This window comes from Nonomuraea indica (assembly GCF_002850745.1).
Lineage (GTDB): Bacteria > Actinomycetota > Actinomycetes > Streptosporangiales > Streptosporangiaceae > Nonomuraea > Nonomuraea indica.
Genome location: NZ_KZ559467.1, coordinates 743,962 through 801,212 on the forward strand (window position 1 = coordinate 743,962; position 57,251 = coordinate 801,212).

Annotated in this window: 52 protein-coding genes (1 of these 52 running past the window's edge); 37 read left to right on the forward strand and 15 right to left on the reverse strand. The window is 72.1% G+C overall.

Annotation, left to right across the window (positions count from 1 at the left end; genetic code table 11):
* Positions 1–14 precede the first annotated feature (14 nt).
* Positions 15–605, reverse strand: coding sequence for a cob(I)yrinic acid a,c-diamide adenosyltransferase (locus tag CXR44_RS07440; protein WP_101784112.1), 591 nt, complete (start codon positions 603–605; stop codon positions 15–17).
* A 126-nt stretch (positions 606–731) separates the two neighbouring features.
* Between CXR44_RS07440 and CXR44_RS07445 the strand changes: the two genes are divergently transcribed.
* From CXR44_RS07445 to CXR44_RS07460, 4 genes are all read left to right on the forward strand, one after another.
* Entirely contained in the window at positions 732–1,628 is an 897-nt protein-coding gene (locus CXR44_RS07445) for an ABC transporter ATP-binding protein (protein WP_101784113.1), read from the forward strand.
* Positions 1,625–2,734 (forward strand): ABC transporter permease, encoded by a 1,110-nt coding sequence (locus CXR44_RS07450; RefSeq protein ID WP_101784114.1) that lies wholly within the window; start codon positions 1,625–1,627, stop codon positions 2,732–2,734. Before CXR44_RS07445 ends, CXR44_RS07450 begins: the two co-directional genes overlap by 4 nt.
* Positions 2,735–2,744: 10 nt before the next feature.
* Complete coding sequence (locus tag CXR44_RS07455) at positions 2,745–3,914, forward strand: sensor histidine kinase (protein ID WP_101784115.1); 1,170 nt, start codon at positions 2,745–2,747, stop codon at positions 3,912–3,914.
* Positions 3,915–4,008: 94 nt separating this feature from the next.
* A complete protein-coding gene (locus tag CXR44_RS07460) occupies positions 4,009–4,326 on the forward strand; it encodes an STAS domain-containing protein (protein WP_101784116.1) in 318 nt (105 codons plus the stop codon).
* 141 nt (positions 4,327–4,467) lie between these two features.
* On the opposite strand, the gene CXR44_RS07465 is transcribed toward CXR44_RS07460, so the two are convergent.
* Positions 4,468–5,010, reverse strand: a complete 543-nt coding sequence (locus CXR44_RS07465) for a TetR/AcrR family transcriptional regulator (RefSeq protein ID WP_245898920.1) — start codon at positions 5,008–5,010, stop codon at positions 4,468–4,470.
* Between the two features lie 326 nt (positions 5,011–5,336).
* Complete coding sequence (nucS, locus tag CXR44_RS07470) at positions 5,337–5,999, reverse strand: endonuclease NucS (protein ID WP_101784118.1); 663 nt, start codon at positions 5,997–5,999, stop codon at positions 5,337–5,339.
* A gap of 36 nt (positions 6,000–6,035) precedes the next feature.
* Here nucS and CXR44_RS07475 point away from each other — a divergent pair, with 36 nt between their 5' ends.
* From CXR44_RS07475 to CXR44_RS07505, 7 genes are all read left to right on the forward strand, one after another.
* Entirely contained in the window at positions 6,036–7,484 is a 1,449-nt protein-coding gene (locus CXR44_RS07475) for a 3-hydroxyacyl-CoA dehydrogenase family protein (protein ID WP_101784119.1), read from the forward strand.
* Complete coding sequence (locus tag CXR44_RS07480) at positions 7,481–7,771, forward strand: ATP/GTP-binding protein (RefSeq protein WP_101784120.1); 291 nt, start codon at positions 7,481–7,483, stop codon at positions 7,769–7,771. The genes CXR44_RS07475 and CXR44_RS07480 overlap by 4 nt, the downstream gene beginning before the upstream one ends.
* A gap of 45 nt (positions 7,772–7,816) precedes the next feature.
* The gene (locus tag CXR44_RS07485) at positions 7,817–8,521 is read left to right on the forward strand and encodes an alpha/beta hydrolase (protein ID WP_101784121.1); all 705 of its coding nucleotides are present in this window, start codon (positions 7,817–7,819) and stop codon (positions 8,519–8,521) included.
* Between the two features lie 162 nt (positions 8,522–8,683).
* Positions 8,684–12,052 (forward strand): LamG-like jellyroll fold domain-containing protein, encoded by a 3,369-nt coding sequence (locus CXR44_RS07490; protein WP_101784122.1) that lies wholly within the window; start codon positions 8,684–8,686, stop codon positions 12,050–12,052.
* 95 nt (positions 12,053–12,147) lie between these two features.
* Complete coding sequence (locus tag CXR44_RS07495) at positions 12,148–18,315, forward strand: RHS repeat-associated core domain-containing protein (protein WP_101784123.1); 6,168 nt, start codon at positions 12,148–12,150, stop codon at positions 18,313–18,315.
* Positions 18,316–18,524: 209 nt separating this feature from the next.
* Positions 18,525–19,292 carry an SDR family NAD(P)-dependent oxidoreductase gene (locus tag CXR44_RS07500; protein WP_101784124.1) on the forward strand — a complete coding sequence of 256 codons (768 nt, stop codon included), beginning with the start codon at positions 18,525–18,527 and terminating at the stop codon, positions 19,290–19,292.
* A 144-nt stretch (positions 19,293–19,436) separates the two neighbouring features.
* Positions 19,437–20,189, forward strand: a complete 753-nt coding sequence (locus CXR44_RS07505) for an alpha/beta fold hydrolase (protein ID WP_281260251.1) — start codon at positions 19,437–19,439, stop codon at positions 20,187–20,189.
* Here CXR44_RS07505 and CXR44_RS07510 read toward each other — a convergent pair.
* The 3 genes from CXR44_RS07510 to mce all read right to left on the reverse strand — a co-directional run bounded on the left by CXR44_RS07510 (position 20,149) and on the right by mce (position 23,371).
* Entirely contained in the window at positions 20,149–21,342 is a 1,194-nt protein-coding gene (locus CXR44_RS07510) for an AI-2E family transporter (protein WP_101784125.1), read from the reverse strand. The two genes, CXR44_RS07505 and CXR44_RS07510, sit on opposite strands and share 41 nt — an antisense overlap.
* Before the next feature lie 128 nt (positions 21,343–21,470).
* Entirely contained in the window at positions 21,471–22,754 is a 1,284-nt protein-coding gene (locus CXR44_RS07515; protein ID WP_101784126.1) for a DivIVA domain-containing protein, read from the reverse strand.
* A gap of 194 nt (positions 22,755–22,948) precedes the next feature.
* Positions 22,949–23,371, reverse strand: coding sequence for a methylmalonyl-CoA epimerase (gene mce / locus CXR44_RS07520; RefSeq protein ID WP_101784127.1), 423 nt, complete (start codon positions 23,369–23,371; stop codon positions 22,949–22,951).
* Between the two features lie 81 nt (positions 23,372–23,452).
* Here mce and CXR44_RS07525 point away from each other — a divergent pair, with 81 nt between their 5' ends.
* The gene (locus tag CXR44_RS07525; RefSeq protein ID WP_101784128.1) at positions 23,453–24,649 is read left to right on the forward strand and encodes an acetyl-CoA C-acetyltransferase; all 1,197 of its coding nucleotides are present in this window, start codon (positions 23,453–23,455) and stop codon (positions 24,647–24,649) included.
* A gap of 70 nt (positions 24,650–24,719) precedes the next feature.
* Here CXR44_RS07525 and CXR44_RS07530 read toward each other — a convergent pair whose 3' ends face one another.
* The gene (locus tag CXR44_RS07530; protein ID WP_101784129.1) at positions 24,720–25,391 is read right to left on the reverse strand and encodes a DUF4230 domain-containing protein; all 672 of its coding nucleotides are present in this window, start codon (positions 25,389–25,391) and stop codon (positions 24,720–24,722) included.
* Between the two features lie 28 nt (positions 25,392–25,419).
* Positions 25,420–26,844, reverse strand: coding sequence for a hypothetical protein (locus CXR44_RS07535; protein ID WP_101784130.1), 1,425 nt, complete (start codon positions 26,842–26,844; stop codon positions 25,420–25,422).
* 232 nt (positions 26,845–27,076) lie between these two features.
* Between CXR44_RS07535 and CXR44_RS07540 the strand changes: the two genes are divergently transcribed.
* A complete protein-coding gene (locus tag CXR44_RS07540; protein ID WP_101784131.1) occupies positions 27,077–27,592 on the forward strand; it encodes a MarR family winged helix-turn-helix transcriptional regulator in 516 nt (171 codons plus the stop codon).
* 26 nt (positions 27,593–27,618) lie between these two features.
* On the opposite strand, the gene CXR44_RS07545 is transcribed toward CXR44_RS07540, so the two are convergent.
* Entirely contained in the window at positions 27,619–29,463 is a 1,845-nt protein-coding gene (locus CXR44_RS07545) for a serine hydrolase domain-containing protein (RefSeq protein WP_144069886.1), read from the reverse strand.
* A gap of 230 nt (positions 29,464–29,693) precedes the next feature.
* On the opposite strand from CXR44_RS07545, the gene CXR44_RS07550 reads away from it, so the two are divergent.
* From CXR44_RS07550 to CXR44_RS07565, 4 genes are all read left to right on the forward strand, one after another.
* A complete protein-coding gene (locus CXR44_RS07550; protein WP_101784133.1) occupies positions 29,694–30,623 on the forward strand; it encodes a tetratricopeptide repeat protein in 930 nt (309 codons plus the stop codon).
* 9 nt (positions 30,624–30,632) lie between these two features.
* The gene (locus CXR44_RS07555) at positions 30,633–31,262 is read left to right on the forward strand and encodes a cytidylate kinase-like family protein (RefSeq protein WP_101784134.1); all 630 of its coding nucleotides are present in this window, start codon (positions 30,633–30,635) and stop codon (positions 31,260–31,262) included.
* 57 nt (positions 31,263–31,319) lie between these two features.
* A complete protein-coding gene (locus CXR44_RS07560) occupies positions 31,320–32,729 on the forward strand; it encodes an NAD-dependent malic enzyme (protein ID WP_101784135.1) in 1,410 nt (469 codons plus the stop codon).
* A gap of 616 nt (positions 32,730–33,345) precedes the next feature.
* Positions 33,346–33,924, forward strand: a complete 579-nt coding sequence (locus CXR44_RS07565) for a YqgE/AlgH family protein (protein ID WP_101784136.1) — start codon at positions 33,346–33,348, stop codon at positions 33,922–33,924.
* Positions 33,925–34,135: 211 nt separating this feature from the next.
* Here the strand turns inward: CXR44_RS07565 and CXR44_RS07570 are convergent, their stop codons facing one another.
* Positions 34,136–34,747, reverse strand: a complete 612-nt coding sequence (locus CXR44_RS07570; protein WP_180903215.1) for a TetR family transcriptional regulator — start codon at positions 34,745–34,747, stop codon at positions 34,136–34,138.
* A 157-nt stretch (positions 34,748–34,904) separates the two neighbouring features.
* On the opposite strand from CXR44_RS07570, the gene CXR44_RS07575 reads away from it, so the two are divergent.
* From CXR44_RS07575 to CXR44_RS07605, 7 genes are all read left to right on the forward strand, one after another.
* Entirely contained in the window at positions 34,905–36,512 is a 1,608-nt protein-coding gene (locus tag CXR44_RS07575) for an MFS transporter (RefSeq protein WP_101784138.1), read from the forward strand.
* Between the two features lie 102 nt (positions 36,513–36,614).
* A complete protein-coding gene (locus CXR44_RS07580) occupies positions 36,615–36,875 on the forward strand; it encodes a DUF3039 domain-containing protein (RefSeq protein ID WP_101784139.1) in 261 nt (86 codons plus the stop codon).
* Positions 36,876–36,953: 78 nt separating this feature from the next.
* A complete protein-coding gene (locus CXR44_RS07585) occupies positions 36,954–37,946 on the forward strand; it encodes a zinc metalloprotease (RefSeq protein WP_101784140.1) in 993 nt (330 codons plus the stop codon).
* Positions 37,947–37,973: 27 nt separating this feature from the next.
* Positions 37,974–39,362 (forward strand): MFS transporter, encoded by a 1,389-nt coding sequence (locus CXR44_RS07590; RefSeq protein ID WP_101784141.1) that lies wholly within the window; start codon positions 37,974–37,976, stop codon positions 39,360–39,362.
* Between the two features lie 116 nt (positions 39,363–39,478).
* Positions 39,479–40,939, forward strand: a complete 1,461-nt coding sequence (locus tag CXR44_RS38815) for a hypothetical protein (protein WP_144069887.1) — start codon at positions 39,479–39,481, stop codon at positions 40,937–40,939.
* Positions 40,940–41,072: 133 nt separating this feature from the next.
* Entirely contained in the window at positions 41,073–42,824 is a 1,752-nt protein-coding gene (locus tag CXR44_RS07600) for a DEAD/DEAH box helicase (RefSeq protein WP_180903216.1), read from the forward strand.
* 112 nt (positions 42,825–42,936) lie between these two features.
* Positions 42,937–43,311, forward strand: a complete 375-nt coding sequence (locus CXR44_RS07605) for an STAS domain-containing protein (protein ID WP_101784143.1) — start codon at positions 42,937–42,939, stop codon at positions 43,309–43,311.
* A gap of 38 nt (positions 43,312–43,349) precedes the next feature.
* Here CXR44_RS07605 and CXR44_RS07610 read toward each other — a convergent pair whose 3' ends face one another.
* The gene (locus tag CXR44_RS07610) at positions 43,350–43,922 is read right to left on the reverse strand and encodes a hypothetical protein (protein ID WP_180903217.1); all 573 of its coding nucleotides are present in this window, start codon (positions 43,920–43,922) and stop codon (positions 43,350–43,352) included.
* 152 nt (positions 43,923–44,074) lie between these two features.
* Here CXR44_RS07610 and CXR44_RS07615 point away from each other — a divergent pair, with 152 nt between their 5' ends.
* Positions 44,075–44,311: a ribbon-helix-helix domain-containing protein gene (locus CXR44_RS07615; protein ID WP_101784145.1), complete on the forward strand. Its 237-nt coding sequence runs from the start codon at positions 44,075–44,077 to the stop codon at positions 44,309–44,311.
* Positions 44,311–44,733, forward strand: coding sequence for a PIN domain-containing protein (locus CXR44_RS07620; protein ID WP_101784146.1), 423 nt, complete (start codon positions 44,311–44,313; stop codon positions 44,731–44,733). The genes CXR44_RS07615 and CXR44_RS07620 overlap by 1 nt, the downstream gene beginning before the upstream one ends.
* 14 nt (positions 44,734–44,747) lie before the next feature.
* Here the strand turns inward: CXR44_RS07620 and CXR44_RS07625 are convergent, their stop codons facing one another.
* Positions 44,748–45,317 (reverse strand): isochorismatase family protein, encoded by a 570-nt coding sequence (locus CXR44_RS07625; protein WP_101784240.1) that lies wholly within the window; start codon positions 45,315–45,317, stop codon positions 44,748–44,750.
* A gap of 15 nt (positions 45,318–45,332) precedes the next feature.
* Positions 45,333–46,571: a nicotinate phosphoribosyltransferase gene (locus CXR44_RS07630; RefSeq protein ID WP_245898922.1), complete on the reverse strand. Its 1,239-nt coding sequence runs from the start codon at positions 46,569–46,571 to the stop codon at positions 45,333–45,335.
* 82 nt (positions 46,572–46,653) lie between these two features.
* Between CXR44_RS07630 and clpS the strand changes: the two genes are divergently transcribed.
* The 5 genes from clpS to CXR44_RS07655 all read left to right on the forward strand — a co-directional run bounded on the left by clpS (position 46,654) and on the right by CXR44_RS07655 (position 49,266).
* On the forward strand, positions 46,654–46,956 hold the full coding sequence (clpS, locus tag CXR44_RS07635) for an ATP-dependent Clp protease adapter ClpS (RefSeq protein WP_101784148.1): 303 nt from the start codon (positions 46,654–46,656) through the stop codon (positions 46,954–46,956).
* 10 nt (positions 46,957–46,966) lie between these two features.
* Positions 46,967–47,491 (forward strand): DUF2017 domain-containing protein, encoded by a 525-nt coding sequence (locus CXR44_RS07640; protein WP_101784149.1) that lies wholly within the window; start codon positions 46,967–46,969, stop codon positions 47,489–47,491.
* A gap of 10 nt (positions 47,492–47,501) precedes the next feature.
* On the forward strand, positions 47,502–47,903 hold the full coding sequence (locus tag CXR44_RS07645; RefSeq protein WP_101784150.1) for a M67 family metallopeptidase: 402 nt from the start codon (positions 47,502–47,504) through the stop codon (positions 47,901–47,903).
* Between the two features lie 141 nt (positions 47,904–48,044).
* Positions 48,045–48,317 carry a MoaD/ThiS family protein gene (locus tag CXR44_RS07650; protein WP_101784151.1) on the forward strand — a complete coding sequence of 91 codons (273 nt, stop codon included), beginning with the start codon at positions 48,045–48,047 and terminating at the stop codon, positions 48,315–48,317.
* Position 48,318: 1 nt separating this feature from the next.
* Complete coding sequence (locus tag CXR44_RS07655) at positions 48,319–49,266, forward strand: PLP-dependent cysteine synthase family protein (RefSeq protein ID WP_101784152.1); 948 nt, start codon at positions 48,319–48,321, stop codon at positions 49,264–49,266.
* 83 nt (positions 49,267–49,349) lie between these two features.
* On the opposite strand, the gene CXR44_RS07660 is transcribed toward CXR44_RS07655, so the two are convergent.
* A complete protein-coding gene (locus CXR44_RS07660; protein WP_101784153.1) occupies positions 49,350–51,260 on the reverse strand; it encodes a DUF3352 domain-containing protein in 1,911 nt (636 codons plus the stop codon).
* A gap of 159 nt (positions 51,261–51,419) precedes the next feature.
* Between CXR44_RS07660 and CXR44_RS07665 the strand changes: the two genes are divergently transcribed.
* The 3 genes from CXR44_RS07665 to CXR44_RS07675 all read left to right on the forward strand — a co-directional run bounded on the left by CXR44_RS07665 (position 51,420) and on the right by CXR44_RS07675 (position 53,868).
* The gene (locus tag CXR44_RS07665; RefSeq protein ID WP_101784154.1) at positions 51,420–52,214 is read left to right on the forward strand and encodes a thioesterase family protein; all 795 of its coding nucleotides are present in this window, start codon (positions 51,420–51,422) and stop codon (positions 52,212–52,214) included.
* Positions 52,215–52,295: 81 nt separating this feature from the next.
* Positions 52,296–53,147, forward strand: coding sequence for a glutamate racemase (gene murI / locus CXR44_RS07670; RefSeq protein ID WP_101784241.1), 852 nt, complete (start codon positions 52,296–52,298; stop codon positions 53,145–53,147).
* Positions 53,116–53,868, forward strand: a complete 753-nt coding sequence (locus tag CXR44_RS07675; RefSeq protein WP_101784155.1) for an MBL fold metallo-hydrolase — start codon at positions 53,116–53,118, stop codon at positions 53,866–53,868. The genes murI and CXR44_RS07675 overlap by 32 nt, the downstream gene beginning before the upstream one ends.
* A 122-nt stretch (positions 53,869–53,990) precedes the next feature.
* Here the strand turns inward: CXR44_RS07675 and CXR44_RS07680 are convergent, their stop codons facing one another.
* Positions 53,991–55,247 carry an MFS transporter gene (locus CXR44_RS07680; RefSeq protein WP_101784156.1) on the reverse strand — a complete coding sequence of 419 codons (1,257 nt, stop codon included), beginning with the start codon at positions 55,245–55,247 and terminating at the stop codon, positions 53,991–53,993.
* Positions 55,248–55,300: 53 nt separating this feature from the next.
* Between CXR44_RS07680 and rph the strand changes: the two genes are divergently transcribed.
* The 3 genes from rph to CXR44_RS07695 form a co-directional block, all read left to right on the forward strand.
* The gene (gene rph, locus CXR44_RS07685) at positions 55,301–56,020 is read left to right on the forward strand and encodes a ribonuclease PH (protein WP_101784242.1); all 720 of its coding nucleotides are present in this window, start codon (positions 55,301–55,303) and stop codon (positions 56,018–56,020) included.
* Positions 56,017–56,610 carry an RdgB/HAM1 family non-canonical purine NTP pyrophosphatase gene (gene rdgB, locus CXR44_RS07690; RefSeq protein ID WP_101784157.1) on the forward strand — a complete coding sequence of 198 codons (594 nt, stop codon included), beginning with the start codon at positions 56,017–56,019 and terminating at the stop codon, positions 56,608–56,610. The genes rph and rdgB overlap by 4 nt, the downstream gene beginning before the upstream one ends.
* 204 nt (positions 56,611–56,814) lie before the next feature.
* Positions 56,815–57,251, forward strand: the 5' portion of a protein-coding gene (locus CXR44_RS07695; protein ID WP_245898925.1) for a molybdopterin-dependent oxidoreductase. It continues 1,354 nt past the right edge of the window; 437 of the gene's 1,791 nt are visible here — the first part of the coding sequence; its start codon is at positions 56,815–56,817; the stop codon falls past the right edge of the window.

Consider the following 57,251-nt stretch of genomic DNA (forward strand, 5'->3'; position numbering starts at 1 on the left):
CGGGTGCGGCATGGTCAGCGGGTGCCGCCGGGGCGCCACAGGATCTCCTGGCCCGCGTGAGCCGCCCGGCAGGCGATGAACAGCAGGTCCGACAGCCGGTTGAGATAGGTGGCCGTCAGCGGGTTCATGTCGTCGTGGTCGCGCAGGGCCGCCCAGGTCGAGCGTTCGGCGCGGCGGACCGTCACGCGGGCCACGTGCAGCGCGGCCGTCGCCGGGTCTCCGCCCGGCAGGATGAAGCTGCGCAGCGGCTTCAGCTCGGCGTTGAACCGGTCGCACTGCTGCTCCAGCCAGTCGACGTACGGCTGCTCCACCCGCAGCGGCGGGAACTCCGGATCGGCCACCACCGGCGTGCACAGGTCCGCGCCGACGTCGAACAGCTCGTTCTGCACCCGCGTCAGCACCTCGGCCAGCTCGGCGGGCAGCGTGCCGTGCGACAGGGCGGCCCCGAGATGGGCGTTGGCCTCCTCGACGTCGGCGTACGCGGCCAGGCGGGTGTCGGTCTTGTGGGTGCGGCTCATGTCGCCGAGCGCCGTCGTGCCGTCGTCGCCGGCGCGGGTGTAGATGCGGGAGAGTACGACCGGCTTGTCCTTGTCCTGGCGCGTCATGCGTTCAGCGTAATGACAAAAGTCATCCGAAAGGGACTCAGGGCGCACGCCGGGGTGGTGATTCCGGCGACTACCGGGCGGATCAGGGCCGCGCGAGGATGAGCCCATGATGAAGGAGAGGATCTGATGCTCGAGATCAGCGAGCTGCGCAAGCGTTTCGCGGGCGGCCCGGAGTCGCCGGAGGGCAAGCTCGCTCTGGACGGGATCGGCTTCACCGTCCGGCAGGGGGAGATGTACGGGTTCGTCGGCGCGAACGGCGCGGGCAAGACGACGACCATGCGGATCGTGATGGGCGTGCTGCAGGCCGACGCCGGTGCGGTCACCTGGCAGGGCAGGCCGCTGACGTACGCGGACCGGCGCCGGTTCGGTTACATGCCGGAGGAGCGCGGGCTCTACCAGAAGATGCGCGTGGCCGAGCAGATCGCCTACTTCGGCCGCCTGCACGGGCTGGACCAGGCGGCGGCGCAGAAGGCCACGGACGACCTGATCGAGCGGCTCGGCCTCGGCGAACGCAGGGGCGACGCCGTCGAGTCGCTGTCGCTGGGCAACCAGCAGCGGGTGCAGCTCGCGGTCGCGCTGGTGCACGACCCCGAGGTGCTGATCCTCGACGAGCCGTTCTCGGGCCTCGACCCGCTCGCGGTCGAAACGCTGGCCACGGCGCTGCAGGAGCGCTGCCGCGGCGGGGTTCCGGTGATCTTCTCCAGCCATCAGCTCGACCTGGTGGAGCGGCTGTGCGACTCGGTCGGCATCGTCGCCTCCGGCCGGATGGTCGCCACCGGCACCGTCGGCGACCTGCGGGCCGCCGTGGGCCGCACGCTGCGGGTGGTGGTGCGCGACCCGGCGCCCGGCTGGGCCGACGGCCTGCCCGGCGAGATCGCCGTCCGCGGAGACCGGCACGAGCTGGTGGTCACCGGCGGGGACGACCAGGACATCCTGCGCCGTGCCATGAAGGCCGGCCAGGTCGAGCACTTCGGCTACGAGCAGCCGACCCTCACCGAGATCTTCAAGGAGGCCGTGGCGTGAACGCGCTGATCCTGGTGGCACGCCGGGAGATCACCACCCAGATCCGGACGAAGGCGTTCGTCATCGGTCTCATCATCACGGCCGTGCTGGTGGGGGCCGTGGCGTTCGCGCCCAAGCTCATGGGTGGCCCGGACGAGTACACCCTCGGCACGGTCCACTCGCAGCAGCTCCCCGTGCAGGCCGCGGCGCCCGACGCGAAGATCGAGTGGCGGGCGTTCCCGGACGAGGCGGCGGCCAGGCGGGCGCTGCTCGACGGCGACGTGGACGCGGTCCTCGTCGACGGCACCAAGGTGCTCACCGACGGCAAGATCGAATCGGAGCTGGGCGTGCTGCTGCAGAGCACGCACCGGGAGGCCAAGCTGGGCGCGTCCGGCGTGCGGATCGAGCCGCTGCAGATGCAGTCGGTCGGCGCCGACACCCGCTACCAGGAGGCGCGCACCGGGATCGCCGTGGTGCTGACGCTCGTCCTGTTCATGCTGATCATCGGCCAGGCGATGATGGTCGCCATGGGCGTGGTGGAGGAGAAGGGCAGCCGGATCGTGGAGATCCTGCTGACCTCGATCCGCCCGTGGCAACTGCTCGGCGGCAAGATCATCGGGTTGGGCGTGCTCGGCCTGATCAACCTCGGCACGATCCTCGTGGTCGGCCTCGGCGCGTCGTTCGTCTCGGGCGTGGCGGTGGACTTCCCGCCCGGCACGCCGGGCATCGTGGCCGGGGTGCTGGTCTGGTTCGTGCTGGGCTACGCCTTCTTCGCCACCCTGGCCGCGGCACTCGCCTCGCTGGTGTCGCGTCAGGAGGAGGTCGGCAACGTGATGACGCCGCTGACCATGCTCATCATGGTGTCGTACTTCATCGCCTTCTACGCGACCGCCGAGCCGACCGGCACCCTGGCCACGATCATGTCGTTGATCCCGCCGTTCTCGTCGATGGTCATGCCGGTGCGGATGGCCGCCGCCGAGGTGCCGCTGTGGGAGATCGGGCTGTCGATGGCGCTCATGGCCGGGGCGGTGGTGGCGGTGCTGGCGTTCGGGGCCAAGATCTACGAGCGGGCCGTGCTGCGCACCGGCGCCCGGGTCAGGCTGGCCGAAGTCCTGCGGGCGAGGTAACCGGACCCCGATGGACTCGATCACGCGGGCTCGGCGGCTGTGCCGGTGGGTGCTGATCTCCCTCCTGGGGCTGGTGTGGTTCACGCTCTCCCTGCAGATCGTCACCGAGATCGGCCTCGGCCGGGCGCAGTGGTGGCGCCTCGGCCCGGCGCTGGCCGCCGTGATCGTCTTCAGCCGCTCCTACCTGCGGGTGCTCGACGCGGCACTGGAGTCCCGGTACGCCACCAAGGACGTGGTGGTGGCCGGGGCTCTGGCCGTGTTCGCCGCGTCCATCGGCGGGGGCGACCCGGTCGGCTGGGGGCTCGTGCTCATGGCGTGGCTGTCGGTCGCGACGGTGGGCATCCCGCTCTGGCGGGCCGTGCTGATCTCGGTGGGCACGTACGTGGTGGCCGTCGGCATCGGCGCGGCCAACGTCCTGGGCGGTTACCGCCTGCTGTTCGACGGTCAGGCCGACCCCGTGGTCTCCATCCCGTTCATGGTGGTGATCTACGGGATCATGTGCGCGAGCTTCCCGCCGTCCAACCGGATCTGGGTGTGGATCTACCGGCTCGCCGTGCAGGCCCACGAGGGGCGGGAGGCGCACGCCAGGCTGGCGGTCGCCGAGGAGCGGCTGCGCTTCGCCCGGGATCTGCACGACCTCGTCGGCCACCAGCTCTCCGCCATCGCCGTCAAGACGGAACTGGCCGTACGGCTGTCGGATGCGGACACCTCGGCGGCCAGGGCGGAGATGACGGAGGTCAACGCGCTGACCCGCAAGGCGCTGCGCGAGCTGCGGCAGGCCGTGCGCGGCTACCGCGAGCTGGACCTGCCGGCGGAGCTGGAGAGCGTGCGCGGCGTGCTGGAGGCGGCCGGGGTGCGGTGCGAGCTGCGCCTGCCCCACCGCGACCTGCCCGCCGGGGTGGGGCCGGTGTTCGCCTACGCCGTGCGGGAGGCGGTGACGAACGTGCTCAAGCACAGCAGCGCCACGTTCTGCGACATCACGCTCCGGTTCACCACCGAGGAGGCCGCGCTGCTGGTGCGCAACGACGGCGTGGTGCGCCGTCAGGCGGCCGATCTGGGCAGCGGCCTGTCGGGGTTGGGGGAGCGGCTGGCGGCAGTCGGTGGCGAGCTGAGGGCGCATCCGACGGCGGACGGGCACTTCGTTCTCGACGCTGTCGTGTCACTGCCGATTCGTGGGTAGTGGGGGAGTATCGGGGGGCTACCCCATGCCCACCGCCGTGGGCAGGCATGACGACACCGCGCGGATGCGCGCCGGTGCGAGGTGAGGAGGTGACATGCGCGTCCGGGGCAATCCGAAAGCCCAGGTGGTGAAGATCGGCGCCCGGCTGGATGCCGGCACGTCGGCCGGGGCGCGGTCACAGCTGCACGACGCCGTCGACTCGGGCGAGGGCGACCTGATCCTGGATGTCTCCCGGCTGGAGGTCATCGACGCCACCGGCCTGGGCGTGCTCGTGGGCACGCATCGGCGGGCGATCGCCGCGCAGCGCCGCCTCGTGCTGCGCGGAGTGCCTCCGCGGGTCATGCGGATCCTGGCGGTGACGCGGCTCAACCGGGTGCTGCACGTCGAGGCGGAGGAAGCGGCCGTGGCGTGACGCCACGGCCGATTTCCGCCGTCGCTCGTCGTTGATGTTTCAATCACATTGCCGCATGGGGGGCTTCCGCGGCGAAGGCCGATTTCAAATCCATCCGAAAATACCGATTTATGCGGTTCTTAATCCGGAAGGTGTATGTGCTCAGGTGCCGCCGAGCGACCGTCTGAAGATGTGCGTCGCCACATCGACGAGTTCGTCCAACTCCGGCGGCTCCTCCGACAGCAGCCATTCGATGAGCAACTCTTGTAGCGCTCCAATGGCTCCGAGGGCGACCAGCCGCCGCGAGGGCGCGGTGCCCACCGGGAAATCGGCGGACGCCTCCTCGACGAGCCGGGCGAAGGACTCCACGGCGCGCTGGCGCGAGGCCGTGAGGACGTCTCCCGACCTGCGCACCTCCAGATGCATGATGCGGGCCCGCCGCCAGTCGGCCGTGGCGAATTCGACGTACGCGCGAATGCCGGCCTGGACGCGCCCGTCCAGCGTGTCCGGCGCCTCCTGCAGGGCCTTGGTCACGTGGGCCAAGCTCTCCTCCACGCACCGGTCGTGCAGCGCCTGGAGGAGTTCCTCGCGTCCGCCGAAACACTCGTAGAAGGCCCGGTTGGAGATCCGCGCCTCCGAGCACAGCCTTTCGATCGTCGTCGCCGCGAAACCTGGCTTCGCGTATAGCGTGTAGGCGGCCGTCATCAGCCGCTCGCGTCTGTCCGCCAGCCTTTGCTCAGCCGACATTCCCCGGTAAGACCGGTTCACAATCCACCCGTCCAACATGATCGTGGCCCCCAGAGCACACAATTATGGACGGATGATCGGCTTCTGGGAAAGGGCGAAAAGATTGCCTCTTACATCGGCCATGCAAGAACGTGACAATCCTGACCGGCGGCTCAATCCTCGCGACGGCTGAGACGGGGCCACACCCCGATATCCGGGCAGGACACGGCGCGGTGGAACGGGCCAGCGAGGCCGCTTCCGCCCCTCGGGACAGCGCCCTCGGCACGGCGCTCCCCGGCGGCGCCTCAGAACAGCGTCGGGTTCTCCGGCTCGATGCCGCGCAGCGCGTCGTAGTCGAGGGTGACGCAGTCGATGCCGCGGTCGGCCGCGAGCACGCGGGCCTGCGGTTTGATCTCCTGGGCGGCGAAGACCCCGCGGACCGGCGTGAGCAGCGGGTCGCGGTTGAGCAGCTCCAGGTAGCGGGTGAGCTGCTCGACCCCGTCGATCTCGCCGCGCCGCTTGATCTCCACGGCGACGGTCGCGCCGCTCGCGTCGCGGCAGAGGATGTCGACCGGGCCGATCGCCGTCATGTACTCGCGCCGGATGAGGGTGTAGCCGTCGCCCAGCGTGGTGATGTGCTCGGCGAGCAGCTCCTGAAGGTGCGCCTCGACGCCGTCCTTGATCAGGCCCGGGTCGACGCCCAGCTCGTGACTGGAGTCGTGGAGGATCTCCGCCATGGTCAGCACGAGCTTCTCGCCCGTCTTGCCGTGGGTGACCGTCCAGGTCTCGCCGTCCTCCTTGAGCTTGCACGGCGGGTTCATCCAGTTGAGCGGCTTGAAGGCACGGTCGTCGGCGTGGATCGACACGCTGCCGTCGGCCTTGATGAGCACCAGCCTCGGCGCCATCGGCAGGTGTGCCGTGAGCCGACCGACGTAATCCACGCTGCAGCGCGCGATGACCAACCGCATGACGGTCCACCTTAGCGGCTCTGGAAAACTGGACGCATGGCGTTCGAGAGGGTGGGAGTCGTCGGCCTCGGCACGATGGGGGCCGGCATCGCGGAGGTCTTCGCGCGGGCCGGGCTGCGGGTGATCGGCGTCGAGGCGGACGCCGAGGCGCTCGCCCGCGGACGCGGGCACCTGGAGAGGTCCACCGGCCGGGCGGTCGACCGGGGGCGGCTGGGCGAGGCCGAGCGCGAGGAGATCCTCCGCCGCGTGACGCTGACCACCTCGCGTGACGACCTGAGCGAGGCCGACCTGGTGGTGGAGGCGATCCCCGAGATCCTCGACGCCAAGGTGTCGCTGTTCGAGGATCTCGACCGCATCTGCAAGCCGCAGGCCGTGCTGGCCACCAACACCTCCTCGCTGTCCGTCACCGCCGTCGCCGCCGCGACGGGCCGCCCCGGCAGGGTCGTCGGCATGCACTTCTTCAACCCGGCGCCCGTGATGCGGCTCGTCGAGGTCGTGGGCACGGTGGTGACCGAGCCCGGGGTCCTCGACGAGATCGCCGGGCTGGCGCGGCGGCTGGGCAAGACGCCCGTGGCCGTGGGGGACCGGGCCGGGTTCGTGGTCAACCGGCTGCTCCTGCCGTACCTCAACCACGCCGCCGTGCTGCTGGAGAACGGCGTGGCCGCGCGTGACGACATCGAGGCGGCGATGACGCTCGGGGCGGGGCTGCCCATGGGGCCGTTCGCGCTGCTCGACCTCATCGGGCTCGACACCGCCTACGAGGTGATGTGCGTGCTGTTCGACGAGACCCGCGACCGCCGGCACACACCCGCGCCGCTGCTGCGTGAGCTCGTCACCGCCGGGCTGCTCGGCCGCAAGAGCGGCCGCGGCTTCCACGGCGAGCCGCCGGTGCGCCGGGAGTCCGAGCGGGCCGCGGTCATCACCTACCGGGTCGAGGGGGAGGGGGCCGGCGCGGTGGCCGAGCGGCTGGCGCAGGCCGGGTTCAAGACGTCCGACGACCCGGACGTGGTGCTGCGGCTCGCCGACCGGCCCGTGGTGGAGCACGCCGTACGGCTGCCGCGTCCCGACGTCATGGTGGGCGTCCACCTCGTGGGCGAGCGGGTGGCCGAGGTGGCCGCCACGGCCCTCACCTCACCCGGAGCCGTCGCGGCGGCTCGCGACCTGATGAAGGTCATCGGCCGCACCCCGGTGCCGTGCCGCGACCGGGCCGGCTTCGTCGTGGACGCGCTGCTCTACCCCTACCTCAACGACGCCGTCAGGATGGTCGAGGCGGGCTACGCCTCGATCGGCGACGTCGACGCGGCCATGCGGCTGGGCTGCGGCTACCCCGCCGGGCCGATCGAGACCCTGGAGATCATCGGCCTCGACCGCGTGCGCGACGGCCTGAGAGCCCTCTACACCGAATACCGCGAGCCCTCCTACGCGCCCGCGCCGCTGCTCGACCACCTGGTCACGGCCGGCCTGACCAGTTTCCCCCGGCCATGAGCCCGCGCCGTGCCCGCCGCCGGGACGACTCGCGTCCTGTCGGCTTCCCCCGGGGCATGGACCGGGTCGAGGAGTGGCCCGACGGGGAGTGGAAGGTGCGCATGCTGGCCGGCGGCTCCTCGGCCAAGAACTACCGCTGTCCCGGCTGCGACCAGGAGATCCCCGGCGGTCAGCCGCACCTGGTGAGCTGGCCCAACTGGACGGGCGGCGACGACGAGCGCCGTCACTGGCACACGGCGTGCTGGCGCAAGAGACTGGACCGCGGGCCCGGCCGAAGCCGCTACTGACGCTGCCGGAGAGCCCGGCAACCCCCATCACGAAAGAGGACCAAGGTGGAGATCCGTGCGGCGACCGTGCTGCCGGCCAGACGTGAGCCGATCGAGTTGCACACCGGTGACGGACTGACCCTGGTGGGCGAGCTGGCCCTGCCGGCCGACCGGCCGCCGGTGGCCACGCTGGTCACCCTGCATCCGCTGCCGACCCACGGCGGTTTCATGGACAGCCACGTCTACAAGAAGGCCGCCAACCGGTTGCCCGCCCTCGCCGACCTGGCCGTGCTGCGCTTCAACACGCGCGGCACGTCCTCCGAGCGGGGCACCTCGCAGGGCGCGTTCGACGGCGGGCAGGGCGAGCGGTTCGACGTGGCGGCGGCTCTGGAGTACGCCGAGTTCCACGATCTGCCGCGCGTGTGGGTGGTCGGGTGGTCGTTCGGCACCGAGCTGGCGCTGAAGTGGGCGCACGACCCGCTGGTGGAGGGCGCGGTCCTGCTCTCGCCGCCGCTGCACCGGGCCACCGACGACGACCTCGACGCCTGGGCCCGGTTCGGCCGGCCGCTGGTCGTGCTCGTGCCGGAGTTCGACGACTACCTCAAGCCCGACGACGCCCGGGCCCGCTTCGCGCGGGTGCCGCAGGCGGAGGTCATCGGGGTCGAGGGCGCCAAGCACCTGTGGGTGGGCGAGCCCTACGTGCGCATCGTGCTCGACGAGATCGTCAAGCGGGTCAACCCGGCCGCGTACCCGCTCCCCACCCATGTCTGACGGTTTCCTCCACATCCGAACGTAATTCTGATGAAATATGCCACCAAGATCTGGACGGCCGCCTGTTGCTGAATGACAATCCGATCGTCAACTGAAGATCGTGGCGATGCCGGGCGGGCGTGACCTCGCACGGCATCCCCGCCTCGGCAAGGGCGTGGGCGGATGCGCGTAGGTCGTGGGCTCGTCGTGGTGATGCTGGCAAGCGTGGTCGTGGTGGCGCCCTCCGGCGACCCCACCGCCGCGGCGGAAGATCGACAAAAGTCCGGCGCGCGACAGCGGGCGACGGCGGCCCAGGACTCCACCGGCGTCCGGCTGAGCGACGACCCCGAGGAGGCGGCCGCGCTCACGGCCGCCCGGCGCGGCGGCAAGCCGGTCGAGGTGGCGGCGCTGCGCTCGGAGACACGCCAGGTCACCGCCCGTCCCGACGGCACCCTCGTCCTGGAGCAGCACGCCCGGCCGGTACGGGTACGCAAGGACGGCCGGTGGGTCGCCGTGGACGCGACGCTCGAACAGCTGCCCGACGGGTCGATCGCCCCCGTCGCGACGGCCGTCGGCCTCAGCTTCTCGGGCGGCGGCACCGGGCCGCTGGCGCGCATGACCCGCGGCGGCAAGAAGCTGGAGCTCGGCTGGCGCGGCCCGCTGCCGAAGCCGGTGCTGGAGGGCGACACCGCCCTCTACCCCGAGGTGCTGCCCGGCGTGGACCTCCGGGTCCGCGCCGACGTGGACGGCTTCTCCCACGTCCTGGTGGTCAAGACCCGCGAGGCCGCCGCCAACCGGGCCCTGACGGAACTGGCCTACCCGATCTCGACCACGGCCCTGACCATGAGGTCCGACAGGGCGGGCAACCTGGAGGCGGTCGACCGTGACGGCGGCACCGTCTTCACCGCGTCCACACCGCTCATGTGGGACTCCTCGGGCGGCGCGGCCGCCCGTACGCCCAGGACGGGGCAGGCAGCGCCCCCCGCGGACGGCTCGCCCCCTGTGGACGGCTCGTCGCCCGCCGACGGCCGCAACACGGCGATGGGCGTGCGGCTCGACGGGCGGACCATGGTGCTCAGGCCCGACCGGCGCATGATGGAGGACCCGGACACCACGTTCCCCGTCTACCTCGACCCATTCTTCTCGGCGGCCCGCGGCGCCTGGACGTCCGTCTGGAGCAACAACCCCAACTCCAACTTCCTCAACGCCAGCGACGTCGCCAGGTCGGGCCACGTCTCCGGGCAGACCAACCGGTCGTTCTTCCAGATGAACACCGGCTCCACCATCCACGGCAAGCAGATCATCAAGGCCACGCTGCGCACCTACGAGACGTGGTCCTACTCCTGCACCAAGCGGCCTGTCGAGGCCTGGTCGACGAACACGATCAGCAAGTCCACCACCTGGAACAACCAGCCCACCTGGGTCAGGCGCCTGTCCACCGTCACCGTCGCCAAGGGCTGGGGCTCCGCCTGCCTGCCCGGCGGGGTGGAGTTCGACGTCACGAGCCAGGCCGTCGAGGCCGCCGCCAAGAAATGGCCCACGATGACGATCGGGCTGCGGGCCTCGGACGAGACGGACAACTACGGCTGGAAGAAGTTCAAGAACAATCCCAGCCTGGTCATCGAGTACAACTCGCTGCCCGCCGCCCCCGTGGCCGCCGACGTCTGGTCCGACCCGGGCGGCTCGTGCCTGGCGGGCGACCAGCGCCCGGTCATCGCCACGCCGCGGCCGACCCTCGGCGCGCGGCTGCGTGACGCCGACAACGCCGTACGCGGCCGGTTCGAGTGGTGGAACAGCGCCGGCGTCAAGGTCGGCGAGTGGCTCACCCCCTCGCAGAGCAGCGGCAGCGCCTTCTCCGCGATCATCCCGGCGGGCGCCTTCGCCGACGGCGCGCTGATCAGGTGGCGGGTACGCGGCGAGGACGGCAAGGCCACCAGCGCCTGGAGCCCCTGGTGCGAGGCGACCGTGGACGCCTCCGCCCCCGGCAAGGAGCCGCTGGTGACCTCCGCCGAGTACGGCGAGGGCGGCTGGTACGACGGCGTCGGCCGGGCCGGCTCGTTCACCTTCGCCCCCAACGGCGTCACCGACGTCACCGGATACCTCTACGGGCTCGACACCACCCCGAAGACCGAGGTCGGCGTCCAGGCGGACGGCACCGCCACGATCAGGCTCACCCCGCGCCACGACGGCCCGAACGTCCTGTCGGTGCGCAGCAGGGACCGGGCCGGGCACCAGGGCCCGATCCGCAGCTACGTCTTCAACGTCAACTCCGGCACGCCCCCCGACGGCCACTGGACCCTCGACGACGGCCAGGGCGGCGTGGGCACCGACCACGGCGGCGACCAGCAGGTCACCCTGTACGGCAACGCCGCCTGGACCGCCGGCCGCACCGGCCAGGCCCTGCGGCTGGACGGCGTCGGGGCGCACGCCGCCACCACGGGACCCGTGCTGAGCACCGACCGCAACTTCACCGTCTCGGCCTGGGTGCGGCTGGGCGTCGCGACCGCCGACGCCACCGCGGTCGGCCAGGACGGAGCCCGCGCCGCCGGGTTCGCCCTGCAGTACGCCAAGGCCGACAACCGCTGGGTGCTGTCGCGGCCGACTGCCGACGCCGACGGCGCCACGGCCGTGCGCGCCGTGTCCACCAGCGCGCCGAGGCCCGGTGAGTGGACCCACCTGACCGGCGTGTACGACGCGGCGGCGGGGGAGCTGACTCTCTACGTCAACGGCCGGCCGGAGGCCACGGTCCCGTACATCCAGCCGTGGGCCGCGACCGGCCCCTTCACGATCGGCCGGTCGAAGTCCGGCGGGGCCCCGACGGCGTTCTGGCCGGGCGACGTGGACGACGTGCGCGTCTACGGCCGCGCCATGTTCGGCGACGAGGTGGCCGACCTGGTCAACAGCGCCGCCACCCTGGTCGGCCACTGGAAGCTGGACGAGGAGACGGGCACGACCGCGGCCGACTCCTCCGGCAAGGGCACGGCGGCGACCGTGGCGGGCGGCGCCGCGTGGACCGAGGGCTGGCTCGCCGGCGCCCTCGCCCTCGACGGCGCCGGCGGGCACGCGCAGACCGCCTCGCCGGCGGTGAACACCCGGTCCGGGTTCACCGTGGCCCTGTGGACGCAGCTCGACTACCTGCCGGACCGCGACGCCAGCGCGGTCTCCCAGGTGGGCAGCCGGGCTCCCGGGTTCCAGCTCGGCTACGACCGGGCGCAGACCAGGTGGACGCTCGGCATGGCCGCGGCCGACACCGACACCGCGACGGTGGTCCGCACCCGGTCCGACGCGGTTCCCGCGCCGCTGGAGTGGACGCACCTGGCCGGGGTCTACGACCCGCTGAGCGGCGAGCTGCGCGTGTACGTCAACGGCAGGCTCTCGGAGACCACCATCACCCCCCACGCCAGCGCGTGGAACGCCACCGGCCCGATGCACCTGGGCCGCACCATGAACGCCGGTGTCCTCACCGGTCACTGGCCGGGCACCGTCGACGACGTCCGCATCTACGACGGTGTCCTCAGCGCCGAGCAGATCTCCCAGCTCGCCGCCCAGTAAGGAATCACCCCACCCCCCAGAGATTGGGTCGATCGATGGAGCAGCCCAGCGAGTTAGATCTCCCGGACAGTTACTGGAATCGTTTACAGGGAGCCGTGCGCGAGTCGCCGTGGCCCCGCCGGCTGGCCGTCGCGCTGGCCGTCGTGGTGGTGGCGCCGCTCGCCCCCGTCCCACCGGCCGCCGCCGCGCCGCGCCCGGCACCGGCCGTGCAGAAGGAAGCCCCGGTACGCGGCAAGAAGGTCCCCGTCCTGGCCCGCCAGGACGACCCGGCGCGCAAGAAGGCCTGGCAGGCGCCACCGGCGGTCACCTGGCCGAAGGCCCGGACGGCCGAACTCGGCGGCGACGCCGCGCAGGCCCGCACACTCGACGCCGCCTTCCCCGTCCGGCTGGCCAAGCCCCAGAGCACGGCCAAGGCGGCGGACGGGGCGGCCGCCGACCCCGCTCCCGTCCGCGTCGAACTGCTCGACCCCGCCCAGGTGCAGCAGGCCGGCGTGTTCGGCATCGCGATGCGGGTGTCCCCCGGCCAGGGCCTCGCGGCGAAGAGCGGCGGCAGGACGAGCCTGGAGGTCGACTACTCAGGGTTCCGGTACGCCTCCGGCGGTGACTACGGCGCCCGGCTGCGCATGGTGAAGCTGCCCGACTGCGCCCTGACCGGCGCGGCGGACTGCCCGCAGCCCGAGCCCGTCCGCTCGCGCAACGACACCACGGCCAGCACGGTGACCGCCGAGGTCGAGACGTCCGGCCTATACGCGTTGCAGGCCGCCGCCTCCGGGCCGTCGGGCGACCACGCCGCCACCTCACTCGCCCCCTCGGCGAGCTGGAGCGTCGGCACCCAGTCGGGTGACTTCACCTGGAGCCAGGAGTTGCGCACCCCGCCGGCGCTGGGCGGCGACGAGCCGGAGCTCACGCTCGGCTACTCCTCGCAGAGCGTGGACGGCCGGACCGCCTCCACCAACAACCAGCCGTCCTGGGCCGGTGAGGGCTTCGAGCTGAGCCCCGGCGGCTACATCGAGCGCCGGTACAAGTCGTGCATGCTGGACGGTAAGAAGACCGGCGACCTGTGCTGGGACCAGGAGAACGCCACGCTCTCCCTGGGCGGCTCCGCCGTCGAGCTGATCAAGGACGCCACGACGAACCAGTGGCGGCCCAAGCGCGACGACGGCACCCGCATCGAGTACCTCAAGGGAGCCGTCAACGGCGACAACGACGGCGAGTACTGGCGCGTCACCACCGACGACGGCACGCAGCACACCTTCGGGCTGAACCGCCTGCCCGGGTGGGTCACCGGCAAGGCCGAGACCCGGTCCACCTGGACGGTGCCGGTGTTCGGCAACAACGCCGGCGAGCCCTGCCACAACAGCGACGCCACCAAGGCGTGGTGCCAGCAGGCCTACCGCTGGAACCTCGACCTGGTGGTGGACCCGCACGGCAACGCCACCACCTTCTGGTACGGCGTCGAGAAGAACTTCTACGGCCGCAACTCCAAGCCCGAGCTGGGCACCGAGTACGTGCGCGGCGGTTACCCGGCCCGCATCGACTACGGCTACCTGCAGGGCGAGCTGTTCACCCGGACGCCCGCGGCGCGGGTGGTCTTCGACGTGGCCGAGCGGTGCGTGCCCGGCGGCACCGTCACCTGCGCGGCCGACCAGCTCAAGAAGGAGACGGCCGGCCACTGGCCCGACGTGCCGTTCGACCAGATCTGCGCCTCCGGGCAGAGCTGCACCAACCGCCTGACGCCGACGTTCTTCACGCGCAAGCGGCTGGCCAAGGTCACCACGCAGATCGTCAACACCGACCCGGCGAAGTGCTCCGGCCAGCCGTACTGCGCGGTCGACTCCTGGACGCTGTCGCACTCCTTCCCGGCCACGGGCGACGGGCTCAGCCCCTCGCTCTGGCTCCAGTCCATCCAGCAGACCGGCCACGTCGGCGGCACGCTGACGCTGCCCAAGGTCGTCTTCACCGGCGTCCAACTGCCCAACCGGGTGGACGCCAACGAGGGCCGCGCGCCGCTGGTGAAGTGGCGGGTGCAGACCGTGGGCAACGGCTCCGGCGGTGAGATCCGCGTCAACTACGCCCCGGCCGACTGCAAGCCGGGCGACGTGCCGGCCGCCGACCGCAACCAGCGGCTGTGCTTCCCGCAGCGGTGGGCGCCGGAGAACGAGGCCGAGGTCACCGACTGGTTCCACAAGTACGTGGTCAAGCAGACCGTGGAGGTGGACCGGGTCGCCGGCTCGCCGCCCGTGGTGACCGACTACGAGTACCTGGACGGCGCCGCCTGGCGCTACGCCGACAACATCCTCGTCAAGCCCGCGCACCGCACCTGGTCCGACTGGCGCGGCTTCGGCCGGGTCCGTGTCCGCGAGGGTGACGGGCAGGACGGCAAGCGGGAGCTGACGGAGTTCAGGTTCTTCCGCGGCATGGACGGCGACCGCCTGGCCGACGGGACCAGGCGCAGCGCGCAGGTCGTGGACAGCGAGGGCGGCAAGCTCGACGACCACGACCACCTGGCCGGCTTCGAGCGGGAGGAGATCCTCTACAACGGCGACGGCGGCGCGGTCGTCACGGCGACGCTGGAGGAGCCGTGGTCACGCAAGACGGCCGAGTCCACGCAGGGCGGCGTCACCAAGGCGGCGCACATCGTGGAGGCCAAGTCCATGGTCACCCGCACCGCGCTGGAGGGCGGCACCTGGCAGCGCACCGGCGAGGAGCGCGCCTACGACGAGTACGGGGCGCTCACCCAGGTCGAGGAGAAGGGCGACCTGTCCACCGCCGAGGACGACCAGTGCACCCGCTACACCTACGTGCGCAACGGCGCCGCCTGGATGCTGGACTTCACCAGCCGGGTCCAGAAGGTCGCCACCGGCTGCGGCACCGGCCTGGCCAGGCTCGCCGCCGAGGACGTGATCATCGACGAGCGCACGCAGTACGACGGCAGGCCGTACGGGCAGGCGCCGGTCAGGGGAGACATCACCACGGTGCAGGAGGCGACCGGCGACGGGACCACGCTCACCGACTCGGTCCGCACCTACGACGCCTACGGGCGCATGACGAGCGAGACAGACGCGGCCGGCACCAAGGTCACCACGACCTACAGCCCGGCCGCCGGCGCCCCGGCGGCGGAGGTCAAGGAGGTCAACCCGCTCGGCCACGAGGAGCGCACGTTCCTCGAACCGGCCTGGGGGGAGCCGATCGCCGAGATCGACGCCAACGGCAAGCGCACCGACATGGAGTACGACCCGCTGGGCCGGCTGACCAAGGTGTGGCAGAGCGACCGGAGCAAGGCGGCCGGCCAGTCGCCCAGCACCGAGTACTCCTACCTCACCCGTGACGACGGCCCCAGCGTCGTCACCAGCAAGACGCTGCGGGCCGACGGCGGCTACGTCGTCAGCCACGACCTGTTCGACGGCCTGATGCGGCCCCGCCAGACGCAGGAACCGGCGCCGCTCGACGACCAGGCGCAGGACCCCGCGCTGCGCGAGGGGCGCACCATCACCGACACCTTCTACAACTCCGTGGGCGAGGTGGCCAAGCGCAACGGCGGCTACTTCAGCACCGGGCAGCCGTCCACCGAACTGCTCGGCGTGGCCGACACGGACGTTCCCAGCCAGGTGGCCGTCGTCTACGACGGCACCGGCGAGATCAGCGCCCAGGTCCTCAGGGCCAAGGGCGGCGAGAAGTGGCGGGTCACCACCGCGCACAAGGGCGACCGGGTGCACATCACCGCGCCGCCCGGCGGCTTCGCCACCACCCGCATCGCCGACGCCGAGGACCGTCTCGTCGAGCTGCGGCAGTACAAGGGGGACACCCCCAGCGGCGAGTACGAGTCCACGAAGTACGCCTACGACCAGGCAGGCCGGCTGTCCACGGTGACCGACCACGCGGGCAACGTGTGGCGCTACCACTACGACGCCCGCGGCCGGAAGGTCAAGACCGAGGACCCGGACCAGGGCGTCACCACCTTGACCTACAACGACGCCGACGAGGTCGTCACCACCACCGACGCCCGGGGCAAGACCCTGGCCTACGTCTACGACGCGCTGGGCCGCAAGACCGAGCTGCGGGAGGGGTCCGTCACCGGCCCGCTGCTCGCCGAGTGGAAGTACGACCAGCTCGCCAAGGGTCACCAGCACGCCAGCATCCGCTACGTGGACGGCCAGGCGTACAAGGCCGAGATCAACGCGATCGACGCCGACTACCGCACGCTCCGCCAGACCGTCACCGTCCCGGCGCGGGAGGGCAAGCTCGCGGGCTCGTACGTGCTCAACACCCGCTACACCGTGGACGGCCAGGTCCAGTCGGTCAGCTTCCCGGCCGCCGGAGGGCTGGCCGAGGAGTCGGTCGTCTACACCTACGACGGGCTCAGCCAGCCGACCAAGGTCACGGGCCTGTCCCCGTACGTCACGGCGACCCGCTACTCCAAGATGGGGGAGACGCTCCAGCACGAGCTGAGCACGGGCGGCAAGAAGACCTGGCTCACCTACACCCACGACGAGATCACCCGCAGGCTGACCCGGACCCGGCTCGACCGGGACGGCGCGCCGGCGACCGATCTCGACCTCAACTACACCTACGACCCCGCCGGCAACATCACCAAGATCGCCGACACGCCGGGCGGTCAGGCCCGCGACACCCAGTGCTTCACCTACGACCACCTGCGCCGCCTCACCTCGGCGTGGACGGCCACCGACGACTGCGCGAGCGGCACGCCGCAGTCCGACAGGATCGGCGGGGTGGCCCCGTACGCGGTCAGCTACGCCTACGACCCCACCGGCAACCGGACCAAGGAGACCCAGCACGCCTTCGGCGGGCGGCAGGAGACCGTCCGCGACTACACCTATCCCCAGGCCGGTGAGAAGCAGCCGCACGGGCTGCTGTCCGCCGGGACGGACACCTTCGCCTACGACGAGGCCGGCAACACGATCCGCCGCAAGATCGGCACCGCCGACCAGACCCTCGTCTGGGACGCCGAGGGCAACCTGGAGTCGGTGACCGAGGCGGGCAAGACCACCTCGTTCCTGTACGACGCCGACGGTGAGCGGCTGCTGCGCAGGACGCCGGTGGACACCACGCTCTACATCGACGACATGGAGCTCCGGCTCGACCTGGCCAAGGACGCGGTCGAGGCCACCCGCTACTACACCATCGGCGGCCAGCCGGTGGCGGTCCGCACCCATGACGACCAGGTGTACTTCCTGGCGGCGGACCACCAGGGCACGGCGCAGGCCGCGGTCAAGGCCGCCACCGGCGACCTCGCCGTCCGCCGGTCCACGCCGTTCGGCGAGGACCGGGGCTCGCCACCGGAGTGGTGGCCCGGCCAGCGCGGGTTCGTCGGCGGCACGAAGGACCCGACCGGGCTCGTCCACCTGGGCGCCCGCGAGTACGACCCGCGCCACGGGCGGTTCCTGTCGGTCGACCCCGTCATCGACGAGGTGGACCCGCAGCAGCTCAACGGCTACGCCTACGCCGGCAACAGTCCCGTCACCATGAGCGACCCCGACGGGCAACTCGTCTGGTTCGTCGTCGGCATCGCGGCGCGGATCGCGGCGCGGGCCATCGCCAGGAAGCTGGCCCAGGCGGCGGCCAGGCGGGCGGCCATCGCGGCGGCCAGGCGCAGAGCCATCGCCGCGATGAAGAGGAAGATGGCCGAGCAGGCCAAGCGGCGGGCCGCCGCCGCGGAACGCAGGCGCCGCGCCGCTGAGGCCAAGCGCAAGGCCCAGAACCTGGCCAAGAGGAAGAAGGCGCAGGAGGCCAGGGAGAAGGCGGAGGAGGCACGCAGGAGGGCCATCAGGAAGGCCGCCGAGCGCCGGGCGGCCAAGCTCCACCGCCAGCGAGCCCGCCAGGCGATGAAGAACAGGATGCGGCTGCGGCTGCAGGGCAGGCGGGTGAGCCGGCCGCCGGCCCGCTACCAGCGGCAGCGGCCCGCACAACGGCCCACGAGCCACCGGTCGAGCCAGCGCCAGTCACCGCCGAAGGCGACCCGGGCGCCGGTCAGGAACAGTCACGTCTACAACCTCAACGGCCAGGTCCAGCAGACCCGGTCGGTCACCGTCTACCGCAACGGGCGGATGTACCCCGACGGGCATCCGCCGCCCAGCCCGATCCAGCCCAACGGGGCGGGTCACGTCCAGATGCAGAAGTACAAGCCGTTCGAGGTGGAGCCGCCGCAGCGGAAGCTGGGCGCGGCGGCCGAGACGGGTGCCCGCGTCACCCGATGGATCGACCAGGCCGACGGCCTGGGCGACTTCTTCGGCTTCTTCTTCTGACCCTTCGACCCTGCTGACCCTTCGACCCTGCTGACCCTTCGATCTCTGTTCCCTCGCCAGGGACGGCGGCCCGGCCGCCGTCCCACCCGGAGACCGGCGCAGGGCCTTCCCGGCCCGCGCCGGTCTCCGGCTTTCCACCGCCGGACGGCTTGGCATCCGGGGGAGGCCAGTCCATAGAATGTTGTTCGGTTCCAGATGGAGGAGGCAGCGTGGGCGCGTTCGATCTCAGCGGCAAGAAGGCTCTCGTCACCGGGGCGTCGAAGGGGATCGGGCGGGCCATCGCGCTCGCCTACGCCCGGGCCGGGGCCGACGTGGCGCTCACCTCCCGCTCCGCCGAGTCCCTGGCCGAGGTGGCCAAGGAGGTCGAGGCCCTCGGCCGGCAGGCCGTCGTGGTCCCCGCCGACCTCACCGACCGCGACGCCGCCGCCGCTGCCGTCCGGGAGGCGGTCGGCGGGCTCGGTCACCTCGACATCGTGGTCAACAACGCGGGCGGGTCCAACTTCATGGTCGAGTTCAAGGACCTGAGGCTGTCCGGCTGGGACAAGCTGATGCGGCTCAACCTCGACTCGGCCATGGTCGTCTGCCACGAGGCCGCCCCCCACCTGCTCGACCGGGGCGCCGGCTCGGTGATCAACGTCGCGTCCGTGGCCGCGCTCGGCGCGCCGTTCCTGGCCCCGTACGCGGCGGCCAAGGCGGCCCTGGTGGCGCTGACCAGGACCCTCGCCGTGGAGTGGGCGCGGGCAGGGGTCCGCGTCAACGCCCTGTGCCCCGGCTGGACCGCCACCGACCTCAACCGCAACCTGTGGGAGGACGAGGCGGCCAGCAGGGCGACGCTCACCGGCGTGCCCATGCAGCGCTGGGGGACCCCGGAGGAGATGGCGTACCCCGCCGTCTTCCTGGCCAGCGAGGCCTCGGCCTACATGACCGGACAGGTCATGTTCGTCGACGGCGGCCAGACCGCCATCGCCGCCGGCTGAGACGCCGTCCGCGGCGGCGTGCCCCGTAGTGGACGTCGTTATGGGGGTATATCGGTATACGCGTGGAGTGATTGTCGGGCCGAACCGGTCTACCGTGTGATCGTGCAGCTCTACTCGAGATCAGCCGGGACCGGACTCCCGGTCGTGCTCCTTCACGCATTCCCGCTGTCGTCCGCCATGTGGCTGGCCCAGCGCGAGGGGCTGTCCTCGCTGTGCCGGGTGATCACACCCGACCTGCGCGGCTTCGGCGGCTCGCGGCTGGGCGACGACGAGCCGTCCGTCGACCTCATGGCCGACGACGTCGCGAGGCTGCTCGACGCCGAGGGCATCGACCGGGCGGTGATCGGCGGCCTGTCGATGGGCGGCTACGTGACGATGGCGTTCTGCCGCCGCCACCCCGACCGCGTCCAGGGCGTGCTCCTCGCCGACACCAAGGCGGGTCCCGACCCGCAGCCCGCCCGCGACAACCGCGAACGCATCGCGCGGGCCGTGCTGGAGCGGGGCTGCGCGGTCCTGCTGACCGACGTGCTGCCCGCGCTCATCGGGCCGACCACCAAGGAGCGCAGGGCCATGGTGCTCGGCCGGGTCAAGGGCCTGGTCCAGTCGGCGCCGCCCGGCGCGGTGGCCTGGGCGCAGCGGGCGATGGCGGCCCGGCCCGACTCGTTCGAGACGCTGGCCGGGCTCAAGGTGCCGCTGCTCGTCATCGTGGGCGAGGAGGACGAGCTGGCGACCCCGGCCGACGCCGAGGCCATGGCGCGGGCCGTACCCGAGGGCAGGCTGGAGGTCATCCCGAAGGCCGGCCACCTGAGCGCGGTCGAGCAGCCGGAGGCGTTCAACGCCGCGGTGGCGGAGTGGCTCACGACTGAGCTTGGCGGGGGAGCACGACCTCTCGGATGATCAGCGAGATGGCGGCGGCGACCGGGATGGCCAGCAGGGCGCCCACGATGCCGAGCAGCGCACCCCCGAAGAGAGCGGCGATCACGGTCACCGCGGGCGTCACGTCCACCGAGCGCTTCATGACGCGCGGGTAGATCAGGTAGTTCTCCACCTGCTGGTAGACCACGAAGAAGATCGCGCAGGCGAGTCCCATGGGCAGCGACTGCAGCGCCACCACCGCGCTCACCAGCACCGCGCCGATCGTGGCGCCCACCAGCGGGATGAGGTCCGTCAGCGCGACCACGAGCGCCAGCGCCAGCGCGTACCTCACGCCCAGGACCGACAGGAAGATCCAGCTCACCACGCCCGCGATGACAGAGATGAGCACGTTGCCCGCCACGTATCCGCCGATGCCGGAGAGGATCTCCTCGGCGATCGCGCCGGTCCGCTCCCGGCGCGAGGCCGGGACGAGCTTGAGCAGATACGCCTTGATCGTGTGCAGCGAGCCGAGGAAGTAGAGCATCAGCACGAGGAGCGTCACCGTGGTGAAGACCCCGTCGAGCACCACGAGCCCCGCGCCGACCACCCCGGACGCCAGCGACGGCCCCAGCGTGCCGGTGATGAACGAGGCCAGCTGCGGCAGGATCTGATACTCGGCGTCGAGCCGGCGCAGCGTCGGATGCCTGCTCAGCTCGGTCACGTATCCGGGCACCGCCGCCACGAAGTCGGCGACCTGCTGGCTCAGCGGCGGGACCACGGCCAGCCCGAACAGCGCGAACGCCACGATCACCCCGGCGAACACGAGCGAGATGGCCCACCGCCGGCCCAGCCCGCGCCGCTGCAGCGCCTCCACGGCCGGGTTGAGCCCCACCGCCAGGAACATCGCCACCACGACCAGGATGATCGTGCTCAGCGAGGCGACGACCATCTGCGCCAGCGCGATCGCCGTCAGCACCCCGAGCCCGCCGACCAGCCCGAACAGGAACGGCCCGCGCGCCAGCGGCTTGCCGGGCAGCCCGTACGGCTGCGCCTCGTCCACGCCCCGGCCGCCGCCGGCGGAGCGCCCTCCGGCGCCGGGCCGGCCGCCGTCCTCGGAGCGGTCGGCGGCCCCGGAGCCGCCACCGGAGGAGGCGGCCGCGTCATCCTGGGCGGTGGAGGTGACGTCTGCGGACACGGGGGGCTCCTGCAAGCTCGGGGGGGACCGGCCGTGCCGGGACCGTGGCCCCGGCAACAGAAAGAGAGCCTAGCGACCATGAGGTCGCCAGGCTCTCCTCAGCCGTCACTCAGCCCCCGTGCAGCGGGCTACTCCTGCCACCACTCCGCGTCGTCGTCCGCCTTGGCCTCCTGCTTGGCGGGCGCGGTCACGGCCGGCTTCTCGCTCACCGGCGCCGCGAGCGCCGGCTTGGGCGGGGCCGCGGTCACCGCGGGCTCGGGCTCCATGCCCGGCAGGGCCGCGCCACCGAGCAGCTGGCGCAGCTGCGCCAGGTGGCTGGTGATGCTGTCGCGCTGGCGGGTGAGCTCGTCGACCTGGCGCTGCATCGCCGTACGGGTGCGCTCGGCCTCGTTCTTCGCCTCGGTGACGATCGTCTCGGCGCTGGACTTGGCCTCGGAGACGATCGTCTCGGCGTTCTTGCGGGCGTTGGCGACCAGCTGCTTGGCGTGCAGGTCGGCCTCGCGGCGGGTCTGCTCGGCCTGCTGGGTCGCCTTCGTGGCCCGGGACTCCGCCGTGGCGGCGCGCTGCTCGGCCTCGGCGACCAGCTTCTGGGTGGCCGCCTGCGCGGTGGCGTGGCGCTCTGCCTCCTGGCGCTCCGCCTCCTCACGCCGCGACGCGAGCTGGATCTCGAACTCCGCCTCGTCCTGCGCCCGCTTGGCCTCGGACTCCTCCAGCACCCGCTGCGCCTGCGCCCGCATCTCGTCGGCCTGGCGCTTGGCGGTGGTCAGCACCTCGTCGCGCTCGCGCTTGGTCGAGGCGCGCAGCTGCGCCACCTCGCGCTCGGTGGTCGTGCGCAGCTTGGCGATCTCACGCTCGGCGTCGGCCCGCTTCTCGGCCACCTCGTGGTCGGCGGTGGCCCGCAGCTTGGCGACCTCGCGCTCGGTGGTGCTGGTGAGCTCGTCGGCCTCGCGACGGGCGGTCGAGCGGATCTCGTCGGCCTCCCGCTCGGCGGTGGTCCGCATCTCGTCGCTCTCGCGGGCGGCCTGCGCGCGCTTCTCGGCGGCCTCGGCCTCCGCGGCGGCGCGCATGTCGGCGGCCTCCACCTTGGCGGCCGCCTTGATCTCGTTGGCCTCGGACCGGGCGGCCTGGACGAGCTCGGTGGCCTGCTCCTCGGCCAGCCGGAGCAACTGCTCGATGCGGGCGCCGAGACCGGAGTAGGTGGGGCGCTCCTGCTCCTGCAACTGCCGCTGGGAGTCGGACAGGTCGCGCTGCAGGGAGGTGACCTGCTCACGGGCCTGGCGCAGTTCGCCGTCGAGCTGCTTCAGGTGGTCGTGGACCTGATGGCGGTCATAACCGCGAAGCACCACGTCGAATTCGCGTGCGGGGGCGTCCTCGAAGAAGTTGTTGAGTTGTGCGTCGATGTCGGACTGCATGGAGGCTCGATCCTGGGTTGTCGAGACGGCTACACGGGGCCGGACGGGGGGTTCGGGGCAGCCGAGCCAGGAGCCTGTGCCTCGCGGCAGGCTCCCATGTCCGGTGGAAAGCCAGCGTACTCCGCCGGTGCCGACTCTGAAGCCCCGTCCGCCTTTCTGCACGACTAGTTACATATGAACGAATTTTGCGTTTGCTAGGGCGTAGGAGCCTGTACCAGCTCCGTGAGCATTCCTCCCACGTCCTTGGGATGCAGAAACGCGATCTGCGAGCCCATGGAGCCGTGCCGGGGCCGTTCGTCCAGCAACCGCACGCCTTTCCCGCCGATTTCCGCCATCGCCCGCTCCACGTCCGGGACGCCGAACGCCACATGGTGGACACCCTCGCCGCGCTTGGCCAGGAACCTGCCCACGGGCGAGTCGGGGGAGAGAGGTTCGAGCAACTGGATGTAGGAGCCGCCCCCCTCGCCGTCGGCGACGTGCAGCATGGCCTCCTTGACGCCCTGCTCCTCGTTCACCTCGCGCGCCACCACGGTCAGGTCGAACGTCGAGGAGAACAACGCGATCTTCTCCTCCAGGTCGTGGCATGCGATCCCTATGTGGTCGATGCGCATGAACATGTCTGGCCCACCTCCATAGCCAACGGCTTTCTACCCGTGGGTATGGTGTCAAAGAACCTCACGCCCGCACAGGAGGCCGTCATGTCTGGTTCCGTCATCGTCGCCGGAGCACGCACGCCGATCGGCAAGCTGCTGGGCGCCCTGTCCGGCTTGCCCGCCGTCGAACTGGGCGGCATCGCCATCAAGGCGGCCCTGGAGCGCGCCGGTGTGCGCCCCGAGGACGTCGAGTACGTGATCATGGGCCAGGTGCTCCAGGCAGGCGCGGGCCAGATCCCCTCGCGCCAGGCCGCCGTCAAGGCCGGCATCCCGATGACCGTGCCGTCGATCACGATCAACAAGGTCTGCCTGTCGGGCCTCGACGCCATCGCCCTGGCCGACCAGCTCATCCGCGCGGGCGAGTTCGACATCGTGGTGGCCGGCGGCATGGAGTCGATGACCAACGCGCCGCACCTGCTGCCCGGCCTGCGCAAGGGCGTCAAGTACGGCGGCTCCGACGTCGTCGACTCGATGGCGCACGACGGCCTGTTCTGCGCGTTCGACCAGTGCGCGATGGGCGAGTCCACCGAGCGTTACAACGCCCGCCTCGGCATCGGCCGCGAGGAGCAGGACTCCCTGTCGGCCCGCTCCCACCAGCTCGCGGCGGCCGCCACCAAGAACGGCGTCTTCGAGGACGAGATCGTGCCCGTCGAGGTCCCGCAGCGGCGCGGCGAGCCGGTCGTCGTCAAGGAGGACGAGGGAGTGCGCGGCGACACCACGGTGGAGGTGCTGGCCCGGCTGCGCCCCGCGTACGCGCCCGACGGCACCATCACGGCCGGGTCCGCCTCGCAGATCTCCGACGGCGCCTGCGCGGTGGTCGTCATGTCCAAGGCCAAGGCCGAGGAGCTCGGGCTGCCGTGGCTGGCCGAGATCGGCAGGCACGGCAACGTCGCGGGCCCCGACGCCTCGCTGCAGTCGCAGCCGGCCAACGCCATCAAGCAGGCGCTGCTCAAGCAGGGCCTGACCACGGGCGACCTCGACCTGATCGAGATCAACGAGGCGTTCGCCAGCGTGGTGCTCCAGTCGGCCAAGGAGCTCGACGTGCCGCTCGACAAGGTGAACGTCAACGGCGGCGGCATCGCCCTCGGCCACCCCATCGGCGCCTCCGGCGCCCGCATCGTCCTCACCCTCGCCCACGAACTCCGCCGCCGCGGCGGCGGCTGGGGCGCGGCCGGCCTGTGCGGCGGTGGCGGCCAGGGCGACGCCCTCCTCCTCCGCGTCCCCTCGACCACCGAGGACTGACCGCCCACGGCGCCGCGTCCGCGCGTCTGACGGGCGGACGCCCGCCGTGCCGCGACAGCGGTGTCGCCCGCTACGGCGAGTCGCTGAGCTGGACGGTCACCTTGGTGAAGCCGAGCGACTTCAGCAGGCCCTCCAGCATGGCCCTGGTGTTGGCGTCGGCCCGGGAGCGCAGGTCGCTGGAGGTGGCGGCTTCGGCGATCTTCTTCTCCGCCAGCACGTACAGCTCGCGCTGGTCGGCCGGCGAGGACGACAGGAAGTCCGACGCCCGGTCGATCAGCCCGCGCTGCTGCGCGAAGACGTAGGAGCGCCGGTTGTCCAGGTTGGGCTTCTCCAACTGCGCCCGCGGCAGCCGGACGGTCGCCTCGGTGCGCTCGGCGTTGACCGTGACGGCGCCGCCCGCCAGCTTCGAGAAGTCCACGTAGGCGTCGACGCTGCCCGCGCCGACGAACAGCGTGCGGCTGCCCTTGACCGCGTCGGGCAGGAAGGCGGCGTCCTTCTCCAGGTCGACCACGACTTGGAAGCTCCCCGTGGCCGCCTCGAACCTGCTCAGATCCCTGATCGACTGCAGCAGCACGGGCTGGCTGCGGTCGATGGTCCGCTCGGCCGTCGGGTCGAGCCACGTCCAGGCCAGCCGGCCGCCGACCACGAGCAGCGCCGCCAGCACGAGGAGGCCGGCGACATATCGCCACCTGCGGCGCCGTCCCGGGGTGACCGGGGAGGGCGCCGTACGGGAAGTCGTCATGTGTGGGTGCCTACCCGACCAGAGATGATCATTGCCAGCGTTTTGGTGACATGTCCGGTCCCCGGCCCGGAGACGGCGTGTCGCCGGGACCCGGGTAGACGGGGTAGACCTGCTGCGTCGTGGACGTCGCCGCCACGGGAGCCGAGCCGGGCACGGCGCCGGGCGCCGCTCCGGGAAGCGCGCCCTCAGAACGGGCGAGCGAGGCCGCGGCCGAGCCGGCCGCGGGGCCGCCGCCGAAGTGGCTGCTCGACAGCCCGCACGACTGGAAGTCGCTGAAGAACATTCGCAGCCACTCGCGCCGCTGGTGCTCGCCCAGCCCGGAGAACCAGGCGGCGGCGTACTGGTGCTCCGGCTGCGGCCCGCCGGGCAGCGGCTCGCCGCGCAGCCAGGCCATCACGATCTCCCGGTAGCCGTCGGCGGGACTGCCGGGGCAGCGCGCCGCCAGCGATTCGACGTACTCGTACGACGCCTGGTCGGCGAACCCCGCCGACAGGTCGCGCACGTGGATGGGCGCCAGCCCGGCGGACGGCCGCAACTCGTCGTCCAGGGGCCGCTGCTCCACCCGGGTGAACGCCGCCGGCGTGCCCGCCAGCCTGGAGGCGATCTTGGTGAACGACGCCCCCACCTCGGTCAGCCCGGCCCGCATGCCGGGATGCAGACAGACCGTGATCGGCCACTCCTGGCAGGCGTAGGCGATCTCCTGCGCCGCGGCGGGCTTCGGCTCGGCCAGCAGGCGCGCCACCCCCGCCCCCGCGGCCAGCACGGCCAGCAGCGCGAACGCCAGCACCAGCGCCTGCCGGGTGACCATCGCCGTCCAGCCCAGCAGCAGCGCCGTGGTGACGCCGAGCAGCCATACGATCTGGTCGAAGAACGCGGCGCCGCTCAACCCCTGGAACAGGTCGTACGGCTCGCCCGTGCCGGGCGCCAGCCGGTCGGCCCAGCCCTCGCCGTCGGCGAGCCAGGTGAACAGCCCGTAGCAGCCGAGCCCGGCCAGCGGCGGGGGGACCGCCCTGGGCGCGAGCCAGCCCACCACCCACCCGATCACCGAGTACAGGGCCAGCCCCGCCATGCCCACCCCGAGCCCGGGCAGGCTGAGCCGCCCCGACTGCTCGGTCAGCACGGTCTTGACGGCCAGCACCAGCACCGTCGCACCGAACGAGCCCAGCACCACCGCCACGATGGCCAGCGGCGCCTTGACCGCCCGCCAGACGTTCACCTGCCTGCCGCGCAGCGCCCTGCGCTTGCGCAGGGCCACCCACGCGGCGAAGGCGGCGGCCACGGGCCCCGTCAGGCGGAGCGAGCCGATGACCGCGGCCACGATGTTCTCCCAGGCGTCCACGCCCGGTATCAGGACGCTCCACGCCGCGACCAGGCCGAGCGCCAGCAGCACGGCGACCGTCACGGCCGCGCTCTGCTTCAGCTCCTCGCGTGAAACGCCCGCGTGCTCACGCACGCGACTTCCCGTTGACATGCACCAAGCACCCCCGTGCCCCCGTGGCGACGCGGAACGACAGAGAAGTCCGGGCAGGTCCCCACCGCCGGTGGACTTGGGGTTCGCGTCACCAATCGATGCGAGAACCATAACGGAGCGTGATGATTGACGTCCGCATTCTTGGCCAAGCAGTGAATCTGATCGCTGAGAGTAACCAGGCGAAACCGGACGAGCGGCACGCTACCGTAGCGCTGTGTCTCAGCCGAAGCCGCTCAATCTGCCGTTCGACCCCATCGAACGCGCCGCGCAGACCTGGCGTGTTCACTTCGGACCCTCTTCCGCCATGGCGGCCGTCACCTCGATCATGAGAGCGCACCAGATCCTGCTGTCGCAACTGGACGCGCTCCTGAAGCCGTACGACTTGACCTTCGCCAGGTACGAGGCGCTGGTGCTGTTGACCTTCAGCCGGACGGGCTCGCTGCCGCTGTGGAAGATCGGCGAACGTCTCATGGTGCACCCGACCAGCGTCACCAACACCGTCGACCGGCTGGAGAGGTCCGGGCTGGTCAGCAGGATGCGCAACCCCCGCGACGGGCGAGGCGTGCTCGCGGAGATCACCGACGCGGGCCGCGACGTGGTGCGGCGGGCCACGGACGACCTGATGGCCGCCGACTTCGGGCTCGGCATGTACGGCGAGGACGACCTGAGGCGGATCTTCGACGAGCTGCGCACGCTCCGGGTGGCGGCGGGGGACTTCCCGGACGACTGAGACAGTCATGGCGGCCACCCGGCTGGTCAGGCCCAGCCGTGCACGGACCTGATGGCCGCGGCGACCTCGTTGACCAGGGCCATGTTGTCGCCGTTCGCCATGACGGCGTATCCAGCGCCGAGCTCCGGATAGCCCTTGAACACGGCCTTGAACCCGTAGTTCGAGCCGTCGTGGGTGTAGGAGAAGTCCTTCGTCCCCGAGCCCGCGACGAAGAAGCCCCGGCCCATGCCGGGCTGGGGCCCCGTGGTGAGCAGCGTCCGCACCGAGGCCTTGCTGAGCGGGCCGGCGATGTCGCCCGAGGCGGTCCACGCCCGGTTGAGGTACGACACGAGCCGGCACAGGTCCAGGACGTTGGTGTAGAGACCCGCCGCGGCCGACTCCGGGTAGCGGTTGCGCCTGCCCGGGATCACGGCGCCGGCGGCGGTGTGCCCGGAGGCGAGCTCGAAGGCGGGGGCGAGCGCGTACGAGCTGGTCCTCATCCCCAGCGGACCGAACACCTCCTTGGCCATGTACGACGCCAGCGACATGCCGCTCTTCTGCTCCACCATCCGCTGCAGCAGCACGAAGCCCGCCCCGGAGTAGTGGTACGCCGCGCCGGGATCGGTGCTCAGCTCGATCCGGGGCGAGTTGCCCTCGCCGTTCATGACCTGGAGCAGGGAGGGCACCGTGGCGTCCGGGCCGTAGCCGGCGAAGCCGCCGCCGCCCGAGCCGAACCCGGAGCAGGCGTCCGCGGGGGAGGTGGAGCCGCGCCCGATGACGCCGCCCCGGTGGGTCAGCAGGCGGTCGACGGTCGGCACCGCGGACGACGACACGCACGAGCGGCGCGGCAGGGTCCAGCCGAGGAGGGGACGGATGTCGCCGCTCAGCGGCAGCCCGAGCGTCTGGGTGAGGCGCAGCACGCCGATCGCGGCGACGGCCTTGCTGATGGAGGCGGCCTGGAAGGCGGTCTCCGGGTGCGCAGCGGCGGCGCCACCGGCCTCCAGCCGCCCGTAGCCCGTGGACCAGGCGATCTTGTTGCCGGTCACCACCGCGACCGCCACGCCCGGCGTGTTCCACGCGCTCATCCGCTGCCAGATGGTGGAGTCGCGCACCGCGTTCTCGACCTGGCGGACCCGGTCGACGGGCAGCGACGGCACCCTGCCGCGGGTGCTCAGCGACCAGCCGCCGGCCGGCGTGAAGGCCAGGTTGTGCAGCTGCCATCCGTCGGCGGCGAACTCGCCCATCGTGCCGAAGCACTCGTCGTCGATGCCGCGCGCGAAGAACTCGTCCTGGGCGACGACCGCCCACCCGCCGGTCCGGGGAAAGGCGGCCCTGGTCACCCGTCGGCCGCCCTGCGTCAGGTTGCGCATCATCTGGTAGCACTCGTCGTCGATGCCGCGCGCGTAGAAGCCCTGGGTGTCGGCCACCACCCACCGGTCGCCGCCCGCCGGCGGGAAGGCGACGTCGACGACCTGCCGACCGGCGGCGTAGCAGCTCTGCACCCGCTGGTGGCAATCGACGGGCAGGCCGCGCGCCGACATGCCCTTGTCACCGGTGATCACCCATCGGTCGCCGCCCTCGGGCGGGAAGGCCACGCAGTGGATCCTCCACCCGGCGCCGATCTTCGCGCGGAGCTCGGCGAAGAACGCGTCGGGAACGCCGCGTGCGAAATACCGGCCGTCCTGGGTGACGATGACCCAGCCGCCGGACGGCGTGAACGCGACCGACGCGATGCCGTACGGAGCCAGCTCGCCCATCTTCGTGTGCGCCTCGTCGGGCACGCGCCGGTTGAAGTACGGGTAACTCGCCGCCCGCGCCGCCGGGCCGAATCCGGCGGCGGCCAGTCCCACGCCCGCAGCGCCGGTCATGGTGAGAAAACGTCTCCGGTCCATGCGAGAAACTCCTCAGGTCAACGACGGAAGAGGCCTCGTGCCAGGGCGCGGTCACGAGGCCCGGAGGGATTTTGGCAGATCGCGGGGATGTGTCGATCTTCTGCCCGCGCCCACGGGCCGGCCGCCTGTCAGGACGCGGGCGGCCGGGCGGCCGGGCGCACGCCGCCGCGCTGCTCCCTCCGCGACCTCGGTGGCGTCCCCGTCTCCCGGCATGCGGCAAGATGAAGAACATGGCGGACTTCTCACGGCCCGGGTCGCTCTACGGAGCGATCGATCTGGGCGCGCGTAAGCAGGCTCTGGAAGCGCAGGCCCGGCGCGAGGCCGCCGGGCCGCAGGCGGCGGCCGCGGTGGTCGAGGTGACCGAGGAGACGTTCACGAGCGACGTCGTCGACCGTTCGATGACCGTGCCCGTCGTGCTCGACCTCTGGTCGCCGCGGGCTCCCGGCAGCGCCCAGCTCAGCCCCGTCCTGGAGAAGGTCGTCGGCGACCTCGGCGGCCGGGCCGTCCTGGCCCGGGTCAACGTGGACGCCAGCCCGCAGATCGCCCAGGCGCTGCGCGTGCAGGCGGTGCCGACCGTGCTGGCGATCTTCCAGGGGCAGGCGGTCACCGGATTCCAGCAGGTGCTGCCCGAGCAGGAGGTGCGCCGCTGGCTCGACGAGCTGATGGGCGCGGTCGAGCAGTTCTACCAGGCCAACCCGGCCGCCCGGCCGCAGCCGGCCGGGGAGCAGGAGGGGCCCGCCGCGCCCCCGGCCGACCCCGACCTGCTGGCGGCCGAGCAGGCCATCGACAAGGGCGACCTCGACGCGGCGGCGGCCGCCTACGAGCGGCTGCTCGCCCGCTCCCCGGGCAACGAGGACGCCAAGATGGGCCTCGCGGGCGTCAACCTGATCAAGCGCACCGAGAGCGTCGATCCGGCCGAGGTGCAGCGCCGGCTGGCCGACCCGGCCGACCTCGACGCCCAGTTGCTCGCGGCCGACCTGCAGATGCTCTCGGGCGCCGTGGACGAGGCGTTCGAGCGGGTCGTCGCCGTGGTCAAGCGCACCTCCGGCGACGAGCGCGACAAGGCCAGGCGCCACCTGCTCAGCCTGTTCGACACGCTGCCGGGCGACGACCCGTCCCTGGCCAAAGCGCGTAGGGCGCTGGCGAGCGCGCTGTTCTAACCTGGGGGTATGCGGGTCGTCACGATCTCGGCGACATATGGCACGGCCGGGAGCCACATCGGCCCGGCCGTGGCCGCGGAGCTCGGCGTGCCGTTCGTCGACCGGGCGATCCCCAGCGCCGTCGCGCAGGAGCTCGGCTGCACGCTGGAGGAGGCGCTGGCCCACGACGACCGGGCCGAGCACGGCCTCGGCAGGCTGCTGGCCGGCGCGATGCGGCTGCCGACCGTCACCTTCGGCGGGGTGGACATGTACGTCCCCGGCGCGATGCCGCTGCCGCCGGAGGAGTTCGTCCGCCGCACCGAGCGCATCCTGCAGGAGACGGCCCGCACGCGGGGCGGCGTCTTCCTGGGCCGGGCCGGCGCGATCGTGCTGGCCGACCATCCCGGCGCCCTGCACGTCCGGCTCGACGCCCCGTCGCGGCGCAGGGTGCGGCAGACCGCCACGCTCGCCCAGGTGAGCGAGCGGGAGGCCCGCAAGGTCATCGAGGACTCCGACCGTGCCCGCACCGCCTACGTGCGCCACTTCTACCGCGCCGACCCGGCCGACCCCGGGCTCTACCATCTCGTGATCGACAGCACCACCATCCCGGTGCCGGCCTGCGTCGATCTCATCGTCACGGCGGCTGAGGCACTGGACTGACCCGGCGCCCCCTACCATAAGAGGACTTCCTGGTCAGCCCCCGAAGGAGCGATTGACGTGGCGACCGTCCCGAGTGTGTCGTACTCCATCACCGTGCGGCTGGAGGTGCCGGCCGGTGGCAAGGCCGTCAGCCAGCTCACCCACGCCGTAGAGACGGCGGGGGGCGTGGTCACCGCCCTCGACGTCACCAACGCGGGCCACGAGAAGCTGCGCATCGACGTCACCTGCGCCGCCAGGGACACCGACCACGCCCAGGCGATCGTCGACAAGCTGGAGGCGGTCGAGGGCGTCGTCATCCACAAGGTCTCCGACCGCACCTTCCTCATGCACCTCGGCGGCAAGATCGAGATGGTGTCGAAGGTACCGCTGCGCAACCGCGACGAGCTGTCCATGGCCTACACCCCCGGCGTCGCCCGGGTGTCGATGGCGATCGCCCGCAACAAGGAGGACGCGCGCCGGCTGACCATCAAGCGCAACACGGTCGCCGTGGTCACCGACGGCTCGGCGGTGCTGGGCCTCGGCAACATCGGGCCGGAGGCGGCACTGCCGGTGATGGAGGGCAAGGCGGCGCTGTTCAAGCGCTTCGCGGGCATCGACGCCTGGCCCATCTGCCTCGACACCCAGGACGTCGACGAGATCGTCCGCACCGTCCAGCTCCTCGCCCCCGGCTTCGGCGGCATCAACCTGGAGGACATCTCCGCGCCGCGCTGCTTCGAGGTGGAGCGCCGGCTGCGGGAGCTCCTCGACATCCCGGTCTTCCACGACGACCAGCACGGCACCGCCATCTGCGTGCTGGCCGCCCTCACCAACGCGCTGCGCGTGGTCGGCAAGCCCATCGAGGACGTGAAGATCACCATGGCGGGGGCGGGCGCTGCCGGCAACGCCGTGCTGCGCCTGCTGCTCGCCGCCGGCGCGCGCAACGTCGTGGTCTGCGACTATCTCGGCGCCGTGCACAAGGGCCGCGACGACCTCGACGAGTCGCTGCGCTGGATCGCCGACCACACCAACGCCGAGGGCTACTCGGGCGACCTGCGCGGCGCGGTCAAGGACGCCGACGTGTTCGTGGGCGTCTCGGCGCCGGGCATCCTGTCGGGCGACGACATCGCCACGATGGCGCCCGACGCGGTGGTGTTCGCGCTGGCCAACCCCGAGCCCGAGGTCTCACCCGACGACGCCCGCGAGCACGCGGCCGTGGTGGCCACCGGCCGCTCCGACTACCCCAACCAGATCAACAACGTGCTGGCGTTCCCGGGTGTCTTCCGCGGCCTGCTCGACGCCCAGGCGACGGAGGTCACCCAGGAGATGCTGCTGGCCGCCGCCGGCGCCCTGGCCGCCGTCGTCACGCCGGAGGAGCTCGGCCCCAACTACATCATCCCGAGCGTCTTCCACCCCGACGTGGCGACCGCCGTCGCTGCCGCCGTCCGCGAGTCCGCCGGCGGCCGCGCCCGCGGCTTCACCGAGGCCTGACCGGGGCCTGTCGCTGGTACGGCACGCCCGCCGGGCGCGGGCTTCTCGCTGGTACGGCACTGGAGAGTGCGGGCGCTGCCTGGGTCTCGCGCCGGGCTCTCGCTGGTACGGGGCTGGAGAGTGCGGGCGCTGCCTGGGTCTCGCGCCGGGCTCTCGCTGGTACGGCACGGCCAGGCCGGCCGCCACCCGCCGCACGGGGCTGAGGGCCTCCAGGAGGACGCCCGCTGACCGGACGGTGGCGGCCCGCCGTCACGGCGCCCTGCCGGCCGTGCCTTCCGCGACCGGGCACCTGTGACGGATCCGGGATCGGTGGTGCCTTCCGGGACCGGGTGCCTGTGACGGATCCGGGATCGGCCGTGCCTTCCGGGGCCCGCCCCTCTCGTCGTGCCGGACCCGAGGCTCTCCGGCCGATGCTCGTCCGCCTGATGCCCCATCCGCCCGGCGCCCCCGTACCGGCTCGGCCGCGGCGGGCCCGGTCCGTCCGGGCGGGGCTCGGGGCGGAGGGTGCCGAGGAGCGCTGGGACGGACGGTAATCGACAGAGCGGGGACGGCTGCGTACCGTGACATCGCCGGACCGGGGGAGCGGGATGGGTGGTTGACCCCTCATCATGGAGGTATGGCGGAAGCGATCTACGTCGGCGGTTTGCTGGTGGCCACACCGCTGCTCGACGACCCCAACTTCCGGCGTAGCGTCGTGCTGATCCTCGAACACGACAGCGAGGGCGGCACCCTGGGCGTGGTGCTCAACCGGCCGAGCGAGATCTCGGTCACCCAGGTGCTGCCGGTGTGGGACCCTCTGGTGACCGGGCCTTCCGTGCTGTTCCAGGGCGGGCCCGTGCAGACCGACAGCGCGCTCGCCCTCGCGGCGGTGCCGAGCGGCGCGGAGCCGCTGGGCTGGCGCCGGCTGCACGCGGGCACGCCGGCCGTGTCAAGGCTCGGCACCGTCGACCTCGACGCGCCGCCGGAGATCCTGCAGGGCGAGATCTCCCAGATGCGAATCTTCGCCGGTTACGCGGGCTGGACGGCGGGGCAGCTGGAGAGCGAGATCGCCGAGGGCGCGTGGTACGTCGTCGACTCCGAGGCGGGCGACACCTTCCACACCGACCCGGGGGCGCTCTGGCGGCACGTGCTGCGGCGGCAGCGGGGCGAGCTGGCCTTCGTGGCCAACTGCCCCGACGACCCCACCATGAACTGACCGCCCGACCACCCCGACCACCCGACCACCCCGACCACCCGACCACCCCAACCACCCGGCCACCGGCCACCGGCCACCCGGCCACCTGGCCGCTCGGGCCGACCGGCCGGGCCGGTGGCCGGTCCGGATCGGCTGGGGCGGATGGGGCCGGCCATGCGGGGCAGGGCCGGACCCGGTGCGGGTCGGGCCGGAGCGGCCGGGGCGGATCGGGTCAGCCGTGCAGGTCGGGGCGGAGCAGGCTGTGGGCCAGGTCGATCGTCTCCTCCAGGCGCGCGGCGATCTCCCGGACGTCCTCCACGGCGGGTTTCGGGCACTCGAAGCCGACCCGCATCGTGGACATCGCGAACGCCACGATCAGGTGGCAGAACCGGTCGGTGTCAGGGTCGGTGCCCCTGCGGCCGGCGATCTCGGCGACCAGCCGGCGTTCGGTGGCGGCGCCTCTGGCCACCGATAGGCCCACCAGGTGCGGGTGCTCGTCGAGCAGCCGGCGCAGCTTGAGGAATCTGCTGGTGTCCTCCGGCGTTGAGTCCTCCATGTCGGCGAGCACCGCGCGCAACGTGTGCATGAGCGACGTGAACGCGGGCTCGTCGGCCGGGCGGGACCGCAGGGTGTCGAGCATGATCTCCTCGCCGTGGTCGTGGAACCACAGCGCGAGGTGGTCCTTGCCGGCGAAGTAGCGGAAGAACGTGCGCGGGGAGATGTCGACCGACCCCGCGATCTGCTCCACGGTGGTCGAGTCGTACCCTTGTTCGAGGAACAGATCGAGCGCGGTGTCGAGGATCGCCAGCCGCGTCTTCTCCTTCTTGGCTTCCCGCAGACCCACAGACGTCACTCCCTCGCAACCTGCCTGTCACAGTATGTCAGAAGTCACAGCCTGACTTTTAAAAGCGTTTGTCATTCTGTCACTGACTGCCATAGATTACCCCCGACTTGAGAGATCTATGCCCCGGTGTGGGGCAAGGTGCAATGAGGGGGACTCCATGGCCAACCCGAAGACGGTCGAGGCGCCGTCGTCGCCGGAGCCGGACCAAGCGCGATCCGGGGGCAATCCGTGGCTGGTGCTGCTGGCGGTCAGCCTCGGCGTCATCATGGTGATGCTCGACGGCACCGTGGTCGGCATCGCCAACCCGGTCATCCAGCAGGACCTGGGCGCCTCGCTGGCCGACCTGCAGTGGGTGACCAGCGGCTACCTGCTGGCGCTGGCGGTCTTTCTGATCACCGCCGGCAAGCTGGGTGACCTGTTCGGGCACAAGCGGGTGTTCCTGATCGGCGTCGCGGGCTTCGCGGTGACGTCGGTGGGCATCGGCCTCAGCCAGGAGCTGGCCGACGTGATCCCCGGTCTGTCGCCGGTGGGCGCTCTGATCGCGCTGCGCGTCCTGCAGGGCCTGTTCGGCGCGCTGCTCCAGCCGGCCGCGCTGGCGCTGCTGCGCGGCGCGTTCCCGGGCGAGAAGCTCAACCAGGCGATGGGCGCCTGGGGCGCCATCATCGGCCTGTCCAGCGCCGCCGGCCCGATCGTGGGCGGCCTGCTCGTCGAGAAGGTCAGCTGGGAGTCCGTCTTCTTCATCAACGCCCCGGTCGGCATCATCGCGCTGGTGATGGGCCTGGTCATCATCAAGGACCGGCGCTCGCAGACGCTCGCCCGGATCGACTGGCCCGGGGTGGTGCTGCTGTCGGGCGCGATGTTCGCCCTCGTGTGGTCGATCATCAAGGCCCCCGAGTGGGGCTGGGGCGACACCAAGACGATCGGCTTCCTGGCCGGCTTCGCCGTGCTGATCGCCGCGTTCATCTTCTGGCAGTCCAGGGCCAGGCAGCCGCTGGTGCCGCTCTCGCTGTTCAGGAACGTGTCGATCTCCATCGGCACCGTGCTGATGATGATGGTCGCGTTCGCCATGTTCGGCGCGATGTTCTTCCTGGGCTTCTTCTTCCAGGGCGTCCACGGCCTGAGCCCGCTCGACGCCGGCCTGCGCATGCTGCCGATGAGCGCGGGCATGATCGTGGCCTCGCCGCTGGCCGGCATGCTGATCGGCAAGCTCGGCCCGAAGATCACGATGGCGGTCGGCCTGGTGATCACGGCCGGCTCGATGTTCCTCATGTCGCAGCTCAGCATCGACGCCACGTTCGTCGAGACCGCCATCCCGTTCGTGCTGCTCGCCTTCGGCATGTCGCCGGTGTTCGTCGGCGCCACCGAGATCATCGTCGGCAACGCGCCCCTCGAGCTCAGCGGCGTCGCCGGTGGCGTGCAGCAGTCGGCCATGCAGGTCGGCGGCGCGCTCGGCACCGCCATCCTCGGCGCCGTCATGGCCGCCGAGATCTCCAGCAAGCTGCCCGGCTACCTCGGCCCCGCGGCCCAGGGCATCCCGGCGGAGCAGCTGTCGCTGCTGGAGAAGGCCGCCGCGTTCGGCGGGCTGCCGGCCGGCACGCCGCAACAGCTCAGAGACCTGGTCGGCCCGGCCGTGAACAACGCGTTCATGGACGGCATGCATCTGGCGTTCCTGGTGAGCACCGGCATCGCGCTGCTCACCGCCGCGCTGACGCTGTTCGTCAAGGCGGGCCGCAAGGCGGAGGGCGCCCCGGTCCACATGGGTTGATCCCGATCCCACCCGTACGGCCCTCGTCCCGCGTGGCGAGGGCCGTACGGCTGTTCCGGGGCCTCAGGGAAGGCACCCCGACGCGGGCATAGACTCTGTGGGGTGAGCACGAAGATCCTTCCCGAGCAGGAAACTACGCCTCGGACGTCGCACGGCGACGGCGACCACGAGCGGTTCTCGCACTACGCCGACAAGCACAAGATCACCGAGAGCATGGTGACCGGCACGCCGATCCGCGCCCTGTGCGGCAAGGTCTGGGTGCCCAGCCGTGACCCGAAGAAATACCCGGTCTGCCCCGAGTGCAAAGAGATCTACGCGGGCCTGCCCAAGGGCGGCGGCGAGGGCGACAACGGCAAGCAGTGAGTGTTGCTGCCGGGTGATCCCCGCAAGGAGCGTTACGGTCTGTAGTCAGTCTCGCTCAGACCGTCACGGGGGATCCGCATGGCCCGGCGCGTCACCGCCGTCTCGTTGGCATGCCTGCTCGCGGCCGGGCTCACACCGCCGCTCCAGCTCCACGCCGTCGCGACGGCGAGCGCGGGCTGCGCGGCACCGCCCGGCACACCTCCCCCCTCCCCGCACGCCGGGGGACGGCCCGCCCGGCACGACGCCCATGCCGAGGCCCATGACCCTGCCCACCCGCATGTCCTGCGGCTCGGCCCCGAGCCGCGCACGCCCTACCCGCACGACGTGGGCCGGGTCCTGGCCGAGCTGGACAAGCGGCTGCAGGGCCGCGAGCCCCCCGCCCGCGTCACGGTGCCCGTTTGGGTGCACATCCTCACCGACGGCGCCGTCGGGGCCTCGACGGCGAGCGTGACCGCCCAGCTCGGCACCCTGCGGGCCGCCTACGGCGGGAGCCTCGGCGGCGCCGCCACCGGGGTCGGCTTCCGCCTCGCCGGCGCCCAGGTCGTCCGCCACGCCGGCTGGTTCACCGACCCGATGGGGCACGAGGAGGAGATGAAGGCCGCCCTGCGCAAGGGCGGCCCCGAGACGCTGAACCTCTACCTCGCCCAGCTCGACGGCCAGGTGCTCGGCTTCTCCACCTACCCCTACTGGTACCGGGACAGCCCCCGGCTCGACGGTGTCGTCATCGACTGGCGCACCCTGCCCGGCGGCGCGCTCGCCAACTACAACCGCGGCTACACCGGGGTCCACGAGATCGGCCACTGGCTCGGCCTGTTCCACACCTTCGAGAACGGCTGCCAGAGCCCCGGCGACGGCGTCGCCGACACCGCGCCGGCCGCCCGGCCCGCCCAGGGCTGCCCCGGCGGGGGCAAGGACACCTGCCCGCAGGCGGGCCGCGACCCCGTGCACAACTTCATGGACTACGCCCACGACCGCTGCATGTCCGAGTTCACCCGCGGCCAGGGGGAGCGCATGCGCGAGATGTGGGTCGTCTACCGCGACCGCGACGCGGCCGCCTCCGCCTCCAGGTGACGCCAGGGCGCCCCCTAGGATGTCGGAGTGACAGCACCGAAGGCTCTCGACACTCCGTACGCACCCCCTGGCATCCTCAGCGCCCCCTACCGCGCGGCGACCATCGGCATCCTGCTCGTCGTCACGCTGATCGCCTTCGAGGGCATGTCCGTCAGCGTCGTCATGCCGGTGGTGTCGAAGCAACTGCAGGCCCTGGACCTGTACGGGCTGAGCTTCTCGGCCTTCCTCATCGCCAGCCTGTTCGCCAACGTGGTGTCCGGCGTGTGGGCCGACCGGCGCGGCTACCCGGTCCCGTTCCTGCTCGGCGTGGTGCTCTTCGCGGCCGGCATGGGGCTGGCCGGCGCGGCGACGGGCAAGGAGCTGTTCCTGCTGGCGCGGGCCGTCCAGGGACTCGGAGCCGGTTTCGCGATCGTGGCCATCTACGTGATGATCGCCCGGGTGTACCCGGCGGAGGTACGGCCCAAGGCGTTCGCGGCGCTGTCGGCGGCCTGGGTGGTGCCCGCCATGGTCGGCCCGGCCGTGGCCGGGCTCGTCGCCGACGCGTGGGGCTGGCGGTGGGTGTTCTACGGCATCATCCCGCTCGTGATCCCGGCCCTGGTGATGCTGGTCCCCGCGCTCAGACGCCGTCCCGAGGGCGAGGAGGCGAGGCCGTCGAGCGGGCCGCGCTCGCGCCCGGTGGCCATGACGGCCGCCGCGGCCGCCGCGGCGGTGGGCGGCGGCGCCCTGCTGTACGGCGTGGACAAGCTGCACGTGGCCGCGGCGCCGAGCGCCGCCGCCGTGGCCGTCGGCGGCGCCCTCCTGCTGTACGGGCTCGTCCGGCTGCTCCCGCCCGGCGCGCTGCGCTTCCACCGGGGGCTGCCCACGACCGTCATGATGCGGGGGCTGTTCTCGGCCGGGTTCTTCGGCGTGAACATGTTCATCCCGCTGGCGCTCCAGTCCGTCAAGGGCTTCGACCCCACGGCCGCCGGCATCGCGCTCACCACCGGCGCGCTCGGCTGGTCCACGGGCTCCTATCTGCAGAGCAGGCGCACCGCGGAGCCGTACCGCCGGATACGGCTGGGCGCCGCCTGCGTCACGGCGGGCATCCTCGTGGCGCTGCTGTCCGCCCTGCCCGGCGTCACCGGCTGGATCGCGGTGCCGGCGTGGATCGTGGCCGGGTTCGGCATGGGCCTGGGCATGACCACGGTCAGCGTCACCGCGCTCAGGCAGTCGCCCGCCAACGAGCAGGGCGCCAACAGCGCGGCCCTGGCGGTGACGGACATGCTCGGCTCCGGGCTGGCCGTCGGCATCGGCGGCGCGCTGATCAACCTCATCGGCCACAGCCCCACTCAGATCGCCCGCGGCTTCGTCGTCATCTGCCTCCTCATGGCCGCCGTCGCCCTCGCCACCACCCTGCTCGCCCAGCGCGTCCGCTAGCACCTCCGTCCCCGCCGGCGGGCCCGCGAGAGCGATTACGCATCTCCCGTCCCAGCCGTCACAGATCTCCGGATGAGCGCCGCCAGGAGTGATAGGACAGCGGGCAAGGAGGCGCCATGGAGGACGATCACCGTGTCTGGCCCCCGCACCCGGGCCCCAGGCACCGCCGCACTCCTCCCTACGGCACGGGCCGCGAACCCGGCGCCCGCCGGGGACGGCCCTACGGCCCCGCCCGCCCCGGCGCCGCCCCGCCGGGCCGCCCCGCCCCCGCCCCCGCCTCTGCCTCCGCCCCCGATCCCGAGCCAGACGGCCACGGCGACACGGCGCCGGACGCGGACCCACACGAGGGCACGCGCAGCCCCGACGCCGGCGGGCACGACTCGGGCGGGCCCGGCCGTGGCGGCACCCGTGGCGGCACCCGCGGCGGCACCCGCGGCGGCACCGGGCCCGGCACGCCCGCCCGGCCGGAGACGGCCTGGCCCGCGTCCGGCGGCGATGACGAGCTCGACGCCCGGTGGCCCAGCTCCTGGCAGGGGGACCCGGAAGGCGCGTGGGACGACGACGAGCCGGATGACGAGCCGTGGAACCCCCGCCTCCGGCGCACCACGCCGCGCGGCACGGACCGCGCCTTCGAGCGCACGCTGGGCCGCGCCTTCGACAGGCTCTTCGGGCGTGGCCCCGCCCCCGACCCCGGCCCTGACCTCGCCCTCGCCCTCGACCCCGACCCCGACCCCGACCCCGACCCCGACCCCGACCTCGACCCTGATCTCGACTCCGCCCTCGACCCCAGGCACCACCGCGCCCGCGAGCGCGCCGACGACCGTCACCGTGCCTCGGCCCGTGAGGCCGGCGGCGGCTCAGACCGCGACCATGCCCCGGCTGGGGACATGGGCGGCGACCTCCGCCGTGGCCTCAGCCGCTTCGACCTGGGTTCCGCCCGCCGGCCCGGCCACGACGGCGGGTCGCGGGCGCCGTGGCAGTCGCTGCCGCCCTCCGCCCGCCTGTACGGCGCGCCCGCCGACCCCGGCCTGTCCAGGAGGGCGCGGGGGCGGGGCCCGCGACGGGTCGCCGGGGCCCTGCTGGCGGTCGTCCTGGCCGTCGCCGCCGTGGCCTCCCTCGTCGTGGCCGTCCAGCGGCTCACCGCGGCACCCGCGGAGCCGGGACTGCTGCACGACCCGCGGGCCCGGGTGACGATCCCCCTGCCCGGCGGATGGCGCGCCGAGACGGTGCCGCCGGTCACCGGGTTCACCACGGCTGCCACCGACGCCGCCGGCGCGCTCGTCATGGCCAGGCCGTTCGACGGCACGACGCGCGAGTCCCTGGTGGAGGCGGCCGAACTGTACTCCCGGCTGCTGCTCAAGGGCGACCGCGTCACCGTCGTGGCCGACCGGCAGGTGCCCGGCGGCCACTCCCGCGCCCTGCGCGCCGAGTACCAGGACGTGGTCAACCGGCCCGCCTACCTTCGAGTGATCCTGCTCACGCGCGGCGGCGGCGCCGTACTCGTCGTCGGCCTGCTCCAGCCCGACGAACCCGCACGCAGACAGGCGCTGGACACCCTGCTGTCGAGCGTGCGATAAGCGACCAGCCGCCCATAGCACGCAAGGATGACCTTGGCCAGGATCCCCGTTGCACGGCACGTCTTGTCGGTGCCCCCGATTACCCTAGGGTCACTGTGAGAGAGCGAAGCACACGAACCCCAGAGGTGATGCGGTGAGCACGTTCGCCGCATCCCACCTGTCGCCTTCCTATCCCGACCGCGCCGCATGGGGCACCGCCCCCAAGCTGCGGGCGTGGCAGCAGGAGGCGTTCGACCTCTATTCCAGGCACGAGCCCCGTGACTTCCTCACCGTGGCGACCCCGGGCGCGGGCAAGACGACCTACGCCCTGCGCATCGCCAGCGACCTGCTCGACCGCGGGGTGATCCGGGCGATCACCATCGTCACCCCGACCGAGCATCTCAAGCGTCAGTGGGCCGACGCCGCCGGGCGGGTCGGCATCGGCATCGACCCCGAGTTCAAGAACAGCCAGGGCACCACCTCCCGCGACTACACCGGCGTCGCGGTCACCTACGCCCAGGTCGCCATGCACCCGGCCCTGCACCGGGCGCGCACCGAGGCGCGCAAGACGCTGGTCATCTTCGACGAGATCCACCACGCGGGCGACGCCAAGTCGTGGGGCGACGGCATCCGCGAGGCGTTCGAGCCGGCGGCCCGCAGGCTCCAGCTCACCGGCACGCCGTTCCGCTCCGACGACAACCCGATCCCGTTCGTCGGCTACCAGGAGGACGCCGAGGGATTCAAGCGCAGCGTCGCCGACTACTCCTACGGCTACGGCCCGGCGCTCGACGACGGCGTGGTCCGTCCGGTGATCTTCCTCGCCTACTCCGGCGAGATGAAGTGGCGCACCCGCGCCGGTGACGAGATCGCCGCCACGCTCGGCACTCCGCTCACCAAGGATCAGCTCTCCCAGGCCTGGCGCGCCGCGCTCGACCCCAAGGGCGACTGGATCCGCCAGGTCATGCAGGCGGCCGACCGCCGCCTGACCGAGGTGCGGCGCGGCGTGCCCGACGCCGGCGGCCTGGTCATCGCGACCGACCACGAGGCGGCCCGCGCCTACGCCCGCCACCTGCGCAACATCACCGGCGAGGGCGCCACGGTCGTGCTGTCCGACGACCCGGGCGCGTCCAAGAAGATCAAGGCGTTCGCCGCCTCCCAGGACCGCTGGCTGGTCGCGGTGCGCATGGTGTCGGAGGGCGTCGACATCCCGCGCCTGTGCGTGGGCGTCTACGCCACCTCGACCTCCACGCCGCTGTTCTTCGCCCAGGCCGTGGGGCGGTTCGTACGGGCGCGCAAGCGCGGCGAGACCGCCTCCGTCTTCCTCCCCTCGGTGCCGACCCTGATGGGCCTGGCCAACGAGATGGAGGTGGAGCGCGACCACGTGCTCAACCGCAGGCCGCCCGAGGACGGGCTCGACGACAGTCTCCTGGAGCAGGCCAACCGCAAGCAGGACAACCCCGACGTCGTCGGCGACGAGCTCCCGTTCGAGACCATGGAGACGACGGCCACCTTCGACCGGGTGCTGTTCGACGGCGGCGAGTTCGGCACCGGCGCCGAGGTGGGGTCCGCCGAGGAGGAGGACTTCCTCGGCCTGCCCGGCCTGCTGGAGCCCGACCAGGTCGCCACCCTGCTGCGCAAACGGCAGTCCGAGCAGCAGGCGGCCCGGCGCAAGAAGGCCGACGAGCCCGCCGAGGAGCGGCTGGCCCCGCACGAGCGGATCGCCGAGCTGCGACGCGAGCTCAACGGCCTGGTCGGCGCCTGGAACCACCGCACCGGGCAGCCGCACGGCGTCATCCACTCGGAGCTGCGCCGCGCCTGCGGCGGACCGCCGATCGCGCAGGCCACCGCCGAGCAGATCCAGGAACGCATCGACAAGATCCGCCAGTGGGCCACCCAGCGGCGGTGATGTCCCGGCCGGGGTCGCGTTTGGTCACAAGCCTGTGACCTTTCGTTAGCCGGGCGTCCGGACCGGCAACATCTCCCTTGGCTGGATCTCGCTGCGCGGAGGGGTTGCACCCATGTCCTACGGGGCCACCGGCAAGTCGGCGCTCGTCGTGACCTCCGGAGTCTTCCAGCACTGCCTGATCCTGCGGCTGGAGGGCGAGCTCGACGTCGACGCGGTCCCGCTGCTGCGCGGGCATCTGCGCCGGGCCTGGGAGCAGCCCGCGACCCCGTTCATGATCATGGATCTGCGCGAGGTCGCCTTCTGCGACTCCGTGGGCATGAGCGAGCTCGTCACCGTGCTGCAGCGGTGCGAGAGGCGGGGCACCAGGCTGCTGCTGGGCGGCGTGCAGGGAGTGGTCTCCCGGGTGCTGTCGATCACGGGGCTGCGCAACGCGTTCGACGTGTACGACGACTTCGACGACGCCGTCCGCTACGCCATGACCGCCTGACGGCCCGCACGGGCGGTCGCCGTCCCGGGCGCCCGGGGTCAGGCGTGCGGGGCGGAGTCGCGGCCTGGCTCCGCAGCCCCGGGGCGCGGGCCGGGGATGCGGTGACCGGTGCGGCCGTCCACCGCGACGTACCCGCCGCCGCGACCGGGCCGCGAGCCGAGCGGGATCCGCAGCGACGCCTCGTCCCCGTCCACGCGCACGGGCAGCACCCGCGCCCCCTCCCGCGCACCACCCGCAGGCCCCTCGTGCAGCCAGACCCGCAGCCGCCTGCCGTCGTGCCGCACCACCACCTCGGCCGTCGGGCACTCGCCGGGCACGGCGCGCCAGGACACGGTCAGCGCCGCCCCGTGCCCGCTCAGCGCCGCGCTCTCGGGCGACGGATCCCGCTCCGCGCACCCCGTCACCGGCTCGGGCACGCTCTCGCGCGCCACGGCCACCTCCGGCATCCGCTCGGGAGGCAGCGCCACCGTCGCGCCCTCCAGCAGCGCCAGCACCACGACCGCGCCCGTACGCGCCAGGACCCGGCCGCGGACGAGGAGCCAGAGCGCGAGCGGCCCGAGCGACAGCCAGGCCAGGCCGAGGCAGACGGTGAGCATGAGAAGACCTCGCATACGGGTGGAGAGTTGTGACTCTCCGTGTTACTTCTGTCCCGGAGCGCTGGGGGCGCCGTTGACGATCACATGGACAGAGTGTTGCATGGCGTTCACCTACAGTGAGAGGCGGGGTCCAGGGGACGCCGCGTTACCGTGGAAAGGTGCCTGACGTGAGCCTGTATCTTCCCGAGGACATCAAGCACCGGGTCGCCGAGGCGGCCCGGTGGCACGGGATGACCGAGGACGACTACATGCGCGAGGCGATCACTCGCGCGGTGAGCCAGGAGCTCATCGGCGAACGCCCCCGCCCGAGGCTCCCGCTGTTCGACTTGGGCGGCGAGCCGCTCACGGCCGAGCGCATCGACGAGATCCTCGAAGAGGGCTTCGGAAAGGACGGGCTCGCCTGATGCTCGTCCTCGACACCAGCGGCCTGCTCGCCGCCATCGGCCCCGACCAGCCGCACCACAAGGAAGCACGTCGCGTGCTGGAGTCGGAAAGGGGACCGCTCCTGCTGTCCCCTTTCGTGCTGGCCGAGACGGACTACATGGTCCTGACCCGGGTCGGGGTCCACCGGGAGCTCGAGTTCCTCCGCGACATCGGGGAGGGAGGTTATGAGCTGGTCGGCATGTCGTCGCACGATGTGTCGAGGGCGGCCGACCTCGTCGCCCGCTACGCGGGCATGAAGGTCGGGATCACCGATGCGTCAGTGGCGTTGGTCGCGGCGCGGCATCGCACGACGCGGGTGCTCACGCTCGACCATCGCCACTTCCGGACGATGAAGCCGCTCTGGGGCGACACCTTCACGGTGTTGCCCGCCGACGACGGCTGACGGGAGGCGGGGCGTCAGCCGACCATGGGGGCGCCGCGCAGGGTGGCGCCGGCGGCGTCGAGCTCGGCGACCGTCGCGTTGGTCGTGTGGCGGGCCACGCCCGCCGTCAGGTCGAGCAGCACCCGCACGGCCAGTCCGTTCTTGACCGCGTCGAGGGCCGTCGCCCGGACGCAGTAGTCGGTGGCGATGCCCACCACGTCCACCTCGTGCACCCGCCGCTCGTGCAGCCACGCGGCCAGGGAGACGCCGTCGCCCGACGTCCCCTCGAACCCGCTGTAGGCGGCCTCGTGGGCGCCCTTGCTGAAGATCTCCTCGACCGCGGCGACGTCGAGCCCCGGATGGAAGTCGGCGCCGGGCGTGCCCGCGACGCAGTGCGCCGGCCAGCTCCGGGAGTAGTCGGGGTGGTCGGAGAAGTGGTCACCCGGGTCGACGTGGTAGTCGCGGGTGGCCACGACGTGGTCGTAGTCGTGGGTGGCCACGTGGCGGGTGATCGCGGCCGCGACCTCCGCGCCGCCCGCGACGGCCAGGCTGCCGCCCTCGCAGAAGTCGTTCTGCACGTCGACGATGATCAGCGCACTGCCCATGAGGATCACGATACGTCAGGCGAACTCCGTCGGGATGGCCGCGTACCCCCTTCCGAGGTGGAGTGCCTCCTGGGGGAGCAGCGTGACGGCGTGGGCGTGCCGCTCGCGGGCCTCGGCGAGCGGCTCGCGGCCGACGACCTCCCCGCCGCGCACCAGCTCGCGCAGCAGCGGCACGCCGCCCTCGGGCGCCGTGCCGGAGGTGGTGATCAGCTCGGTCTCGGCGTGGCCGCGCTCGTCGAGCAGGCGGTACGCCTCCTTGCGGCCGCCGCGCGACGGCTTGCCGACGGAGCGCTTGGCGACGGGCTCCAGGTCGCCCGAGGCGGTCTCGCGGGCCACCAGCTTGTAGACCAGCGCGGCCGTCGGCACGCCCGACCCGGTCACCAGGGAGGTGCCGACTCCGTAGCCGTCGACCGGGGCGGCGGCGAGTGCGGCGATGGCGTACTCGTCGAGGTCGGAGGTGACCACGATGCGGGTGTCGAAGGCGCCGAGCGCGTCGAGCTGCTCGCGCACCTCCTGCGCGGCGGCCGCCAGGTCACCGGAGTCGATGCGGACGGCGCCGAGCTTGTTCCCGGCGAGCTCGACCGCCGTGCGGACCGCCTCGGCGACGTCGTAGGTGTCGACGAGCAGCGTCGTCTCGTGGCCGAGGGAGGCGATCTGGGCCTCGAACGCGGCCCGTTCGGAGTCGTGCAGCAGCGTGAAGGCGTGGGCGGCGGTGCCCGCCGTGGGGACGCCGTAGGCGCGCCCGGCCATCAGGTTGGAGGTGGAGGCGAAACCCGCGATGTAGGCGGCGCGGGCGGCCGCCACGGCCGCCCGCTCGTGGGTGCGGCGCGAGCCCATCTCGATGAGGGGGCGGCCGCCCGCCGCGTTGCGCATGCGCGAGGCCGCCGAGGCGATGGCGCAGTCGTGGTTGAGGATCGACAGGACCAGTGTCTCCAGCAGCACGGCCTCGGCGAACGTGCCCTCCACCACCATGATCGGAGATGCGGGGAAGTAGACCTCGCCCTCCGCATATCCACAGATATTTCCGGAAAATCGGTAGTCTGCGAGAAAGGCGAGGGTGGACTCGTCCACCACCTGACGTTCGCGCAGGTAGGCGAGTTCCTCGTCACCGAAACGGAAGTGTTCGAGTTCGTCAAGGACACGCCCCGTCCCGGCGACGACCCCGTAACGCCTGCCGCCGGGCAGGTGGCGGGCGAACACCTCGAAGACGGCGCGTCTGTGGGCGGCGCCGCTGCGCAGGGCCGCCTGCAACATCGTCAGCTCATAGTGATCTGTAAGCAACGCAGTGCTCATGGGCATTGTCACGACTCGAAGACTACGGCGGAGGTAGGGCAGGATGGGGGATGTGGGTAGCACCGCTCCAATCGCAGTCGAGCGTCCGTCTACGGACGTCCGGCCCGATCTGCCTTGGGTGACGATCGTCTGGAACGACCCGGTCAACCTCATGTCCTACGTGACCTACGTGTTCCAGACCGTCTTCGGCTACACCCGCGAGAAGGCGGAGAAGCTCATGCTGGACGTCCACCACAAGGGCAAGGCCGTCGTGTCCAGCGGCACCCGCGAAGAGATGGAGCGCGACGTGCAGATCCTTCACTCCTACGGACTGTGGGCGACGGTCCAGCCCGACTCGGTCAAGTGAGGCGGCGCCGGTGAGCTCGGGATTCTCGGCGAAGGGCGACGGCGTCGTCGTCGCGCGGTTCGAGGCGGCGGAGGTGGCGATCCTCCGCTCGCTGGTCTCGGAGTTGCTCGGCCTCGTGGAGCCGGGCGAGACCGGTGACGATCCGTTGGAGCGCGCGCTGGGCATCGGCGACGGCCAGGCGCCGTCCGACCCGGTGCTGGCGCGGCTGTTCCCCTCGGCCTACGAGGACGCGCGGGACGCGGCCGAGTTCCGCCGCTACACCGAGGCGACCCTGCGCGACGGCAAGCGCGCCGACGCGCGCACCATGCTCGACACGGCCAGGTCGGGGCGCACCGAGCTGACGACGGAGCAGGCGCAGGCGTGGATGCGCGCGCTCAACGATCTACGGCTGGCGCTCGGCACCAAGCTGGAGGTGACCGAGGAGGTCCACGAGGAGATCGCCGCCATGTCGGAGGACGACCCCCGCTACCCCACCTACGTCATCTACGACTGGTTGACCTACCTCCAGGACACCCTGGTCCGGGCACTCTGGTAGCTTCCGGGCCATGCTCCAGATCTCCCAGGAACTCGCCGACAAGATCGTCGCCCACGCCCGGGCCGACCATCCCGACGAGGCGTGCGGCGTGATCGCGGGACGTGACGGTGTGCCCGAGCGGTTCGTCCCGATGGCCAACGCCGAGCGTTCGCCGACCTTCTACCGCTTCGACTCGATGGAGCAGCTCCGCGTCTGGCGCGAGATGGACGACCGTGACGAGGAGCCCGTGGTGATCTACCACTCGCACACCGCCACCGAGGCCTACCCGTCGCGCACCGACATCTCCTACGCCTCCGAGCCGAACGCCCACTACGTCCTCGTGTCGACCCGCGACGAGGCGGAGGTCGAGTTCCGCTCCTACCGGATCCTCGACGGAGTCGTCACCGAGGAAGAGGTAAGGTTTGTCCCATGATGGTCCGGCCTGTGCAGAGCTTTCTCTTCGCGCACACTCCGGCCGTCGTCGTCTACGACTGTCGCTGAGCTGGAATTCCGCAGCCAGCCGTCGGCGTTGCCGCCGATGGGACGACGACCAGACCTGAGGAGACCTACCGCGATGGCCATCGAGGTTCGCATTCCTACCATCCTGCGCAACTACACCGGCGGCGCCAAGGCCGTCACCGCCGAGGGCGCCACCCTCGACGAGCTGATCAGCAACCTTGAGTCGGCCCACCCCGGCATCAAGGAGCGCCTCGTCGACCAGGGCGCCCTGCGCCGCTTCGTCAACGTCTACCTCAACGACGAGGACGTGCGCTTCCTCGGCGGTCTCGGGACGCCCGTGTCCGACGGCGACACGGTGACCGTCCTCCCGGCTGTCGCCGGCGGGTGACATGCGTTTCGACTCGCTGATCGACTCGGTCGGCCGCACCCCGCTCGTCGGCCTGCCCCGGCTGTCGCCGTCGCCCGACGTGCGGGTCTGGGCGAAGCTGGAGGACCGCAACCCGACCGGGTCGATCAAGGACCGGCCGGCGCTGTGGATGATCCAGCAGGCGGAGAAGGACGGCCTTCTCACGCCGGGGTGCACGATCCTGGAGCCCACCAGCGGCAACACCGGCATCTCGCTGGCCATGTCGGCCAAGCTCAAGGGCTACAGACTGATCTGCGTGATGCCCGAGAACACCTCCGAGGAGCGCCGCCAACTGCTGCGCATGTGGGGCGCGGAGATCATCTCCTCCCCGGCGGCCGGCGGCTCCAACGAGGCGGTCCGCAGGGCCAAGGAGCTGGCCGAGCGCAACCCCTCGTGGGTGATGCTCTACCAGTACGGCAACCCGGCCAACTGGCGTTCGCACTACGAGTCGACCGGGCCGGAGATCCTCGAGGACCTGCCCACCGTCACCCACTTCGTCGCCGGCCTCGGCACGACGGGCACGCTGATGGGGGTCGGCAGGTTCCTGCGCGAGCGGGTGCCGGGCGTCCAGATCGTGGCGGCCGAGCCGCGCTACGGCGAGCTGGTGTACGGCCTGCGCAACGTGGACGAGGGCTTCATCCCTGAGCTGTACGACGAGTCGGTGCTGACCACGCGCTTCTCGGTCGGCTCCGCCGACGCCCTGCGCCGCACCCGCGAGCTGCTGACGGCCGAGGGCATCTTCGCCGGGGTGTCCACCGGCGCCGCCCTGCACGCGGCGCTGGGCGTGGCCCGCAAGGCCGTCAAGGCGGGGGAGCGGGCCGACGTGGTGTTCGTGGTGGCCGACGGTGGCTGGAAGTACCTGTCCACCGGCGCCTACGAGGGCACCCTGGAGGAGGCCGAGGAGCGCCTCGAAGGGCAGCTCTGGGCGTAGCGGCCCCAGTCCGAGGCGACAGGGACGGAAGGACGCAGAACGGGCGGCCGGCGAGAAGCCGGCCGCCCGTCCGCGTTCCCGGGTCAGTTGAACAGCACCCGCAGCGAGAACGTGGCCTCCTCGGCGCTCTGCTTGCCGCTGAGTCCCACGGCGCGCAGCACCTCCACGTTGGCCTTCTCCTCGCCCTGCAGGTTGGCCAGGTAGAGCTTCTCCACCTTGTCCAGATCGACGAACAGGGCGAAGTTCGCGTCCGCTCCGTCGGCGACCGCCTTCTGGAAGGTCTCGCTGTCGCCGAGCGTGCCCTCCTCCGACAGCTTCTTCGCGTACTCCTGGGTGGTGGCGACGGTGAACGTGCCGTCACCCGCGACCTTGGCGATCTGCGGCGCGGCGCCGCCGTTCGCGGTGATCGCCTGCTGCACCTTGTCGAGCACGGCCTGCGCCTTGGCCGGGTCGGTCATGATGCGCACGCCGCCCTTGACCTGCTGGGTGTCGAGGCCCTCGCTGTCGACGGCCACCGTGAGGTTCTTGCCGAGCATCGTGGCCAGGTCGCCGGGCAGCTCCAGCCCGTACTGCTGCTTGGCCTGGTCGAGGGCCCGCTTGAAGTCGGCGGCGGCGCCGGAGCCGAGCGACTTCTCGATGTCCGCCCACTTCTTGGTGACGGTCTGGTCGAGGCCGGAGAACGACAGCGCGCCCGCGGTGGTGGCGGGGAGCTTGGTCAGGTCGGCGGCCTCCGTGTCGCCCTCGATCGGGTTCTCGGCTCCGCGCACCACGCCGGCCAGCTCGACGTACTCGCTGTCGAAGCGCAGCGCCCCGGCGAAGCGGGCGTTCTTGACCTGCTCCACGGCGGCGGCCTGCTCGGCCGGGATGGCGTCGCCGGCGATCTTCGCGATCTCGCCGAGGTGCGCCCAGTAGGACAGCACGCCCTGCTCGCCCACGGCGTTCAGGTCGTCGCCGAAGTCGGCGCTCTCGGCCAGGGTGGCCTCGCCCGTGGCGTGCTTGTCGGCCTGCGCCTGCTCCTCGGTGAGCAGGGCGTAGTCGTCGCGGAAGGCGATGCCGTACTTGTCGTCGCCCATCAGCTTGGCGATGCCGGCCTTGGCCTGCTCCTCGTCCTTGACCTGGACGGCCACCGCGAAGCCGGGCTCCTTGCCGCCCTCGGGCGGCAGGATGGCCACGCCGATCCGGCTGCCGAGCCACGGGTCCACGTCGCGGGCGAAGTCGACCTTGGCCAGGTCGTCGCCGCCGTCCTTCTTCATGGCCTTGAACAGCGCCTCGCGCGGGTCCTCGCCGCTGAAGGAGTCCTTGGTCACGCTGAACTTGCGGGCGAGCTGGAACAGCGCCACCTTCTGGTTGGCGGCCGGGTCCAGGTCGAGCCGGAAATAGGCGATCGCGTTGCCGGGCAGCACGTCGTGCGGCTGGGTGCCGCCGCCGCCGAAGGCGCCCACGGCCCACACGGCCCCGCTGCCGAGCAGCACCACGGCCAGCGCGGACGCCAGCGCGATGATCCAGCCCTTGCGGCTCTTCTGGGGCGGCGCGCCGGGGCCGCCCAGCATGTCGGGCCCCTGCTGCCCGCCCGCCTGGCCGTACGGGTCGTGCTGGCCGTAGCCGGGCTGCTGCTGGGTGGGGCCGGCCTGCCCGTAGGCCTGCTGGCCGTAGCCCTGCTGCCCGTAGCCGGCCTGGCCGTAGCCCTGGCCCGCCTGGCCGTAGCTCTGGCCCGCCTGGCCGTAGCCCGGGTCCTGCTGGCCGTAACTGCTCTGCTGGCCGTAGCCGGGCTGCTGCTGCCCGAACGCCTGCTGCTGGCCGTAGCCCTGCTGACCGTAACCCTGCTGCTCGTAGCCAGGCTGCCCGTAGCCGCCCTGGCCCTGGTAGGGCTGCTGCGGCGGATACGGCTGTCCGTGCGGTGGCGGCGCCGGGTGACCCGGCTCCTGCTCCTGGCCCCAGCGATACGCCGTGGTCCGGTCAGGATCCTGGCCATGAGGGGGATTATTCGCAGTCATCACTCAACTCACAATGTGGACTTATGACCACAGAGAAGGTAGCTGATGTTGCTAGACGGGCGCTTGCAATGCACTGAAGTCCGGATGCATGCCAGTTGCCCCCATGCCGTAGGGTTGGTCCCGCACTAGAACAACATTCGGGAGTTGGGGACGGCGCGGATGACCAAGTTCGACGAGGCCACGCAGGCGATCCGGGTCGACGAGACCACCTATGACGTGTGCCTCGACCCCGGGTACGCGATCGGCGGCCCGCTCAACGGCGGCTACCTCATGGCCGTGGTCCTGCGGGCGGCCGTGGACGCCTCGCCGTTCGAGCACCCGGTCAGCACGACCGCGCAGTTCCTCAGGGCCCCCGTCGCCGGCCCGGCGCGGGTGGAGGTCGAGCGGCTCAAGGCCGGCCGGACCGTGGCGTTCCTGCGCGCCAGGCTGGTGCAGGACGGCGCCGCACAGATGGAGTGCCTGGTCACCACGGCCACCCTCGGCGACGGTCCGCCCGCCTACGCCGACGAGCAGCCGCCGCACCTGATGCCGCCGCCCGAGCAGTGCGTCAGGCTGCCCGACCCCAGGCCGGAGTCCGGCATGACGCTCAACGCCCAGATGGAGCTGCTGTTCGACCCGCCGACGATCGGCTGGCTGACGGGCGAGCCCTCCGGCCGGCCGGAGTCGCGCGCCTACTTCCGGATGGCCGAGCCGCAGGACCCCGACCCGTACGTGCTGGCGCTCGCGGTCGACGCCATGCCGCCCGTCGTGTTCTCCGCCGGGGCACGTGGCTGGGCGCCGACCGTGGACCTGACCTGGCACCTGCGCGCGCTGCCCGCCCCGGGCCCGCTCACGCTGATCGGCAGCGGGCGGCTGGTGCACGACGGCTGGTTCGACGAGGAGGTCGAGGTGCGCGACTCGCGCGGCCGGCTCGTCGCCCAGTCACGCCAGCTGGCGCGGGTGGGGCGCGGGTAACCCTCCGGGACGCCCGCGCCGCACCTGCACTGTGAGCATTCTTACGCAGTGCGGATCCCGCAGGTCGCCTACCCTCGAAAGGTGCCGGAAGCGAGCATCGGGATCTTCGACAGCGGGGTGGGCGGCCTGACGGTCGCCAGGGCGATCATCGACCAGCTGCCCCACGAGTCCATCACCTACGTGGCCGACACGGCCAACCAGCCGTACGGACCCAAGAGCATCGCGGAGCTGCGCGCGTACGCGCTGCGGGTGATGGATCACCTCGTCGAGCAGGACGTCAAGATGCTCGTGATCGCGTGCAACAGCGCCAGTGCCGCCGTGCTGCGCGACGCCCGCGAACGCTACGACGTGCCCGTGGTCGAGGTGATCCACCCGGCCACCCGGCGCGCGGTGCGCGCCACCCGCACCGGCAAGGTCGGGGTCATCGCCACCCGGGCCACCATCCAGTCGATGGCCTACCACGACGCCTTCACCGCCGCACCCGACGTGCAACTCACCAGCGTGGCCGCCCCACTGCTGGTCGACTACGTCGAACGCGGCGAGACGATGAGCGACGAGCTCATCGGCGTCGTGCGCGACTACCTGAGTCCGATCAGGGAGGCCGGGTGCGACACACTCATCCTCGGATGCACCCACTACCCCCTGCTCACCGGCGCCATCTCGTACGTCGCCGGTGACGGGGTCACGCTGGTCTCCAGCGCCGAAGAGACGGCCAAGGACGTCTATCGGATCCTGCACGACCGTGACCTGGCGGCCGGCAGCGACGCCACCCCCCGGCACCGCTTCCGCGCCACCGGCGACTCCACGTTGTTCGCCCAGCTCGGACGGCGTTTCCTGGGCCCGGAGATCGATGCGGTCGACGTCACACCAGTGGGGGGTACTACCTCTAACGGAGGCCCACATGAAGGTGACCATCGTCGGCTGCTCGGGTAGCTTCCCAGGTCCCGACAGCCCCGCGTCCTGCTACCTGCTCGAGGCGGAGGGCTTCCGGCTGCTGCTCGACTTCGGCGCCGGCGCGCTGGGCGCCCTCCAGAGACACATCGGCCTCTACGAGGTCGACGCCATCTGCCTGTCCCACCTGCACGCCGACCACTGCCTCGACATGTGCGCCTACCACGTGGCGCGCACGTACGGGCCCGACGCGCCGTACCCACGGGTGCCCGTGTACGCGCCCGGCGACGCGCCGCACCGGCTGGCCGCCGCCTATGGCATGCCCGACGAGCCCGGGATGGAGACCGCGTTCGCCTTCGAGCGGCTGCGGCCCGGCACGTTCGAGATCGGCCCGTTCACGGTGACGGCCGGGCTGGTCAACCATCCGGTCGAGGCCTACGGCTTCCGCGTCTCGTACGGCGGGCGCAGCGTCGCCTACTCCGGCGACACCGGCGAGACGGCGGAGCTGGTGCGGCTGGCCGAGGAGGCCGACCTGCTGCTGTGCGAGGCGTCGTTCGTCGACCAGCCCGACCTGCCCGCCGACCTGCACCTGTCGGGCCGCCAGGCCGCCGAGCACGCCGCCAAGGCCCGCGTCGGACGGCTGGTGCTCACCCATCTCGTGCCCTGGCACGACCAGGCGCGCATCCTCGACGACGCCTCCCGCGGCGGCTACGGCGGCCCCATCGAGCTGGCCCGCAGCGGCGCCGTCTACGAGCTGGCCTGACGACCGGTCCCAGGTCCTGCTCTCCGCGTGGCTGTTCTCAGGGCGCGGCTCGCGGGCCGGTACTCGGGGGCCGGTCCTCCTGCGGCCGGTCCTCCCGCGGCCGGTCGGACGCGCCCGGCCGGTCACCGGCGGGCGCGCACCTGCGTGAAGTCGCGCAGCCGCACCAGCGGCGAGAACACCAGCGGCAGGAACGACAGCAGCCGGCCCCCCATGAACACCCACAGCGCCTGGCGCACCCCGACCTGCTGCGCCACGATCCCGCCGAGCAGCGCACCGAGCGGCATCGTGCTCCACACCACGAACCTGACCGTGGCGTTGACCCGGCCCAGCATGCCCTCCGGCGCGACCGACTGCCGGTAGGTGACCTGGCCCACGTTGTAGAGGACCGCGCCCCACGACAGGGCGATCGAGGTGAGGGCGAAGAACGACACCCGCCAGTCGGCCTGCGTCATCGGCAGCAGCAGGCCGAAGGGCGAGGTCACGGCCAGGGACAACCAGGTCACCCGGGCGGTGCCGTACCTGCCGAACAGCCGGGCGCCGGTCAGGCCGCCGAGCAGCCCGCCCACCGCGCCCGACATGAGCAGCACCCCGATCAGCCCCGCCGGCAGCCGCACCACGTCGGCCAGGAACAGCACCGATAAGCTGATCACGGCGCTGAGGCACAGGTTGGTGCCCATGGTGGTGACCATGATCGGACGCAGCAGCCGATCGCGCCAGACGAACGCGAACCCCTCGAGGATGTCGCGCCGCATGCGGGCGCCCTCGGGCGCGGTGGCCGGTGGGCGGTCGGGGGTCCTGATCGAGCGGAGCGCCACGGCCGACGCGAACGAGGCCAGGGCCGTGGCCAGCACCGTCAGCGGCGCGCCGAGCAGCTGCGCCAGCGCGCCGCCCATGCTCGGCCCGGCCAGCGCGCCGCCCGAGCGCACCACCTCCAGCTTGGAGTTGCCGCTGCTCAGGTGCTCCTTGCCGACGAGCTCCGGCAGGTAGGTCTGGTCGGCCACGTCGTTGAAGACCTGGGCCACCCCGGCCAGCAGCGCCACCACGAGCAGCATCTCGATCGACAGCAGCCCCAGGGCGTGCGCGGCCGGGACGCTCCCGAACAGCGCGCACCGGACCAGGTCGGCGGTCATCATCACGCGCCGCCTGCGCATCCGGTCGATCCACACCCCCGCCGGCAGCCCGACCGCCAGGAACGCCGCGCTCTGCAGGGCCGACAGCAGCCCCACCTGGAACGCCCCCACGTTCAGGGTGAGCACGGCGACCAGCGGGAGCGCCACGCGCGAGATGTTCGTCCCGATCTCGTTGGCCACATGCGAGCTCAGGAAGCGGAGGAAATCAGGGCTCCGCAACACCCCCGTTGTCATTGCGTAAGGATCCATGTGTCGGACACATTCGGTCAAGAGCGTCACAGCACGGGGATAGGGTGATCTGCATGTCTCGACAGGATGGCCGCACGCCTGACCAGCTCCGCCCGATCACGATCACGCGGCGGTGGCTGGCCCACGCGGAGGGCTCGGTGCTCGTGGAGTTCGGCGGCACCAAGGTGCTGTGCGCGGCCTCCGTCCAGGACAGCGTGCCGCGCTGGCGGCGGGGCAGCGGCCAGGGCTGGGTGACGGCCGAGTACGCGATGCTGCCGCGCGCCACCAACACCCGCAACGACCGCGAGTCGGTCCGCGGCAAGATCGGCGGCCGCACCCATGAGATCTCCCGGCTGATCGGCCGCTCGCTGCGGGCCTGCGTCGACTACAAGGCGCTGGGGGAGAACTCCGTGCTGCTCGACTGCGACGTCCTGCAGGCCGACGGCGGCACCAGGACCGCCGCGATCACCGGCGCCTACGTCGCGCTCGCCGACGCGGTCGCCTGGATGCGCGAGCGCAAGATGTGTCCCGGCGACCCGCTCGTCGGCTCGGTGTCGGCCGTCTCGGTGGGCATCGTCGGCTCCGTGCCCATGCTCGACCTGTGCTACAGCGAGGACGTGTCCGCCGAGACCGACATGAACGTCGTCATGACCGGCACCGGCAGCTTCGTCGAGGTGCAGGGCACCGCCGAGGGCGCGCCGTTCGACCGGGGCACGCTCGACCGGCTGCTCGACCTGGCCGTGGCCGGCTGCGAGGAGCTGACGCTCATCCAGGAGGAGGCATTGGGCCGATGAAGATCGTACTGGCCACCCGCAACGCGGGCAAGATCGCCGAACTGCGCCGCATCCTGGCAGGGTTCGACATCGTGGGGCTGGAGGAGTTCCCGTCCATCGGCGAGGTCGCCGAGACCGGGGTCACCTTCGAGGAGAACGCCCTGATCAAGGCGCACGCCGTCGCCCAGGGCTCCGGGCTGCCCGCCGTGGCCGACGACTCCGGCCTCTGCGTCGACGTGCTCGGCGGCATGCCCGGCGTCTTCTCGGCCCGCTGGTCCGGCCGCCACGGTGACGACCGGGCCAACCTCGACCTGCTGCTGGCTCAGGTGTCCGACGTGCCCGCCGAGCGGCTGACCGCCCACTTCGCCTGCGTGGCCGCGCTGGCGCTGCCGTCGGGGCAGGCACGGGCCGTCGACGGCACCCTGCGGGGCAGCCTCGTCGCCACTCCTCGCGGCACCAACGGGTTCGGGTACGATCCGATCTTCGTGCCCGAGGGGGAGACGCGCACCACTGCGGAGATGTCTCCGGAGGAGAAGGACGCGATCAGCCACCGGGGCCGCGCCTTCCGCGCCCTCGCCCCCATCGTCCGTGACCTGCTGTCGTCCCCGTGACCTCCCGGGTCCGGACCGCTGCCTGACGGGACGCATCGCGGCGGGCTGCCTCGCGCTGGGCCGATGCGTGGCCTGGGCGCTGGCACCGGGCTGCTTGATCAGCCCGCGGTGACCCGGCCTGCTGTGATCAGAACGCCGCGACCGGGGCGCTTCGTAACCGGGGTGTAAGAACCACGCCGCCACGACGGGCGTAGCGTCGATGACGTGCAGAGCAATGACGTGGTGCCCGCCTGGGCGGGTGCGATCGCGGGTGTGGTGGCCGGCGCCGTGGCGCTCGGAGTGGCCCAGCTCGCTGCCGGGGCCGTCCGGGCCGAGGCGTCCCCGGTCGTGGCGGTGGGTGGCGCCGTCGTGGACCTCACGCCGGCGCCCCTGAAGGAGTTCGCGATCTCCACCTTCGGGGAGAACGACAAGACGGTCCTCATCGGCGGGACGCTGGTGGTCCTCGCCGCGCTGGCGGCGGCGGTGGGCGTGCTGTCCCTGCGGCGGACGGCGTACGGGTACGCCGGGCTGGCCGCGTTGGGGGCCATCGGGCTGGCCGCCGTCCTCACCCGTCCCGGTGCCAGCGCTCTCGACGTGGTGCCGACAGTCGTGGGCATCGCCGCCGGCGCGTGGACGCTGCGGTGGCTGGTACGGCGCGCGAG

Bases quoted from the DNA above. Each gene is read 5' to 3' on its own strand.
- CXR44_RS07440 (WP_101784112.1), bottom strand. From the start codon at position 605: ATGACGCGCCAGGACAAGGACAAGCCGGTCGTACTCTCCCGCATCTAC.
- CXR44_RS07445 (WP_101784113.1), top strand. From the start codon at position 732: ATGCTCGAGATCAGCGAGCTGCGCAAGCGTTTCGCGGGCGGCCCGGAG.
- CXR44_RS07455 (WP_101784115.1), top strand. From the start codon at position 2,745: ATGGACTCGATCACGCGGGCTCGGCGGCTGTGCCGGTGGGTGCTGATC.
- CXR44_RS07460 (WP_101784116.1), top strand. From the start codon at position 4,009: ATGCGCGTCCGGGGCAATCCGAAAGCCCAGGTGGTGAAGATCGGCGCC.
- CXR44_RS07465 (WP_245898920.1), bottom strand. From the start codon at position 5,010: ATGACGGCCGCCTACACGCTATACGCGAAGCCAGGTTTCGCGGCGACG.
- nucS (WP_101784118.1), bottom strand. From the start codon at position 5,999: ATGCGGTTGGTCATCGCGCGCTGCAGCGTGGATTACGTCGGTCGGCTC.
- CXR44_RS07475 (WP_101784119.1), top strand. From the start codon at position 6,036: ATGGCGTTCGAGAGGGTGGGAGTCGTCGGCCTCGGCACGATGGGGGCC.
- CXR44_RS07480 (WP_101784120.1), top strand. From the start codon at position 7,481: ATGAGCCCGCGCCGTGCCCGCCGCCGGGACGACTCGCGTCCTGTCGGC.
- CXR44_RS07490 (WP_101784122.1), top strand. From the start codon at position 8,684: ATGCGCGTAGGTCGTGGGCTCGTCGTGGTGATGCTGGCAAGCGTGGTC.
- CXR44_RS07515 (WP_101784126.1), bottom strand. From the start codon at position 22,754: ATGCAGTCCGACATCGACGCACAACTCAACAACTTCTTCGAGGACGCC.
- mce (WP_101784127.1), bottom strand. From the start codon at position 23,371: ATGTTCATGCGCATCGACCACATAGGGATCGCATGCCACGACCTGGAG.
- CXR44_RS07525 (WP_101784128.1), top strand. From the start codon at position 23,453: ATGTCTGGTTCCGTCATCGTCGCCGGAGCACGCACGCCGATCGGCAAG.
- CXR44_RS07530 (WP_101784129.1), bottom strand. From the start codon at position 25,391: ATGACGACTTCCCGTACGGCGCCCTCCCCGGTCACCCCGGGACGGCGC.
- CXR44_RS07545 (WP_144069886.1), bottom strand. From the start codon at position 29,463: ATGGACCGGAGACGTTTTCTCACCATGACCGGCGCTGCGGGCGTGGGA.
- CXR44_RS07550 (WP_101784133.1), top strand. From the start codon at position 29,694: ATGGCGGACTTCTCACGGCCCGGGTCGCTCTACGGAGCGATCGATCTG.
- CXR44_RS07555 (WP_101784134.1), top strand. From the start codon at position 30,633: ATGCGGGTCGTCACGATCTCGGCGACATATGGCACGGCCGGGAGCCAC.
- CXR44_RS07565 (WP_101784136.1), top strand. From the start codon at position 33,346: ATGGCGGAAGCGATCTACGTCGGCGGTTTGCTGGTGGCCACACCGCTG.
- CXR44_RS07575 (WP_101784138.1), top strand. From the start codon at position 34,905: ATGGCCAACCCGAAGACGGTCGAGGCGCCGTCGTCGCCGGAGCCGGAC.
- CXR44_RS07585 (WP_101784140.1), top strand. From the start codon at position 36,954: ATGGCCCGGCGCGTCACCGCCGTCTCGTTGGCATGCCTGCTCGCGGCC.
- CXR44_RS38815 (WP_144069887.1), top strand. From the start codon at position 39,479: ATGGAGGACGATCACCGTGTCTGGCCCCCGCACCCGGGCCCCAGGCAC.
- CXR44_RS07605 (WP_101784143.1), top strand. From the start codon at position 42,937: ATGTCCTACGGGGCCACCGGCAAGTCGGCGCTCGTCGTGACCTCCGGA.
- CXR44_RS07610 (WP_180903217.1), bottom strand. From the start codon at position 43,922: ATGCGAGGTCTTCTCATGCTCACCGTCTGCCTCGGCCTGGCCTGGCTG.
- CXR44_RS07620 (WP_101784146.1), top strand. From the start codon at position 44,311: ATGCTCGTCCTCGACACCAGCGGCCTGCTCGCCGCCATCGGCCCCGAC.
- CXR44_RS07625 (WP_101784240.1), bottom strand. From the start codon at position 45,317: ATGGGCAGTGCGCTGATCATCGTCGACGTGCAGAACGACTTCTGCGAG.
- CXR44_RS07630 (WP_245898922.1), bottom strand. From the start codon at position 46,571: ATGTTGCAGGCGGCCCTGCGCAGCGGCGCCGCCCACAGACGCGCCGTC.
- clpS (WP_101784148.1), top strand. From the start codon at position 46,654: ATGGGGGATGTGGGTAGCACCGCTCCAATCGCAGTCGAGCGTCCGTCT.
- CXR44_RS07645 (WP_101784150.1), top strand. From the start codon at position 47,502: ATGCTCCAGATCTCCCAGGAACTCGCCGACAAGATCGTCGCCCACGCC.
- CXR44_RS07650 (WP_101784151.1), top strand. From the start codon at position 48,045: ATGGCCATCGAGGTTCGCATTCCTACCATCCTGCGCAACTACACCGGC.
- CXR44_RS07655 (WP_101784152.1), top strand. From the start codon at position 48,319: ATGCGTTTCGACTCGCTGATCGACTCGGTCGGCCGCACCCCGCTCGTC.
- CXR44_RS07660 (WP_101784153.1), bottom strand. From the start codon at position 51,260: ATGACTGCGAATAATCCCCCTCATGGCCAGGATCCTGACCGGACCACG.
- CXR44_RS07665 (WP_101784154.1), top strand. From the start codon at position 51,420: ATGACCAAGTTCGACGAGGCCACGCAGGCGATCCGGGTCGACGAGACC.
- CXR44_RS07675 (WP_101784155.1), top strand. From the start codon at position 53,116: ATGAAGGTGACCATCGTCGGCTGCTCGGGTAGCTTCCCAGGTCCCGAC.
- CXR44_RS07680 (WP_101784156.1), bottom strand. From the start codon at position 55,247: ATGGATCCTTACGCAATGACAACGGGGGTGTTGCGGAGCCCTGATTTC.
- rph (WP_101784242.1), top strand. From the start codon at position 55,301: ATGTCTCGACAGGATGGCCGCACGCCTGACCAGCTCCGCCCGATCACG.
- rdgB (WP_101784157.1), top strand. From the start codon at position 56,017: ATGAAGATCGTACTGGCCACCCGCAACGCGGGCAAGATCGCCGAACTG.